General features: G+C 63.2%; 43 protein-coding genes and 1 pseudogene. 25 read left to right on the forward strand and 19 right to left on the reverse strand.

The window, feature by feature from the left end; translation table 11 throughout:
* Nucleotides 1-1,180: peptidylprolyl isomerase (locus tag RMN73_RS09085; protein ID WP_309603002.1), on the reverse strand; the 1,180-nt coding region annotated here is incomplete at its 3' end.
* Nucleotides 1,181-1,258: 78 nt separating this feature from the next.
* On the reverse strand, nt 1,259-3,493 hold the full coding sequence (locus RMN73_RS09090; RefSeq protein WP_309603003.1) for an LPS assembly protein LptD: 2,235 nt from the start codon (nt 3,491-3,493) through the stop codon (nt 1,259-1,261).
* A gap of 234 nt (nt 3,494-3,727) precedes the next feature.
* Between RMN73_RS09090 and RMN73_RS09095 the strand changes: the two genes are divergently transcribed.
* The 4 genes from RMN73_RS09095 (at nt 3,728) to ndk (ending at nt 6,624) form a co-directional block, all read left to right on the forward strand.
* Complete coding sequence (locus RMN73_RS09095) at nt 3,728-5,182, forward strand: leucyl aminopeptidase (protein WP_309603004.1); 1,455 nt, start codon at nt 3,728-3,730, stop codon at nt 5,180-5,182.
* Between the two features lie 9 nt (nt 5,183-5,191).
* Complete coding sequence (locus RMN73_RS09100; protein ID WP_309603005.1) at nt 5,192-5,629, forward strand: DNA polymerase III subunit chi; 438 nt, start codon at nt 5,192-5,194, stop codon at nt 5,627-5,629.
* 97 nt (nt 5,630-5,726) lie between these two features.
* Nucleotides 5,727-6,095, forward strand: coding sequence for a VOC family protein (locus tag RMN73_RS09105; RefSeq protein WP_309603006.1), 369 nt, complete (start codon nt 5,727-5,729; stop codon nt 6,093-6,095).
* Between the two features lie 106 nt (nt 6,096-6,201).
* Complete coding sequence (gene ndk / locus RMN73_RS09110; RefSeq protein ID WP_309603007.1) at nt 6,202-6,624, forward strand: nucleoside-diphosphate kinase; 423 nt, start codon at nt 6,202-6,204, stop codon at nt 6,622-6,624.
* A gap of 63 nt (nt 6,625-6,687) precedes the next feature.
* Here the strand turns inward: ndk and RMN73_RS09115 are convergent, their stop codons facing one another.
* The 3 genes and pseudogenes from RMN73_RS09115 to purM form a co-directional block, all read right to left on the reverse strand.
* Nucleotides 6,688-7,188: a hypothetical protein gene (locus tag RMN73_RS09115; RefSeq protein WP_309603008.1), complete on the reverse strand. Its 501-nt coding sequence runs from the start codon at nt 7,186-7,188 to the stop codon at nt 6,688-6,690.
* 3 nt (nt 7,189-7,191) lie between these two features.
* Nucleotides 7,192-8,154 (reverse strand): phosphoribosylglycinamide formyltransferase, encoded by a 963-nt coding sequence (purN, locus tag RMN73_RS09120; RefSeq protein ID WP_309603009.1) that lies wholly within the window; start codon nt 8,152-8,154, stop codon nt 7,192-7,194.
* Nucleotides 8,147-9,239, reverse strand: a pseudogene (purM, locus tag RMN73_RS09125) (phosphoribosylformylglycinamidine cyclo-ligase). Before purM ends, purN begins: the two are co-directional and overlap by 8 nt.
* A 68-nt stretch (nt 9,240-9,307) precedes the next feature.
* Between purM and RMN73_RS09130 the strand changes: the two are divergent.
* From RMN73_RS09130 to RMN73_RS09145, 4 genes are read left to right on the forward strand one after another with little or no spacing between them, the layout of a single operon-like run.
* Nucleotides 9,308-10,549: a heavy-metal-associated domain-containing protein gene (locus tag RMN73_RS09130; RefSeq protein ID WP_309603010.1), complete on the forward strand. Its 1,242-nt coding sequence runs from the start codon at nt 9,308-9,310 to the stop codon at nt 10,547-10,549.
* Nucleotides 10,546-11,169: an HdaA/DnaA family protein gene (locus RMN73_RS09135; RefSeq protein ID WP_309603011.1), complete on the forward strand. Its 624-nt coding sequence runs from the start codon at nt 10,546-10,548 to the stop codon at nt 11,167-11,169. The genes RMN73_RS09130 and RMN73_RS09135 overlap by 4 nt, the downstream gene beginning before the upstream one ends.
* Nucleotides 11,170-11,210: 41 nt before the next feature.
* Nucleotides 11,211-13,295 (forward strand): RNA degradosome polyphosphate kinase, encoded by a 2,085-nt coding sequence (locus RMN73_RS09140; RefSeq protein ID WP_405051557.1) that lies wholly within the window; start codon nt 11,211-11,213, stop codon nt 13,293-13,295.
* Entirely contained in the window at nt 13,295-14,758 is a 1,464-nt protein-coding gene (locus RMN73_RS09145; protein ID WP_309603013.1) for a Ppx/GppA family phosphatase, read from the forward strand. Before RMN73_RS09140 ends, RMN73_RS09145 begins: the two co-directional genes overlap by 1 nt.
* Here the strand turns inward: RMN73_RS09145 and RMN73_RS09150 are convergent.
* Both RMN73_RS09150 and rnd read right to left on the reverse strand, forming a co-directional pair.
* The gene (locus RMN73_RS09150) at nt 14,755-15,042 is read right to left on the reverse strand and encodes an I78 family peptidase inhibitor (RefSeq protein ID WP_309603014.1); all 288 of its coding nucleotides are present in this window, start codon (nt 15,040-15,042) and stop codon (nt 14,755-14,757) included. The two genes, RMN73_RS09145 and RMN73_RS09150, sit on opposite strands and share 4 nt — an antisense overlap.
* Entirely contained in the window at nt 15,035-16,234 is a 1,200-nt protein-coding gene (gene rnd / locus RMN73_RS09155; RefSeq protein ID WP_309603015.1) for a ribonuclease D, read from the reverse strand. Before rnd ends, RMN73_RS09150 begins: the two co-directional genes overlap by 8 nt.
* Nucleotides 16,235-16,321: 87 nt before the next feature.
* Here rnd and aspS point away from each other — a divergent pair, with 87 nt between their 5' ends.
* Both aspS and RMN73_RS09165 read left to right on the forward strand, forming a co-directional pair.
* The gene (aspS, locus tag RMN73_RS09160) at nt 16,322-18,112 is read left to right on the forward strand and encodes an aspartate--tRNA ligase (RefSeq protein WP_309603016.1); all 1,791 of its coding nucleotides are present in this window, start codon (nt 16,322-16,324) and stop codon (nt 18,110-18,112) included.
* A 119-nt stretch (nt 18,113-18,231) separates the two neighbouring features.
* Complete coding sequence (locus RMN73_RS09165; RefSeq protein WP_309603017.1) at nt 18,232-18,975, forward strand: polyphosphate kinase; 744 nt, start codon at nt 18,232-18,234, stop codon at nt 18,973-18,975.
* On the opposite strand, the gene greB is transcribed toward RMN73_RS09165, so the two are convergent.
* Nucleotides 18,960-19,457, reverse strand: a complete 498-nt coding sequence (gene greB, locus RMN73_RS09170) for a transcription elongation factor GreB (RefSeq protein WP_309603018.1) — start codon at nt 19,455-19,457, stop codon at nt 18,960-18,962. The genes RMN73_RS09165 and greB overlap by 16 nt on opposite strands.
* On the reverse strand, nt 19,457-21,418 hold the full coding sequence (locus RMN73_RS09175; protein ID WP_309603019.1) for a lytic transglycosylase domain-containing protein: 1,962 nt from the start codon (nt 21,416-21,418) through the stop codon (nt 19,457-19,459). The genes greB and RMN73_RS09175 overlap by 1 nt, the downstream gene beginning before the upstream one ends.
* Before the next feature lie 99 nt (nt 21,419-21,517).
* Between RMN73_RS09175 and dapA the strand changes: the two genes are divergently transcribed.
* The 6 genes from dapA (at nt 21,518) to recA (ending at nt 29,064) form a co-directional block, all read left to right on the forward strand.
* Nucleotides 21,518-22,387, forward strand: coding sequence for a 4-hydroxy-tetrahydrodipicolinate synthase (dapA, locus tag RMN73_RS09180; protein WP_309603020.1), 870 nt, complete (start codon nt 21,518-21,520; stop codon nt 22,385-22,387).
* Nucleotides 22,388-22,414: 27 nt separating this feature from the next.
* The gene (gene smpB, locus RMN73_RS09185; RefSeq protein WP_309603021.1) at nt 22,415-22,897 is read left to right on the forward strand and encodes an SsrA-binding protein SmpB; all 483 of its coding nucleotides are present in this window, start codon (nt 22,415-22,417) and stop codon (nt 22,895-22,897) included.
* Between the two features lie 117 nt (nt 22,898-23,014).
* A complete protein-coding gene (locus RMN73_RS09190) occupies nt 23,015-25,084 on the forward strand; it encodes a M13 family metallopeptidase (RefSeq protein ID WP_309603022.1) in 2,070 nt (689 codons plus the stop codon).
* Between the two features lie 3 nt (nt 25,085-25,087).
* Nucleotides 25,088-27,472 carry a response regulator gene (locus tag RMN73_RS09195; RefSeq protein WP_309603023.1) on the forward strand — a complete coding sequence of 795 codons (2,385 nt, stop codon included), beginning with the start codon at nt 25,088-25,090 and terminating at the stop codon, nt 27,470-27,472.
* 38 nt (nt 27,473-27,510) lie between these two features.
* A complete protein-coding gene (locus tag RMN73_RS09200; protein WP_309603024.1) occupies nt 27,511-27,876 on the forward strand; it encodes a response regulator in 366 nt (121 codons plus the stop codon).
* A 111-nt stretch (nt 27,877-27,987) separates the two neighbouring features.
* On the forward strand, nt 27,988-29,064 hold the full coding sequence (gene recA / locus RMN73_RS09205; RefSeq protein ID WP_309603025.1) for a recombinase RecA: 1,077 nt from the start codon (nt 27,988-27,990) through the stop codon (nt 29,062-29,064).
* Nucleotides 29,065-29,119: 55 nt separating this feature from the next.
* Here recA and RMN73_RS09210 read toward each other — a convergent pair whose 3' ends face one another.
* Complete coding sequence (locus tag RMN73_RS09210) at nt 29,120-30,355, reverse strand: multidrug effflux MFS transporter (protein ID WP_309603026.1); 1,236 nt, start codon at nt 30,353-30,355, stop codon at nt 29,120-29,122.
* Between RMN73_RS09210 and asnB the strand changes: the two genes are divergently transcribed.
* Nucleotides 30,342-32,399, forward strand: coding sequence for an asparagine synthase (glutamine-hydrolyzing) (asnB, locus tag RMN73_RS09215; protein ID WP_309603027.1), 2,058 nt, complete (start codon nt 30,342-30,344; stop codon nt 32,397-32,399). The genes RMN73_RS09210 and asnB overlap by 14 nt on opposite strands.
* Here the strand turns inward: asnB and surE are convergent.
* Nucleotides 32,396-33,160, reverse strand: a complete 765-nt coding sequence (surE, locus tag RMN73_RS09220; protein WP_309603028.1) for a 5'/3'-nucleotidase SurE — start codon at nt 33,158-33,160, stop codon at nt 32,396-32,398. The genes asnB and surE overlap by 4 nt on opposite strands.
* A 251-nt stretch (nt 33,161-33,411) precedes the next feature.
* Between surE and dksA the strand changes: the two genes are divergently transcribed.
* Nucleotides 33,412-33,876, forward strand: a complete 465-nt coding sequence (dksA, locus tag RMN73_RS09225; protein ID WP_405051556.1) for an RNA polymerase-binding protein DksA — start codon at nt 33,412-33,414, stop codon at nt 33,874-33,876.
* Nucleotides 33,877-33,957: 81 nt separating this feature from the next.
* On the opposite strand, the gene RMN73_RS09230 is transcribed toward dksA, so the two are convergent.
* Entirely contained in the window at nt 33,958-34,113 is a 156-nt protein-coding gene (locus RMN73_RS09230) for a YdcH family protein (RefSeq protein ID WP_309603029.1), read from the reverse strand.
* A 160-nt stretch (nt 34,114-34,273) separates the two neighbouring features.
* Between RMN73_RS09230 and RMN73_RS09235 the strand changes: the two genes are divergently transcribed.
* The 4 genes from RMN73_RS09235 (at nt 34,274) to RMN73_RS09250 (ending at nt 36,645) form a co-directional block, all read left to right on the forward strand.
* Nucleotides 34,274-34,471, forward strand: coding sequence for a DUF465 domain-containing protein (locus RMN73_RS09235; protein ID WP_309603030.1), 198 nt, complete (start codon nt 34,274-34,276; stop codon nt 34,469-34,471).
* Nucleotides 34,472-34,564: 93 nt separating this feature from the next.
* Nucleotides 34,565-35,056, forward strand: a complete 492-nt coding sequence (locus RMN73_RS09240) for a DUF1465 family protein (RefSeq protein ID WP_309603031.1) — start codon at nt 34,565-34,567, stop codon at nt 35,054-35,056.
* A gap of 18 nt (nt 35,057-35,074) precedes the next feature.
* On the forward strand, nt 35,075-36,217 hold the full coding sequence (locus RMN73_RS09245; RefSeq protein ID WP_309603032.1) for an iron-containing alcohol dehydrogenase: 1,143 nt from the start codon (nt 35,075-35,077) through the stop codon (nt 36,215-36,217).
* Complete coding sequence (locus RMN73_RS09250; protein ID WP_309603033.1) at nt 36,211-36,645, forward strand: thioesterase family protein; 435 nt, start codon at nt 36,211-36,213, stop codon at nt 36,643-36,645. The genes RMN73_RS09245 and RMN73_RS09250 overlap by 7 nt, the downstream gene beginning before the upstream one ends.
* Here RMN73_RS09250 and RMN73_RS09255 read toward each other — a convergent pair.
* The gene (locus RMN73_RS09255; RefSeq protein ID WP_309603034.1) at nt 36,642-38,273 is read right to left on the reverse strand and encodes a M28 family peptidase; all 1,632 of its coding nucleotides are present in this window, start codon (nt 38,271-38,273) and stop codon (nt 36,642-36,644) included. The genes RMN73_RS09250 and RMN73_RS09255 overlap by 4 nt on opposite strands.
* The gene (locus RMN73_RS09260) at nt 38,270-39,223 is read right to left on the reverse strand and encodes a nitronate monooxygenase family protein (RefSeq protein ID WP_309603035.1); all 954 of its coding nucleotides are present in this window, start codon (nt 39,221-39,223) and stop codon (nt 38,270-38,272) included. The genes RMN73_RS09255 and RMN73_RS09260 overlap by 4 nt, the downstream gene beginning before the upstream one ends.
* 129 nt (nt 39,224-39,352) lie before the next feature.
* Here RMN73_RS09260 and RMN73_RS09265 point away from each other — a divergent pair, with 129 nt between their 5' ends.
* The 3 genes from RMN73_RS09265 (at nt 39,353) to RMN73_RS09275 (ending at nt 41,951) form a co-directional block, all read left to right on the forward strand.
* Nucleotides 39,353-40,384 (forward strand): SDR family oxidoreductase, encoded by a 1,032-nt coding sequence (locus RMN73_RS09265; protein WP_309603036.1) that lies wholly within the window; start codon nt 39,353-39,355, stop codon nt 40,382-40,384.
* A gap of 233 nt (nt 40,385-40,617) precedes the next feature.
* A complete protein-coding gene (locus tag RMN73_RS09270) occupies nt 40,618-41,352 on the forward strand; it encodes an SDR family oxidoreductase (protein WP_309603037.1) in 735 nt (244 codons plus the stop codon).
* Nucleotides 41,349-41,951, forward strand: a complete 603-nt coding sequence (locus tag RMN73_RS09275; RefSeq protein WP_309603038.1) for a 2-hydroxychromene-2-carboxylate isomerase — start codon at nt 41,349-41,351, stop codon at nt 41,949-41,951. The genes RMN73_RS09270 and RMN73_RS09275 overlap by 4 nt, the downstream gene beginning before the upstream one ends.
* A gap of 267 nt (nt 41,952-42,218) precedes the next feature.
* Here the strand turns inward: RMN73_RS09275 and RMN73_RS09280 are convergent, their stop codons facing one another.
* The 5 genes from RMN73_RS09280 to RMN73_RS09300 all read right to left on the reverse strand — a co-directional run.
* On the reverse strand, nt 42,219-42,428 hold the full coding sequence (locus RMN73_RS09280) for a dodecin (RefSeq protein ID WP_309603039.1): 210 nt from the start codon (nt 42,426-42,428) through the stop codon (nt 42,219-42,221).
* A gap of 82 nt (nt 42,429-42,510) precedes the next feature.
* A complete protein-coding gene (locus RMN73_RS09285) occupies nt 42,511-42,840 on the reverse strand; it encodes a hypothetical protein (RefSeq protein WP_309603040.1) in 330 nt (109 codons plus the stop codon).
* 402 nt (nt 42,841-43,242) lie between these two features.
* Entirely contained in the window at nt 43,243-44,181 is a 939-nt protein-coding gene (locus RMN73_RS09290; RefSeq protein WP_309603041.1) for a hypothetical protein, read from the reverse strand.
* On the reverse strand, nt 44,178-44,756 hold the full coding sequence (locus tag RMN73_RS09295) for a DUF6932 family protein (RefSeq protein WP_309603042.1): 579 nt from the start codon (nt 44,754-44,756) through the stop codon (nt 44,178-44,180). Before RMN73_RS09295 ends, RMN73_RS09290 begins: the two co-directional genes overlap by 4 nt.
* A gap of 287 nt (nt 44,757-45,043) precedes the next feature.
* Nucleotides 45,044-45,596, reverse strand: a 553-nt coding sequence (locus tag RMN73_RS09300) for a sigma-70 family RNA polymerase sigma factor (protein ID WP_309603043.1), incomplete at its 5' end; no start/stop codon positions are given.

Genomic DNA, 45,596 nt, shown 5'->3' on the forward strand with positions numbered 1-45,596 from the left:
GGACACCTTCTTCGAAGGTGCCGAAGGGTCGGGTTGCCTGGCCGACCTGAATGGGCAGCATCATCGTCTGCAGCGCTTCGGGTAGCTCCTTGAGCTTGACCCCGTCCGACTGGACGACCTCGGCACGGAATTCGGACGCCATCTTTTCCGCGCCGCCGCAGCCACCGGCATTTTGCGCGGCCAGGGCAAAGCGTGCGACGATCGGCTCGGCGGCCGCCTTGGTGGTGCCGGCCGGGAACGTCAGCGAGACCTGCTTCAGATTGAGCTCGGCGTTGCGCGGATCGGCGGTCAGCACCTTGCGGGTGTCCTGCAGCGCGATGATCGATACGCCGCCCGGTACCGACACCGGCGATGACACCTGGCCGGGCTGGAGCGAGCGAACGACGGCAGCGATCGGGTCTGGCAATTGCTCGGGACGAACCCAGCCAAGGTCGCCGCCAACCGCACCAGTCGAAGCTTCGCTATATTGGCGGGCATAACCGACGAACGAGCCGCCCTTGCGCAGCGCGTCGATAATCTGGGTCGCATTGGCCATCGCCTGCGGCTGCGTGGTCGCATTGGCCGACAGGAAGATTTCGCTGACCTTATATTCTTCGGTGCCCTTGGACGCTTCCATCCGGTCGATTACCGATTTGACCTCGTCGTCGCCAACGTTGATCCCGCTTTCGATCTTCGCGCTCTGCAAGCGGCGCCACGACATTTCGCCGAGAATCTGGCGACGGATCGAGCGAATCGAGGAGCCACGCGACTTCAAATAGTCGCCCATCTGCTCGGGCGTCTGCTTGACGTTGCCCGCAACGCGAACAATCGTGCGATCGATATCGGCATCGCTAACCTTGATCTCGGCCGCTGTTGCAGCCTGGATCTGGAGCGTCTCGTCGATCAGGTTGCGAAGTACTTGCTGGCGCAGCCGGTCGATTTCGTTCGCGGGAATTTGCCCGCCATTGGCAATCGCCAACAGCGCAAGCCGCTGATCGACGTCGGTTTGGGTGATGACTTCGCCGTTGATGATTGCGGTCGCCTTGACCACCGACGGCAGGCTGTTGCCGAAGACTGTCGGGTTTTCCGGCAGGTTCAACGCGCTGGTGCTCGACACGGCATTATCCTGGGCCGAGGCCGATGCGGCCGCCGCAATCAGCGCGACGAGCGTCACAAGCGACGCTGCCTTGGTCCGGTTCATCTTCAATCCCACCCTCAAATTCCTTATCATTCAATCGTTTGTCGTCAGGCCTTTCATCCAAACTCGCTGAACGCAAGATTAGCGACCGAGCCCCTTCAGTGCGATTCTCAATGCAAATGTACTGCCTTTGCGGAAGGCGCCAATGCGCTCATAGTCGCGCTTCCACGACAGGCCAAGCTCAAGGCATTCGTCTTCATATGTCACCCCGAGGCGATGGCGGACAGGCTCATAGCCATCGGCCAAACTCAGCGGATCTTCCTTGGCGTCGGTCAGGTCGATGACCGTCGCGCCGAACACCGACCAGTACCGTGCAAACTTGATCCGGCCGGCCAGGCGCAGCTCTTCCTTGTCGCGCAAATCCTCGACCGAACTGCCGATATTCCGGTTGAGCCGGAGGTAGCCGATCTGGGCATAGGTCTGGTCGGTGCCGACGGTCAGGTCGAGCTCGTTGCGACGCGGCGCAAAGTTACTCTTGTCGATGCGGAAGCGGTGAGTGAGGTCGATCAACCGGCCGAATCGAACCCGGGTCCGGCCGACGATGTCCGAAAAGCGGTCGGTCAGGCCGGTGCCGTCGGGACAGATGCTTTCGGCGCGGGTCAGGCGATAGCTTTGGCCGATGATGGTGTCGATCGACACGTTGGGGCGGTCGAGCGCATATTCGATGCCATAAGTGATGCGCGAGCCGTCTTCCCAGCGATCGTAACCGGGGAAGCGGTTGAGCGCGAACAAATTGCTGTCCTCCAGGTCGATCGACCGTGCGTCCTCGTTCGGGATTGAAAGATTAGGCGTGGGCGGCGTGAGCACGATTTGCACTCGCGGGGTCAGTCGCTGGGTGCCGCCGAAAGCCGGGCCGATGAATGGCCAGCGCATGTCCGCTGCCAGCGCCCCAATCCCGCGGGCATGCCAGCCGTCGCGACCGGCATAAGCGGCGACGTTGGTGTCGGCACTGTCGGAGGAGTGATAAATGTCGCCGCGGGCATAAGCGGTGAAGGTCACTTCCTGTCCCATGCGGGTCAACTTGCGCAAATCCCAGCGCGCGCTGGCGAAGGCACGCTGCGTGTCCTGGCCATCGAGCCGCAGGATAGCGAGGCTGTTGGCCTGGACCTGAACCTTCCCGCCAACGAAGGTTCCCGGTAGGATGAACCGCGCATCGATCGCCGGCAGCGCGATCGGGATGCTGCGCTGACGATCGTCCACCCGAAGCCCTTGGAACGCCCAGCCGGCGATCGAGATATAGCTGGTCTGGTCGATCCGCTCGACATCGATGAAATTGCGAAGCACATCGTCGCGGCTGATGTCGTAGCGGCGGGTGACGGTCTTGTCCGACGCGGCGCGGAGCGATCCGGTAATGCTCCAATAAGGGTTGAGCTGGAACTTGCCATTGGCTTCGACATAACCACGGAAGTTGCGGCGTGTGGCAGGGTTAATGGCATCGGGATCGGGGTCGTCGATCCGCCCATAGGTCAGGAATGCGCCAACTTGGTAGGCGCCGAGCGCGTTCAGATTGCGCAACCGCCCTTCGATCGCGGGTAAGGTCTTGGAATAGATGTGCGGGGTGAGCGTGAAGTCGATATTGCTCCGCGGCCGCCAGTAATAAGGCAAGGCAAGCTCAAGCCCGTTCGAGCTCGAGAAAGCGATTTCCGGGACCAATGCTCCTGACGTGCCGCCCGAACCGCCACTGCCGCCGCTTCCGACCGAGAAGATCGGCAGCAAGGGCAGGGTGATCCCGAACAGGCTGAGCCGCCCGCCCCGGAAGGTGATTTTATTGGTCGTCGGATCCTGCACGACGCGCGCCGCGACAATTTTCCAGCTCGGATTCTTCGGGCAGCCGCGTGAATTGGTCACCGGGCACGGCGAGTAGACTGCATTCTCGAGCGTGGTGACGCCGTTGATGCGCACCCCGCGGGTGGCGGCGATCCGCCCGCCGCTTTCGAGCACCACGAGCAAATTGTCGATCGTCCCGTCGCGCAGGCTGTCGGTCAGCGTGACCTTGTCGCCGATCAATTTGTCGCCTTGCGGGTTGACCACCACCACATTGCCCGTGGCGACGACTTCGCCGGTCTTGCGGGTCCACACCAATTGATCGGCGGCGACATAATTGCCGTCGCGATCGAGCCGCACCCGCCCCTGTGCCGTGACGATGTCGGCTTCGCTGTCGTAAATCACCTGGTCGGCGCTGAAATTGACTTGCGGTTCGGTAGGGGCTGCCGGGGTCGCAATTGCTGGCGCTGAGGTCTTGGCCAGTGGCGCCGGCAAAGCTTCTCCATCGCTCGGCCGGGCTTCGGCCGGGGCAGTCTGCGCAGCCGCTGCCATTCCCGGCGATGCGAGGTAAATCGGCAGCGCCGTCCAACCCAACCTTGTTGTTGATACGCTCAAGTCGACCCCGCCGGCACTACGCTTCGTGACTAGCCTATTACACCTTGCCCGCCGAGCGGCAATCCGCCTTGCGGCCAATCGCCCGACATCCACGCTTTGCTTGCCCAGGCGTTCCGTCCTAAAGGCCAAGCGGAACGGGATATTCGACCAATTTCAAGGATTGCGCCGCGCATGAAGATCAGTTTCGCCGACACTCGCCCAGACGGCGAATTTGCATTGGTCGTCCCGGTTGCGGGCAAAAATGGCAGCGAGCTTCTGCACGCGCTCGGTGGCGAGGTCGAGGCGTCGTTCGCACGACAACGGTTCGAGGGCGATGCAGGCAATTCAGCCGAGCATTTTCACGGCGGTCGACGGATTGTCGCGGTTGGCACCGGAGACAGCATTTCGCCAGCCGATGCGGCGGAGAAGCTTGGTGGCGCAGCGGTCGCGCGGCTGCTGATCTCGGGCGAGACCCAGGCGGTGATCGACCTGACCGGGCTTGGCTATGACGCCGATGCCGCTGCCAAGGTCGCGCTTGCGACGGCGCTTCGGGCGTGGCGATTCGACGTCTATCGCACCAAACTCAAGGACAAGCAGAAGCCGACGCTTGGCGCGGTGACGATCGTCGGCGCCGGTGCGGGCGCGGCCGATCGCTATGCCGCGCGCTACGCCGCCGTCGTCGAAGGCGTGTCGCTGACCCGCGAACTGGTCACCGAGCCGGCCAACATCATTTACCCCGAAAGCTTCGTCGCGCGGGTCAAGGCCAGCGTTGCCGGGCTCGGGCTGGAAATCGAGGTGCTCGATGAAGCGGCGATGACCGCGCTCGGCATGGGCTCGTTGCTCGGTGTGTCGCAAGGCTCGGTACGCGAGGCGCAGATCCTGATCATGCGCTGGAACGGCGGCACCGCTGGCGACGCGCCGGTCGCACTGCTCGGCAAGGGCGTGACGTTCGACACCGGCGGCATCTCGATCAAGCCTGCCGCGGGCATGGAATCGATGAAATGGGACATGGGCGGCGCTGGCGCGGTCGCCGGCGCGATGAAGGCGATCGCCGGGCGCAAGGCGAAGGCTAATGTGGTCGGCATTTGCGGGCTGGTCGAGAATATGCCCGATGGCAATGCCCAGCGCCCGGGTGACGTCGTGACGTCAATGTCGGGCCAAACGATCGAAGTGATCAACACCGATGCCGAGGGGCGGCTGGTGCTGTGCGACGTGATGACCTGGTGCCAGGCCAATGTGAAACCCAAGGTGATGATCGACCTCGCCACGCTGACCGGGGCGATGGTGGTCAGCCTGGGCCATGAGATGGCCGGGATGTTCGCCAACGACGACGGCTTGGCCGATCAATTGCTCGCCGCCGCCAAAAGCTCGACCGACCAATTGTGGCGCATGCCGCTGGGCGAAGCTTATGATCGGCTGATCGACTCGCCGATCGCCGACGTGAAGAATGTCGGGCCCCGCGAAGGCGGATCGATCACTGCCGCGCAATTCCTCCAGCGGTTCGTCGACGACGGGGTCAAATGGGCGCATCTCGACATTGCCGGTATGGCTTGGTCGGACAAGCCCAAGCCAACCTACGATCGCGGTGCGACCGGCTATGGCGTGAGGCTGCTCGACAAGTTCATTGAGGAAACGGCCGAGAGGTAAGCTGCCGCAATGCGGGTCGATTTCTACCAGCTCGGCCCCAGTGGCCATGACGGGGTGATCGGGACGCTCGCCGGCAAGGTGCTGGGCGACGACGGGCGATTGCTGCTGGTCGCCGAGGATGAAGCGCTGCTGGCGCGGCTCGACCGGATGTTATGGGACGAGGGGCCGGCGAGCTTCCTCCCGCACGGGCTTGCCGGCGGGGCCGACGATCCGCGCCAGCCAATTCTGCTGTCGACCACCACCGATGCCCCCAACCTCGCGCGCAACATCCTCATCGCCGACGGCCAATGGCGCGACGCCGCGCTCCATTTCGACCGGGCATTTTATCTGTTCGATGCGGTAACGCTGGAAGGCGCGCGGCTCGCCTGGAAACTCCTTGCCGGCCGCGACGAGGTCGAGCGGCATTATTGGGCCAATGTCGACGGCAAATGGGTTGAGAAGGCATAGGGATCGTCTTATTTGTCGCGTGCCGTGCCGTGCCGTGCCGAGCCGAGCCGAGCCGAGCCTGTCCGCGTCCCTCGCCCGCAGTCAGGAGGAAGCGATCATGACGATTACGTCATTCGAAATCGTCTCAATTCCCGTTTTGGATGCCCAGAAAGCCAAGGCATTCTATCGCGACGTAATGGGATTTACCTTGGTCCGGGAGGAGCCGATGGGCCCCGACATGACATGGATTCAGCTCGCGCCGAAAGGATCACCGGTGACGATTGCGCTGGTCACCTGGTTCGACAATCTCAAGCCGGGCGGGCAACAAGGATTGATGGTCAACAGCGACAATATTGACGCCGATCGCGATGCGCTGATGGCCAAGGGGGTCGAAGTCGGCCCGATCGGGCAGCAGGCGTGGGGCCGCCACGCGATGTTCAGCGATCCCGATGGCAATGGTTGGATTCTTCGGCAAGCGTTGACCTGAGCAAGCGAAAAAGGGCGAGAAGGGTCGACCCAGCCTTGCTCTCCCAACCGCCTCAAGCTAGGGGCGCGCCAACCCCTTACCACCCAACCCACAGATGGAGCTTTCCATGGCGGTTACCCGCACCTTTTCGATCATCAAACCCGACGCTACCCACCGCAACCTGACCGGCGCGGTCACCAAGATGCTTGAGGATGGCGGGCTACGCGTCGTCGCCTCGAAGCGGATCCACATGACCAAGGACCAGGCCGAGGGCTTTTATGCGGTCCATTCGGAGCGGCCGTTCTTCAACGACCTCGTCTCGTTCATGATCTCGGGGCCGGTCGTGGTCCAGGTGCTCGAGGGTGAGAATGCCATGCAGCGCAACCGCGACATCATGGGCGCAACCAACCCTGAGAACGCCGAGGCCGGCACGATCCGCAAGGAAATCGCCGAATCGATCGAGGCCAATTCGGTCCACGGCTCGGACAGCGACGAGAACGCAGCGATCGAGATCGCTTACTTCTTCAAGCCAGAAGAAATCGTTGGATAAGCGCTGACCGCGCCTGAAAAATGAGAGGCCGTCGGCGCGATCCGGCGGCCTTTTTTAGCTGCCTTACCCGCGAGTCAGACCGGTCAGCCGAAGCGTTGGGCCGCCGATCAGCCCGCCGGCTCTCCAGCGATAGGGGATGCGATAGCGCGCGTTGCTGCGGCGCTCGGAACCGGCTTCGATGTAGCGCGCGTCGAGCGTCACCTGGAGTGCGCCAATGCCGTCTTTCTTGCCCTCGGGAAGCAAGCGCTCGACCGCGTCGCTGGTGAGCATGGGGTCGTTGCCGAGGTCGAGCAACGGTTTGCCCGCCGCAGCGACGGTCAAAGACTCCAGCGCATGGCCGGCCTCGACTGGGGCGATGGCGAGGCGCTTGCCGTCCCCTTCGACGCGGCCACGCAGTGCGAGCGGGATGGCGCGGGCCTGCTCGACCACGACCGCAGGACGATCCTCCTTCGACCAGCTGTTCCACAAGGCGAGACCGGAGATGATCAGGCCAACGACCGCCACGCCCTCGCCGAGATTAATCCAGCGGCGGCGGTTGCTTTCGATCGGTTTCGGTCCGGGCACGTGTCAGAACTCCTCGGTAATCGACATCAATTTGGTCAGGCGGGGCGGGGCGCAGGCGCGCCAGCTTCGTTCGAGCCATTCTGCGACATGGTCCCAATCGACGTCGCGGCGGTTCAGCTTGATCGCCAGCCAGCCGCCAGCGCCATAATATTTGGGCCAGTAATAAACGTCGGGATGGGCCTCGATCAGGCCGCCCATTTCGTCCGGCCCGCTCGCCTTGACTAGAAGCCCGATCGCTTCCTCACCATGATGGTGATCGGCGAGAATCGCGAACAATTTGGGAGTTTTGCCTGATCCGACCGACCAGCCCGGTGAGCCGTGGCTGGTCTTGCGGCCGACCTCGGGCAAGTGGCTGGCGAGTTCGTCGATTCGCTGCTCAATCCAGCTCGCAGTTAGCGGACGCGAAACAAATTCAGCGAGGAGTCGGGGGTATAGCTGATGTTCAGCGATTAGCACCCGTGTGGCGAGCGTATCGGGTGTGTCGCCGGGGAGAACCGCGACTTTGACCTGGCCGAGGATCGCGCCCGAATCGACCTCGTCACTCACGAGATGGACGGTCGCGCCGGTCGTTGTTTCGCCCGCCGCAAGCACCGCCTCGTGCGAGCGGAGGCCCGGGTGAAGGGGGAGGAGCGACGGGTGAATGTTGACCATCTTGCCAGCCCAGCGCGCGACGAATTCGGCCGGAATGATGCGCATGAAGCCGGCTAGGGCAATGGTATCGATGCGCGCAGCGTCGAGCGCATCTTGCAATGTATTCCAGTAGCTTGCGCCCAATAACTTGGCGTCGAGAGCGAGGATTGGGGCGCCTTCTGCATGGGCTAGTTGCAGTCCCGGCACATCGGCCTTGTCGCCGCTGACCAGCGCAATTTCATAGGGGCAGTCGTCGGCGCGGGCGGCGTAGATCAGCGCCGCCATATTCGAGCCGCGGCCCGAAATCAGGATCGCGACTCGCGCGCGTTCAGCCATGATGCGTGGCGAACCAGTCAGCGCGCGCGCTCCACGTCTCGGCGCTGCCACTGACCGTGCAACCTGCCTCACCAGTCTCGATCACGCCGATGCGATGGACGGTTTCGCCCGCCGCTTCGAGATCGGCGACGACGGTGTCGGCGGCATCGGGCCGGACGATCGCCACCATCCCGATCCCGCAATTGAAGGTCTGTGCCAATTCGCCCGGTTCAATAGCCCCTCCGGCCTGGAGGAAGGCGAACAGGCGGGGAAGCGGCCATGCGTCGGCATCGACGTTCGCATGGCAGCCTTCGGGCATAACTCGCGGAATATTCTCGAGTAATCCACCGCCAGTGATGTGGGCCAAAGCGCCAATCCGCCCTTCGCGGACCAGCGGAAGCAGGCTCTTCACATAAATTCGCGTCGGCTCGAGCAAGGCCGCGCCAAGCAAGCGCTCCTGGTCGAACAACGCCGGCCGGTCGAGTTTCCAGCCGTTGGTCTCGATCAATTTACGGACCAGCGAAAAGCCATTGGAGTGAACCCCCGAACTGGCCAGTCCGAGGATCACGTCACCAACGCGTACATCCTTGCCGGTCAGCGCCTTGGCCCGATCGACCGCGCCGACACAGAAGCCCGCGAGGTCATAATCGCCGTCCGAATACATGCCCGGCATTTCCGCCGTCTCGCCGCCGATCAAGGCACAGCCAGCAATGCGGCACCCATTGGCGATCGACGCGACCACCTCCGCAGCGACCGCCTGGTCGAGCTTCCCGGTGGCGTAATAATCGAGGAAGAATAACGGCTCGGCGCCCTGCACGATGAGGTCGTTGGCACACATTGCGACCAAGTCGATCCCGACCCCCGTCATGGCGGCCGGTGTCGATCGCCAGCTTTAACTTGGTCCCGACCCCGTCATTGGCGGCGACCAGCAGCGGATCGTCATAGCCTGCCGCCTTCAAATCGAAGAACCCGCCGAACCCGCCAATCTCGGCATTGGCACCGGGGCGTGCGGTGGCGCGGGCGAGCGGAGCGATCGCCTTGACCAGGGCATTGCCGGCGGCAATCGAGACCCCGGCATCGGCATAAGTGAGCGGCTTTTGCGACATGACGGCAGCCACTAGCCACAAGCCGCTTGGATTTCCACGCACATATCGCCAAAAGCCCGCTTATGGTCATGGCCCGGCGCACTGCCTTCCATATCGCAGCCGCAGCTGCCGCGCTCGTCGCTGGCGGGATCGTGGTCGCGCAGATGGAATCGGGTGATCGTGGGATTGCCCCGATCGACAGCTCGGGCACGCTCGAAATCACCGGCATCCACGTCGATGTCGGGGGCAAGGACGCCAATGCCGCTCGCTACGCGGGATGGCGGGTGGCGCAGCGCGAAGGCTTCAGGGCGCTGTGGGCCAAACAGCACGGCCGCCCGGTAAGCGAATCGCCCAACCTCAGCGATTCGGTGCTCGATACCTTGGTTAGCTCGATCATTGTCGAGCGCGAACAGATCGGGCCGACGCGCTACATTGCCGATCTCGGCATCCTGTTCGATCGCGCGCGAGCCGGCGAGATGCTCGGAGTCGCGGGCGTGGTTCGCCGCTCCGCACCAATGTTGCTGATCCCGGTGCTGGTGACCGGCGCGACAATGACCAGCGTCGAACAGCGCAACGTGTGGCAGCGGTCGTGGGCGCAGTTCCGCACCTCGCAAAGCCCGATCGATTATGTCCGGGTCAGCGGGGCCGGGGTCGATCCGTTGCTGATCAATGCTGCGCAAACGGAGCGTCCGGGGCGCGGTTGGTGGCGCAATATCATCGATTATTACGGTGCTGCGGATGTGCTGGTGGCTGAAGCTTCGTTGCACCGCGAATATCCGGGCGGGCCGGCGGTCGCGCGCTTCATCGGCCGGCACGGGCCTGACGGAGAAATTCTCGGCGGGTTCGAACTGCAGGCCAAGGACAGCGCCGACATACCGCGCATGATGGCCGAGGGCGTAGCGCGAATGGACCAATTGTTCACGCTGGCGCTGGCCAATGGCCGGCTTCGTCGCGACTCCAGCCTGATCATCGCGGAACCGCCGCCGCCGGTCGAGGAAGTGACCGAGCCGGTCAAGGTGGCGGTCGCCCCGCGGATTGTCCAATTGCAGATACTGACTCGCGACGAAGCAGGACTGTCGTCGGCGTTCGGCGCGATCCGCGGTATCGTCGGGGTCGATGCCGTGTCGCCGCGCAATACCGCGATCGGTGGCTGGTCAATCCTGCTCGTGACCTATCGCGGTGAGCCGTCGGCGCTGGCGAGCGCGATGTCGGCCCGCGGCTGGTCGGTCAGCGATGTTGGCGGGACGTTGCGAGTCAATCCCGGATTGCCCGCGCCCACTGCGCCAAAGCCGCCAGCCGACAACAGCCAAGCGCCCGCTGGCCAGGAATGAAGGCCGCCGACCAGATCGCGCTCCCGCTCGACTGGCCGCAAGTCGGGGAGGAGCAGCGCTTCATCCTGAGCGAGGCCAACCGCGCCGCGTTCGATCATTTCCGGGGCTGGAGCCTGTGGCCGGTCAAGGCGACGATCCTGACCGGTCCGCGCCGATCGGGCCGGTCGCTGCTGGCGCGCAATTTCATCGCCCGGGTCGGCGGGCGATTGTTCGACCATGCCGATGAGCATGACGAGGAGGAGCTGTTCCACGCCTGGAACCAAGCCCAGGAGACTGGCCGGGCAATGGTCATGATCACCAATGGCGAGGCACCGTGGCCGGTCAATCTGCCCGACCTCAGGACCCGGCTTGCGGTCACCCCGGTCACCCGCATCGCCGAACCCGATGACGCATTGTTTGCCGCGTTGATCGACTTGCTGTTTGCCGACCGCGGGCTGCACATCCCGGCCGAAGCGGTCAAATTCATCACCGAACGTGTGCATCGCGATTATATGACGGCCGAACGGGTGGTCGAGGCGATCGATCGTCACGCCTTTGCCGAACGCGCGCGCCTGACCTTGCCGACCATTCGCCGCGCCCTGGGGCTCGCCGGGCTAGTTGATCAACGAGGTGTGGCGTGAGTGAGGGCAAGCCGAAAGCCGGCCGTTACTTCAATCGCGAAATGTCGTGGCTGGCGTTCAACCGGCGCGTGCTGGAGGAAGCGACCAACGTGGCGCACCCGTTGCTCGAACGACTTAGGTTCCTGTCGATCTCGGGCTCGAACATCGACGAATTCTTCATGACCCGCGTGGCCGGGCTGAAGGGCCAGCAATTGCGCGGGATCGAGGATCTGTCGGCAGACGGATTGACCCCGACCCAGCAGCTCGACTCAATTGCGCTTGAAGCCGACGCGCTCATTGTGGCCCAGCAGACCGAGTGGATGCTGCTGCGCGAGGCGCTGTCCGAGAAGTGCTTGCAGGTCATCACTGCCGACCAATTGACCCCGCGCGAGGCTGAGTGGCTGTCGGATCATTTCCGCGAGCAGATATTGCCGGTGCTGACCCCGCAGGCGATCGACCCGTCGCATCCATTCCCGTTCATCCCCAATCGCGGGTTTACCCTGGTGTTCAGCCTGCAGCGCGGCAAACGCGCCGAGACGGTCACCGAATTGCTGATGATCCCGTCGACGTTGCAGCGCTTCATCCAGCTTCCCGGAACCGGCAAGACAATCCGTTTCATTGCTATCGAAGCGGTCATCACCGCCCATTTCGACCAGCTTTTCCCCGGCTTCACCAAAGTCGCCGACGGGGCCTTTCGCGTGCTGCGCGACAGCGACATCGAGGTCGATGACGAAGCCGAGGATCTGGTGCGTTACTTCCGTTCGGCGATCCAGCGGCGGCGGCGCGGACGCGTGATCCGGTTGGAATTCGACGACGATACGCCCGAGGATGTCGAGCTATTGGTGCGCCAGGGCATGCGCGCTGATTCGGCGCTGACGGCGGAAAGCGGCGGGCTGATCGGGATCGCCGATCTGGCGCAACTGGTCGAGACCGATTTGCCGACGCTCAAATTCCCGCCCTACACCCCGCGCTTTCCCGAGCGAATTCTCGAGCATGACGGCGACATCTTCGCGGCCATTCGCTCCAAGGATTTCATCATCCATCATCCGTATGAAAGCTTCGACGCGGTGGTCGCGTTCCTGCGCCAGGCGGCGGAGGACCCGGGGGTCGTGGCGATCAAGCAGACCTTGTATCGCGCGGGCAAGCAGTCGGCGATCGTCGATGCGCTGGTGGCGGCGGCGGAGGCGGGCAAATCGGTTACGGCGGTGGTCGAGCTCAAGGCGCGGTTCGACGAGGAGCAGAATCTTCTCTGGGCGAGCCGGCTGGAGCGCGCCGGGGTGCAGGTGATCTACGGTTTCGTCGAATGGAAGACCCACGCCAAGGTCTCGATGGTGTTGCGCCGCGAAGGCGGGACGATCCGCACCTACACCCATTTCGGGACCGGCAATTATCACCCGACCACCGCCAAGATTTATACCGATTTGAGCTTCTTCACCGCCTCCCGCCGGGCGGCGCGCGATGCCGCGAAATTGTTCAATCTGACCACCGGCTATGTCCAGCCCAAAGGGCTCGAGCTGCTGACCTTGAGTCCGCACAATTTGCGCGAGAAATTCCTGTCGCTGATCGAGTCCGAAATCACCTTTGCCAAGCAGGGCCGACCGGCGGCGATTTGGGCCAAGATGAACAGCCTGGTCGATCATGCGATTATCGACAAATTGTACGAAGCGAGCGAGGCTGGCGTGTCGATCGACCTGATCATCCGCGGGGTGTGCTGCCTCCGCCCCGGCGTGGCGGGATTATCGTCGAATATTCGGGTCAAATCGATCGTCGGGCGCTTCCTCGAACATAGCCGGATTTTCGTGTTCGCCAACGGGGCTCGCCTGCCGAACACCAAAGCGCGCGTATTCATGTCCTCGGCCGACTGGATGGCGCGCAACTTCGACCGACGGGTCGAATATCTGCTGCCGATCGAAAATCCGACGGTTCACGCGCAAGTGCTTGACCAGGTGATGATCGCCAATCTGATCGACAATGAACAGAGCTGGATGCTCCAGCCCGATGGCAGCTATCGCCGCGTCGTGCCGGGTAAGCGGCGCTTCAACCTGCATCACTATTTCATGAACAACCCGTCGCTGTCGGGACGCGGCCATTCGCTCGGCGGCAAGGAAGTGCCCAAGCTGCGCCTGACCCAGCGCGGCGGCGGCTGATGCCGGCGAGGAGCTTCGGTCCGGTCGGGATCATCGACATCGGCTCCAACTCGGTGCGGTTCGTGGCCTATGGCGGGACGGCGCGCGTGCCGTCGCATTTATTCAACGAGAAAGTCAGCGCCGCCTTGGGCCGGGGGATCGAGCGTGACGGGATGCTCGATGAACAAAGCAGTCGGCGGGCGCTGGCGGCCATCGCGCGCTACCACCAGCTGGGTAAGGACATGGGGCTCAGGACAGTGCACACGGTGGCGACAGCGGCGGTGCGCGAGGCGTCGAATGGCGCGGCATTTCTCAGGCAAGTGTCGGCGCTTGGGCTCAAGCCGCGAATCCTCCCGGGGGAGGAGGAAGCGCAGCTGGCGGGGATGGGGGTGCTGTCGGCGATGCCTGACGCGCGCGGCGTGGTCGCCGATCTTGGCGGCGGCAGCCTCGAACTGATTCAGGTCGAAGGCGGCAGTACCGGGGCGGGGGTATCGCTTCCGCTCGGGGTGCTCCGGACCGGAAGCGCGCCAACCCGCAAGAAGATTGCGACGCAAATTGCCGACGGGATCAAGGACAGCGCGCTCGACGCCTCGCTCAAGCGATCGAGCCTGCACCTCGTCGGAGGTTCGTTCCGTGCGCTGGCGCGGCTTGATCTGCATGAGGTCAAGCATCCGCTGCCGATCGTCCACGGTCACAAATTATCGGTCGAGCGGGTCGCGGCGCTGGAGCAAATCATCGCTTCCACCACGGCGGCCGAATTGAAGGAGCGCAGCGGGCTGAACGCCAATCGGCTCGGCGCGCTTCCGGCGGCGACCATGATCCTCGACGCGCTGATCGACGTGTTCGCGCCGGGCGAAGTGATCGTCTCCTCGTTTGGCCTGCGCGAGGGGCTGCTTTATCGCGAGCTCGACGCCGCGACCCGGGCGCAGGACCCGCTGATCGCCGCCGCGCTTGAAGTCGGCGACCGGCTCGGCCGGTTCGGCGATCATGGCGCGACGATCGACGCGTGGATTGATCCATTATTTCCCGATGACGATCCGCCTGCGCTCCGGCTCCGGCTCGCAGCCTGTCTGATGAGCGACTTCGCCTGGAACGCTCACCCCGACTTTCGCGCCGAGCGCGCAGTTGATCTGGCGCTGCACGGCAATTGGGTCGGGATCGACGCGCATGGCCGTGCGGTGCTCGGGCGGACATTGTGCGCGGCATTCGGCGGCGACAAGGGGTTCGATCCCAAGGTCGCGGCCTTGCTCGATTCGCGCGAGGAGGAGCGTTGCGCGGCGTGGGGCAAGGCGATCCGCCTCGCCCAGCGTCTGTCGGGCGGCACCGAAGCCAGCCTGAACCGCACCTCGATCATGCTGCAGGATGGCAAGGTGATTCTCAACGTGCAGCAACGCTATTCGACGTTGGTCGGGGAGGCGGTCGAGCAGCGAATGAAGCAATTGGCCAAGGCGCTCGGTCGCAATGCGGAAATAATGATCGGCTAGCCGCAGATGGCGCGTTCGACCTTGTTCGCGGCGTCGAGATAGACGGTCAGCCGGTCCTCGCGATAATCCATCGTCACCATCATCCCTGGCTGGACCCAGCGCAGCGCGGTCTTGCCCGTCGAAACCAGCATCCGCGAACCAAGCTCGCTGGTGGCGGTCTGGCCGGCGAAACGGTCGAGATTGGCGGGCAGGCAGGCGTCGATCGCCGGCGGGGCCGGATCGGCGGTCTCGATGCTGGTGCAGGCAGCCAGCGGAATCAGGCTGAGCGCGACGAGGTTACGCATCGACCTTGTCGGCATTGTCCAGCACCTTCGCGGTGGTCGTCATGGTCAGCTTGCCGTCGGTCACGCCGAACGCCACCCGCCCTTCGACCAGGTCGAGCGCGTCGCTGCCGAATTGCTCGAACCGCCACCCCGACAGGATGTGGAGGCCGTCGCGAACGCCCGCAGCAAGCGCCTCAAGTTCGTCCGACCGCCCGATCAACTTGGGCGCGACCCCGGTTTCGCGCGAACGAATCTTGAGCAACAGCTTCAACAAATCGCTGACCAGCACCGCATCCTTGCTCAGGCCGGGGCGCTTGAAGTCGCGCTGGGGCAATTCGTCGGCCGAAACCGGCTCGGCATTGGCGAGCGCCTGCATCAATCGCCCCCCGATATCGTTGTTGCGCCACCCCGCCGACAGCCCGCGTACCTTGCCCAGATCGTCCTGCGACTTTGGCGGATGCGCGGCGAGCTCGGCCAAAGTATCGTCCTTGATGATCCGCCCGCGCGGGATATTCTTGCCGCGCGCCTCGGTCTCGCGCCACCCGGCGATCGCGCGCAGGCGGCCAAGAAGTTGCGGATTGCGACCCGGCAGCTTGAGCCTTTTCCATGCGTCTTCAGGCGCGAAAGCAAAGCTCGACGGATCGGCCAGCCGCTCCATTTCCTCGTCGAGCCAGCCGCCACGGCCATTCTTGCGCAATTTCTCGACCATCATCGGGAAGATCGTCGCGAGATGGGTGACGTCGGCGATCGCATAATCGATCTGGCGCTTGTCGAGCGGGCGGCGCGACCAGTCGGTAAAGCGCGCGCCCTTGTCGAGCGCATGGCCGAGCATCGATTCAACCAGGCTCGAATAACCGACCTGTTCGCCATAACCGAGCGCCATCGCCGCGACTTGGGTGTCGAACAATGGCACCGGGGTCTTGTCGGTGAGGTTGTGGACGATTTCGAGATCCTGCCCGCCGGCGTGAAAAATCTTCAGCACGTCGGTGTTAGCAACCAGCAGGTCGAGCAGCGGCTTCAAATCGATCCCGTCGGCCTTGGGGTCGATCGCTGCGGCTTCCTCGCTGCTCGCGATCTGGATCAGGCACAATTCCGGCCAATAGGTATTTTCGCGCATGAACTCGGTATCGACCGCAACGAACGGAGCCTGGGCGAGTCGTTCGACCAGCGCGGCTAGCGTCGCACTGTCGTTGATCAGCTTGTGAATCTTCATATTGTCACGGGCCATAGCGATGCCTGCGGGTTGACAAAAGGGGAGGGGACGGGAAATCGGCCCGCAACCCCTTTACGGATGGATTTCATGCACATTTATCGCACCCATAGCTGCGAAGCCCTTCGCGCCGCCGATGTTGGCTCAACGGTTCGCCTGTCGGGCTGGATCCACCGCAAGCGCGACCATGGCGGTGTGTTGTTCGTCGATCTTCGCGACCATTATGGACTGACCCAATTGGTCTGCCGCGCCGGATCTGACGCGCTTGCGACGCTCGATTCGCTGCGCGTCGAATCGGTCGTGACCATTTCGGGCAAGGTCGTCGATCGCGAAGGCGGGGCGGTCAACAAGAAGCTCGCGACCGGCGATATCGAAGTCGTGGTCGACACGGTCGAGGTCCAATCCTCCGCCGCCGAACTGCCGATGCCGGTTGCCGGTGAGCAGGAATATCCCGAGGAAATCCGCCTCAAGTACCGCTACCTCGATCTTCGGCGTGAGCGGCTCCATGCCAACATCATGCTTCGCTCGAAGGTCATCGCCTCAGTCCGCCAGCGGATGATCGGGCAGGGGTTCACCGAATTCCAGACCCCGATCCTGACCGCCAGTTCGCCCGAAGGCGCGCGCGACTATTTGGTGCCAAGCCGCGTCCATCCGGGCAAATTCTACGCGCTCCCGCAGGCACCGCAAATGTTCAAGCAATTGCTAATGGTCGCCGGCTTCGACCGCTATTTTCAGATCGCTCCCTGTTTCCGCGACGAAGATGCCCGCGCCGACCGCTCGCCCGGCGAATTCTACCAGCTCGATTTCGAGATGAGCTTCGTTACCCAGGACGACGTGTTCAACGCGATCGAACCCGTGCTCGCCGGCCTGTTCGAGGAATTCGCCAACGGCCGCAGCGTCACGCCCGCTGGCGAGTTCGTCCGCATTCCGTACAAGGACGCGATGCTGAAGTACGGCAGCGACAAGCCCGACCTGCGCAACCCGTTGTTGATCCATGATGTCGGCGCGCATTTTGTCGGCTCGGGCTTCGGCTTGTTCGCCGGATTGGTCGACAAGGGAATGGTCGTCCGCGCGGTCGCTGCGCCGGGCACCGCCGAGAAAAGCCGCAAATTCTTCGACGAGATGAACGACTGGGCGCGCGGCGAGGGCTTCGCTGGCCTCGGCTACGCCACCCGCAAGGCCGGCGAATGGGGCGGCCCGATTGCCAAGAATCACGGTACCGAGGGGATGGACAAGATCGCCGACCAGCTCGGCATTGGCCCCGACGACGGCATCTTCTTCGCCGCCGGCAAGGACGCCGAGGCCGCCAAGCTCGCCGGCCTCGCCCGGACCCGCGTCGCCGAGACCCTCGACCTGATCGAAAAAAATGCCTTCCGCTTCTGCTGGATCGTCGACTTCCCAATGTTCGAATATGACGAGGAAAACAAAAAGGTCGACTTCAGTCACAACCCTTTCTCCATGCCGCAAGGCGGCATGGAGGCGCTCGAGACGAAGGACCCGCTCGATATCCTTGCCTGGCAATATGACATTGTCTGCAACGGCGTCGAACTCAGCAGCGGCGCGATCCGTAACCATCGCCCCGACATCATGTACAAGGCGTTCGAGATTGCCGGCTATTCGGCTGCGGAAGTCGACACCAACTTCCCCGGGATGATCGGCGCGTTCAAATATGGCGCCCCGCCGCACGGTGGCTCGGCGCCGGGAATCGACCGCATCGTCATGCTGCTCGCCGACGAACCCAACATCCGCGAAGTGATCGTCTTCCCGATGAACCAAAAGGCCGAGGATCTCCTCATGAACGCCCCGGCCGAGGTCACGCCTAAGCAGCTCAAGGAATTGTCGATCCGGATCGTTGCCGACGGCGCACCCAAGCCCGCTTGATCGCAGCTATGCCCCAAGTGGGGACGGCGCGGGTTTGATCGATTGCGGAGCAATTCGCTTTTCGTTACCTCCGCGGCGTGCCGATTGATTTAACAGATTTTGAACGGGGTCAGCCCTATGTGGGCGATGTTGCCGGGGCGCTGGCGGCCCTGCAGCATCGTCTCGCCCGCGCCCAGCTATCGCAGATCGTCCACCAGAAGCGCCTGATCATCGTGATCGAGGGGCCCGAAGGCGGGGGCAAGCGCGCGTTCGTCAAACTGCTCGGTGCAGCGCTCGACCCGACCCACGTCGCGGTGACCACCGTCTCGCCCGACCGCCGCCGCGCGCGCGATGGCCATTGGCTGGCGCGTTTCTGGGCACAGCTGCCCGAGGCTGGCAACACCGCCATTTTCTATCACAGCTGGTACCGCCGCGTGCTCGAGGATAAGTTGCTCGGGCTGGTCACCGACAAGGAGTGGAAACGCGCCTTCGACGAGATCAACGAATTCGAATCGCAGCAACGCGATTATGGGACGATGATCGTCAAACTCTTCTTCCACGTCACCGACGAGACGCAGGCGCGCCGCATCTCGGCGCGGCAGGATGACCAGTGGCTGCGGCACCTGGTCGGGCCAGAGGAGTTCCGCACCGCGGTCGCGCGCACGGCCTATCGCGCCGCGCTGACTCAGGTGCTCGCCCAGTCCGACACGCGCTGGGCGCCCTGGTCGATGATCGATGCCAATGATGGCGAGTCGGCGCAGGTGGCCGCCCTGTCCGCAATTGCCGACGCGCTCGATAAAGCGCTTCCCCAGGCGCCGCCCGAGGAAGCCACTTCAGTGGTCCCGTTCCTGCTCCCGGCGGAGCGGACTCAGCCCGCCGGATAAGTGATTGCGAGGATTTCGTAGGATCGTTCGCCCGCTGGAAGCGTGACCATTCGCTCATCCCCGACCCTGGCCCCGCGAAGCGCGCGGGCGACCGGCGTATTCCACCCGATCCGCCCTGCCGAAGCATCGCTTTCGTCTTCGCCAACGATCGTCACTGTGCGCCTTTCATCCTGCTCATCGGCAAGCTCGACCGTCGCGCCGAACCGCACCACCCCGCGATCCTCCTGCGCCGACGGATCGACCACTCTGGCGGCCTTCATCACCCGCGCCAGCCAGCTCAATCGCCGATCGATCTCGCGCAGGCGCTTCTTGCCGTAGATGTAATCGCCATTTTCGGAGCGGTCGCCATTGCCCGCCGCCCAGCTGATTGTCTCGACCAATTTAGGCCGCTCGCTGCCGAACAATTGCTCATATTCCGCGCGAACATTGGCGAACCCCGCCCGGGTGATGAACCGTGGCTCCGCGTCATCGGTCGCTGGCATCAGCCGGGCCGCGACTTGCCCAGGTAAGTCGACAGGCTGATCGCCGAATTGCTCGGCGCGATGGTCGGGTTGATCCGGTCGTAAACCACCGTATTTTCCAGCACTCGTTGAACATAGCCCTTGGTCTCGGCGAACGGGATTTGCTCGATCCAGCGCAACGTGTCGACGCTCTGGCTGCGCGGATCGCCATAGCGTGCGACCCATTTGCGGACATTGCCCGCCCCGGCGTTGTACGACGCGACCGCAAGGACGTAATTGCCGTCCCACTGGCTTACCAGCCGCTGGAAATAGCTGCTTCCGACCATGACGTTATGCGACGGGTCACTGGTCAACCGGCCGAGGTCGTAGCCAATCCCCATCTTGCCGGTTTCCTCGCGCGCGGTGGCGGGCATCAATTGCATCATCCCGCGCGCCCCGACCGGGCTCATTGCCCCGCGATCGAATGAGCTTTCCTGACGCGTGATACCGTGGACCAGCGCCCACATCTTGCCCGGCGGCGCATTGGCGGGATGGGTCGGGAAGGCCGAACGATAGTAAAAGGCGCTGCCATTGTTGCGCGCCGCACGCGCGGTCCACACGGCGAGATCCTGGCGGCCGATCGACTGGCCGAATTCGCTCGCCAGCACCCGATCGCCATTGTCGGTCAGACTCTCGGCCAGTGCCCGGACGAATAGGCTCTGCTCGTCGCGTCGTCCTTGCTGGCCGAGCAGGCGGGTGGCCTGCGCCAGGCGGTTGCGCTGGAAGGCGGCGCGCTGCGGCGGGGTGACGAGCAGGCTCGGCGTTGCCGTAGGGGCGGGGACGGCACGACCGAGCCGTTCGAGCGCAAGCTGGCCGTAGAACAGCTCGGGATAAGCCGCAGCAGCGGCGAAATATTGGTTCGCCTCGGCCCCGCGCCCGGCATAAAGCGCCGCGCGGCCCGCCCAATAAAGCCCCTTCGAGGTCACTTGGAGTGACTTGCCGCCCTTCGAATAATTGACAAACTGTTGCACAGCCTCGCCCGGGCGGTTGATGCCTGACAGTGCCGATTGTCCCGCCAGCCAGACCAATGAGGTGTAATCGTCGCGCAAGCCATAGCTTTGCGCGCTGATATCGGTGCCGGGGGCAAAGCCGTCATTGACCTGGCGGCCGATGTCATAGGCCTGCTGATATTGTCGGGCGGCATAGGCCCCATTGGCAAGGCTCAGCAGAGTCTCGACAAACCGTTCGGGATCGGCGGGCTTGTGGACAAAATTGTGCGGCCGCGCGGCGAGATAGCGCGCACCGGCCTCGTTATTGTAAAGCCGCAAAAAGCGCACCCGGTCGATCATCAGCCCGGCATCGCTCGCCACCTGCCCATCAACCACCCGATAGAGCGCGTCGGCATCGACCGACCGGCGCTGCATCGCGATCCGCGCGGCAAAGGCAGCGCGGCGCGCGGGGCTGGCATAGGCCGCAGCGCGCGCCGCATCGTCGGTTTTCCGGGCGAACAGCAACGCGTCAGTGCGCCCGTCATGATCGGCCGCGGTCAGCGACGACCAATAACGTGCGGCAATGGTGCCTTCGTCGGCGGCGGGAAGATCGCCTGACGTCCACGCCGCGCGCGCTTGGGTGGCGGCTTCGGCGGTTCGTCCAGCAGCGGCCAGCGCCTCGGCCAGCCGGGCGCGGCCATTGCCGGTGCGCGGTTTGTCGGTGCGGAAGAAGGCGATCACCGTCGGCCCATATTCGCCGGCGCGCATCTGCTTTTCGGCGGCTCGGCGAAGCCGGTTATCGTCGGGCCAGTCGGGATTGGAGTTGAGGAAGCGCGCGTAATCGGCAAACGCATAGCCATCGCTGGCGCGCAGCCGCCGCCAGTCGGCAATCGCATAATTGATATCGACCTGCGACACCGCCGGGGCGGGATAGGCGGGGGCATAAGGGCTTTGGGCGATCACCGACCCCGATGGCGCAGCCAGCAGCACGAACAGGAAAGCGACTCGTCTCATGCTAGACATATTGACGATTCGGTCCTTATCAATCGCTGAACGCACCCTCTTTCCCCCAACTCTTCGCCCGGCGATCGGTGCCGAACATAAGGAAAAAGCATGTTTTTCGGTTCGATACCCGCGCTGGTGACTCCATTTGCGGCAGGACGAGTCGATCTCGCGCTATTCCGTGAATTCGTCGAGTGGCAGATCGACGAGGGGTCGAACGCGCTGGTGCCATGCGGGACGACCGGGGAAGCGGCGACGCTGACCACCGACGAGCATCGCGCGCTAATCGAGGCCACGGTCGAAGTCGCGCGCGGGCGGGTTCCGGTGATCGCCGGCTGCGGGTCTAACAACACCGCCCACGCCATCGAGCTGACCAAGGCAGCCAAGGCGGCGGGCGCCGACGCCGCGCTCCACGTCCCGCCTTATTACAACCGCCCCAATCAGGACGGCATCACCCTCCACCTTGCGGCGGTTGCCGATCTTGGGATCGACATCATGCTCTACAATGTCCCGGGGCGGACGATCACCGACATTTCGGTCGAGACGATGGCAAAGCTGTCGCACCTCCCCGCCGTCATCGGGGTCAAGGACGCGACCGGCAACCTCGGCCGTGTAACCGCCCAGCGCCTCGCCTGCGGGGAGGAGTTCATCCAATTGTCGGGCAATGACGAAACCGCGCTCGGTTTCAGCGCGATGGGAGGGGTCGGCTGCATCTCGGTCACAGCCAACGTCGCGCCCAAGCTGTGCGCCGAGTTCCAGCAAGCGATGCGGGAGGGCCGATGGGACGACGCGAGGACGCTGCAGGACCGCCTCTACGCGCTACACATGGCAATGTTCACCGACGCCTCGCCCGGCCCGGTCAAATATGCGCTGTCCAAAGTCCGTGGCTTCCCGACCGAACTCCGCGCACCGATGACCGACCCGTCGGACGCGTCGAAGGCAGCAGTTGATGCGGCGCTGGCTCATGCAGGCCTCGCCTAAGCCAAGTCGTTCGTCTAACGCCCCGCCATGGCGAAACCCCTCCCATCCCCGTTCGACAAGGCCAAGGTCGTCGCCGAGAACCGGCGCGCGCGGTATGATTATTTCGTCGAGGAACGGTTCGAGGCCGGGATCGAATTGATGGGCACCGAAGTGAAAGCGCTGCGGACGGGCGAGGGGTCGATCGCCGAAAGCTATGCCACGGTCGAGGATGAGCAGGTGTACCTCATCAATTCGTCGATCCCGCAATATGGCAATCGCGGCTATGCCGATCATGAGCCGCGCCGTCGTCGTCGCTTGCTGCTCAAGACCCGCGAAATCAACAAGTTGAACGGTGCGATCCACCGCCAGGGGCTGACCCTCGTGCCGCTGTCGATCTATTTCAACTCGCGCGGGCGGGCCAAGATTGAGCTTGCCCTAGCGCGCGGCAAAAAGGTTCACGACAAGCGCGAGACGATCAAGGAACGCGACTGGAAGCGCGAGCAGGGCCGGATCATGCGGAACCGGGGCTAAGACTTCCCGCCGTTCGTCGCCCCGGCCCCGCAGATTGTCGTTTGCCGCTGGCCGCAAAGCCGGTCTAGTCTCCACCAACGCGCGCGACGTTTCGACCTGATTACCCTGGAGAGATCGATGAACAAGCTCTGCCTGATCCTGGCCACCACTACCATCCTTGCCGGCTGCGCGACCAATAATGCGACGGCGCCGGTCGCGGTCGCCGATACGCTGCCGGCCGCAGAGGTCGTACCGGTTCCCGCTGCGCCCAAGCCACAACTCGGCGATTATGGCTTCGACAAGACCGGCATGGATACGACCATCCTTCCGGGCAATGATTTCTACGGGTTCGCCAATGGCACCTGGGCCAAGAACACCGCCATTCCGGCGGACAAGTCCAATTATGGCATGTTCACGTTGCTCGACGACCTGTCCAAGCAGCGCACCCGCACGATCATCGACGAAGCCGCCAAGGATCCGAACAACAAGATCGGACTGGCCTATGCGTCGTTCCTCGATACCGCCGCGATCGAGGCCAAAGGACTGGCCCCGATCAAGCCCTGGCTGGACGAGATTGACGCGCTGCAAAGCAACGCCGCTTATGCCGCGCTGGTGGCCAAGGCGGGCAAGCGCGGGATTGGCGGGCCGGTCTATTTCTATGTTGGCCAGGACGACAAAGATCCCGATCGCTATGTCGCGCAAGCTGGGCAGAGCGGCCTCGGCATGCCGGACCGCGACTATTATCTATCGGCCGATCCCAAGATCGCCGCGACCCGCGCGCAATATCTCACCCATTTGACCAATGTCCTGACGCTGGCCGGCCGGTCCAATTCGGCGGCGCGGGCAAAGGCGATCCTCGACCATGAGACGGCAATTGCCAAAGTGTCGTGGACCCGCACCGACAGCCGCGACGCGACCAAAACCTACAATTTGATGACCGTGTCCAAGCTGCGCTCGATCGCCCCTGGGTTCGATTTCGCGCGCTACCTTGCCGATAGCGGGGTCAATGTCAGCGAAGTGATCGTCGCCCAGCCAAGCGCGGTCACCGGTATTGCCCGCCTCGTGTCGCGGGCGCCGATTCAGGCGTTGAAGGACCAGATGCTGGTCCGCTCGCTCGACACCTATGCTGCTGTGCTCCCAACCGCTTTCGACAAGGAAGCCTTTTCTTTCTACGGCACCGCGCTGTCTGGCACGCCCGAGCAGGAAGCGCGGTGGAAACGCGGGGTCGATTTCGTCACCGGGGCGGTGGCGGATGACGTCAGCAAGATCTATGTCGACCGTTACTATCCGCCCGAGACCAAGGCCAAGGCTGATGAGCTCGTACGCAATGTCGTCGCGGCGATGGGGCGGCGGATCGACGGGCTGACCTGGATGGCGCCGGCAACCAAGCTGCGCGCGCGGGCCAAGCTCGCCAATTTCACAACCAAGATTGGTTTTCCCGATCGATGGCAGGATTATTCGGCGCTTGAAATCCGCGGCGGCGACGCGCTCGGCAATGCGCTTCGGGCGACCGAATGGGCCTATAACGACAATATTTCCAAGCTCGGCCAACCGATCCGCCGGTGGGAATGGGGGATGACCCCGATGACGATCAACGCCTACGCCAATTTCGGCATGCAGGAGATCGTCTTTCCGGCCGCGATCCTGCAGCCGCCATTCTTCGATCCCAACGCCGATCCGGCGGTCAATTATGGCGGCATCGGCGCGGTCATCGGCCATGAAATCAGTCACCACTTCGATGACCAGGGTGCGAAATATGACGAAAGGGGGCGGCTCAATGAATGGTGGACTGCGGACGATCGCAAGGCGTTCGAAGCGCTAACCAAGCAGTTGGTCGCCCAATATGACACTTATCAGGTCTTCCCCGGCGCCAATGTTAAAGGCGCTTTCACGCTCGGCGAAAATCTGGGCGACCTCGCCGGCGTGACGATTGCGTATGACGCTTACAGGCACAGCCTTGGCGGGACCGATGCGCCGGTAATCGATGGCACGACCGGCGATCAGCGCTTCTACCTTGGCTGGGCCCAGGTGTGGCGTCGCAACTATCGCGAAGCCAACCTTCGCCAGCGGCTGATCACCGATCCGCATTCGCCGTCGGAGCAGCGGGTCGCCGTGGTTCGTAACATGGACCCTTGGTACAGCGCCTTCGGGGCGAAATCGGGCGAAACCTTGTACCTCGCGCCCGACAAGCGCGTTCGCGTCTGGTAGCGGATGCTCGATCGGCAGATCGCCTTACTCGAGACCGAGCCGCCAAGCGGCCTGAGCTGGCTGGTGCCAGCTCTCGTCGCGGCGGCAGCGGCGAGCGGCGCTCTGCTGTTCGCGGCAGTCGGCGAGCCGATGTTCGCCGGATTGTTCCTCGCCGGGGTAGTCGCGATGCTGGTTGCGGCGTTCGTGCTCGAGCGGCGATCGGTGCGCGCGGGGGTCGCGGTGCCGCCGCTTCCGGTGCCCGATTTCGGGCTTGCCGCGGCAATGCTCAACCTGTCGCGCGACGCGGCCGCCTTAAGCGATGCGAGCGGGCGCTTGCTGTCGGCCAATGCGTCTTATCGCACGCGCTTCGGCGATGCCCTGCCGGAGAATGTCGGCGAGGGGAACGACGCTTTGGTTCAGCTCAAGTCGCTCCGCTCGGCGGCGTGGCGCGATGGGCAGGCGAATGCCGAGCGGGTCGTGCTGCGCGGCCAGCCGGCACCGGTCAAGGTCGAGCGGGTCGGGGCGCGCGGCGATCTCCTGCTGTGGCGCTTTGATCGCGGCGAACCCGATTTGCTCGCCACTCTGGTCAAACGCATCTCGGGCCTCGAGGGCGAATTGTTCGCGCGCAGCGGGGTGCTTGCGGCCGCCGTCGATGGTAAGGGCCGGATTGTCGCTGCCAACCGGATGTTCGTCGAGCGTGCGATCGGCGCCGCATCAGCCGACCAGCCGCACAATTTCGCCGACCTCGTCACCGCAAGCGACGAATCGCTTCACCTGATCAGCGAGGGCGATCGTGCCCCGCCGATGCGACTGGTCCATGTCCCGGTCGATGCCGATAAGGGCCATGGCGCGGGGCTGATGCTGCTGATCGACCGGGTTGAGCCGTCGCAGCCCGATTCGTCCAACGTTCAGGCATTACTCGAACTGCTCCCGCTCGGGCTCGCGCTGGTCGATCGTGACGGTCGCTTCCTGACCATGAACAAGGCGTTCAAGATCGCCGGGGGGATCAAGGACGATCATTCGACCGTCTATCCCGGCGATCTGGTGGCCAAGGAAGACAAGGCCGCGGTTGCCGACGCCGTTCGCCGTAACGCGCGCGGCCCAGCGATGTCGCGCGATCTGCCGATCCGCCTCAACGCCCAGCCGGGCGAGCCGGTCGCGCTGACCGTCGCCGGGCTGCGCGGGCTTGGCGATGCCGCCGTCTTGATCCTGCTCAAGGACAATAGCGAGGAAGCCAAGCTCAAGCGCCAGGTCGCCCAGGCAACCAAGATGCAGGCGGTCGGCCAACTCGCCGGCGGTGTTGCGCATGATTTCAACAATATTTTGACCGCGATCATCGGCCATTGCGACCTGATGCTGATGCGCCACACGCCGGGCGACAGCGACTATGACGATATCCAGCAGATCAAGTCCAACTCCAACCGCGCCGCCGGCCTGACCCGCCAGTTGCTGGCCTTTTCGCGCCAGCAGACGTTGCGCCCGCAAGTGCTGCAACTGCCCGACGTGGTCAGCGAAGTGTCGCATTTGCTCAAGCGCCTGCTCGGCGAGACGGTGCAGCTGGCGTTGAAGCATGGCCGCGACCTGTTCCCGGTTCGCGCTGATCCGGGCCAGCTCGAGCAGGTTATCGTCAACCTCGCGGTCAACGCACGCGATGCGATGGCGGGGAAGGGCGGCGGAACGGTCACCATCCAGACGTACTCGGTCAAGGCTAACCAGGTCGCCGAGCTTGGCTCGGACATCCTGCCTGTCGCCGATTATGCTGCACTGTCGATCACCGACAGCGGCACTGGGATCGCGCCGGGCGTGCTGGGCAAGGTGTTCGAACCTTTCTTCACCACCAAGGAAGTCGGCAAGGGTACCGGGCTCGGCCTCTCGACCGTCTATGGCATCGTCAAGCAATCGGGCGGGTTCATCTTCGCCGATTCCAAAGTCGGGGAGGGGACGTGCTTCACCATCTACCTTCCCGCGCATGAAGCCGAGGCGAAAGCACCCAAGGCCCGGCTCCCGGCCAAGCCCAAGGAAAATGAATTGTGGGGATCGGGCACGATCCTTTTGGTCGAGGACGAGCATATGGTGCGCACCGTGACCGAGCGCGGCCTAACGCGTCACGGTTACAAGGTGATGAGTGCCAGCAATGGCGAGGATGCGCTCGAATTGCTGGCGAGCGGCGAACATGTCGATTTGCTGATCAGTGACGTCGTCATGCCGGTGATGGACGGCCCGACCATGGTCCGCGCGGCGCGCAAGGATTGGCCCGAACTGCCGATCCTGTTCATGTCAGGCTACGCCGAGGAGCAATTGCGCAAATCGATCGACATCGACAATGTCGCCTTCCTGCCCAAACCCTTCTCGATGATCGAATTGGCCGAGGCGGTGCGAAGCGTGCTCGGTGCGGCGGCGACAAAATAGGGCTGGTCACAGCCGAAACGACTGCTATCCCCAATCGCGTGGGTAATCAGCGTACCATCTTGATCGTCGAAGACGAGCCATTGATCTCGATGATGCTGGAGGATTTCCTCCTGTCTCTCGGGCATCAGGTCAGTGCAATCTGCGAAAGCGTCGGCGATGCTCTCCAAGCGTGCGACACTTCGGATTTCGACATTGCCATCCTCGACGTCAATCTGAAGGGCGAGAGCGTCTGGCCGGTCGCGACCCGGCTTCGCGAACGCGGCATTCCATTCGTGCTCGCCAGCGGCGGTCATGTCGATCCGCCACCGCCTGAGTTTGCTGCTGTGCCGATGATCGACAAGCCCTATACCATTGACCGCGTAACGCCGGCGCTCGACGCCGCGATGGAACGCAACGTCTTATAAACTGCCGCGTTTCCCTCAAATGTTCTACTCTTGTTCTTCTGGAACAAACCATATACACCGCGCTTAATCAGGTCCGCATCAAGCGGATCGATTGACGAGGAGACAGAGGTCATGGCAGCGCAGCTGAAAGTCGTCGGAACGACCGGAGAATCGGGAAACATGGATCGCGCGAAAGCATTGGAAGCAGCGCTGGCGCAAATCGATCGCGCGTTCGGCAAGGGCTCGGCAATGAAGCTGGGCAGCCGTGAGAAGATCGAGATTGAAACCATCTCGACCGGCAGCCTCGGGCTCGACATCGCGCTTGGCGTCGGTGGCCTGCCGCGCGGCCGCGTGATCGAAGTGTACGGGCCGGAAAGCTCGGGCAAGACCACGCTTGCGCTGCATGTGATTGCTGAAGCGCAGAAGACTGGCGGAACCGCCGCCTTCGTCGATGCCGAACATGCGCTCGATCCGGGCTACGCCAAGAAGCTTGGGGTCAATATCGATGAGTTGATCGTCTCGCAGCCCGATACGGGCGAGCAGGCGCTCGAGATTGTCGATACCCTGGTCCGCTCGAACGCGGTTGACGTGCTGGTGATCGACTCGGTCGCCGCGCTGGTGCCGCGCGCCGAGATCGAAGGCGAGATGGGCGACAGCCACGTCGGCCTCCAGGCACGCTTGATGAGCCAGTCGCTGCGCAAGCTGACGGGGTCGATCAGCCGCTCCAAGTGCACCGTCATCTTCATCAACCAATTGCGCATGAAAATCGGCGTGATGTACGGCAATCCCGAGACTACCACCGGCGGCAACGCACTCAAATTTTACGCCTCGGTCCGGCTCGACATCCGTCGCATCGGGCAGATTAAGGATCGCGACGATATCGTCGGCAATACGACCCGCGTTAAAGTCGTCAAGAACAAGGTTGCGCCGCCGTTCAAGCAGGTCGAATTCGACATCATGTATGGTGAGGGCGTCAGCAAGGTCGGCGAAATCCTCGACCTCGGCGTCAAGGCCGGCATCGTCGACAAGTCGGGTGCCTGGTTCAGCTACGATTCGATCCGCATGGGGCAGGGGCGCGAGAATTCGAAGACTTGGCTCAAGGAAAATCCCGACATGGCCAAGAAGATCGAAGACGCCATCCGCGGCAAGACCGACGAGGTCGGTGAGGTGCTGATGGCCGGGCCAGATCCGGAAAATGATTCGGAATAAGCCGGGACGGTTGGAATTGAATGGGGAGGGTCGGCGCTTAGGCGTCGGCCCTTGTTTATTTTGGCAATCGCTCGAGCAATCGCTTCGGCTCGGTCACACCGACCGCCAGCAAGGCGAGGCTGGCGCAGGCCGCCATCCCGATCAGGAAGGGCAAAGCGGTGCCGTCGAACGCGCGCCCGATCCCGAGCCCGATCGCGGCGCCGCCGATCGTCCCGATTACCCCTTGCACCGACGATGCAGTGCCCGCGATCGGCCCCATATGCTCCATCGCCAATGTGCTGAGGTTGGACGAGGTGAAGGCGAAGGCCGCCATCGCCAGCCCCTGAAGGATGACGAACAGGATCAGGCTTTCCAGCCCGGCAAGCGCCACGGCAAGGTGTAATAAGGTGATGGCGGCGAAGGCGATCGACCCGGCATGCCCGACCCGACGCATCCCGTACGTCCCGACGACCCGCGAATTGAGCCATGAGGTCAACGCCATCGGGGCGGCGACGGCGGCGAACACCATCCCGATCGCGCCCGGTGCCTTGAACACATCGAAAATGATCTGCTGGATCGAGGCGATATAAGCGGTCAACGCGCCGAATATGACCGTCAGCGCAATCGTGTAACCGAGCGATTGCCGGTCGCGCAGCGTCGCCCCCATCGCTCGTGAGATTTCGCCCAATTTCAGCGACCGGCGAAATTCGGGGTGAAGTGTTTCGGGCAGCCGTCGCCATGACCAAAGCGCCATCAGCACGCCGTAGGCGCCAAGCACGCCGAAGATCGCGCGCCACGGCCCGACCAGCAAGATACCCTGGCCGACGCTCGGGGCGAGCACCGGCACCAACATGAACACCATGAACACCAGGCTCATCGTCCGCGCCATCGCCTCACCGTCGAACAGGTCGCGGACCATCGTCACCACCAGCACGCGGGTTACCGCCGCGCTCGCGCCCATTGCGATCCGCCCCGCGATCAGCAACGGAAAGCTCCACGCAAATGCGCACAGGAACGCAAAACCGACGTAGAGTGATATGCCGATCCCAAGCACGGGCTTGCGCCCGAAGCGGTCGGCCAGCGGCCCCCACAGCAATTGCGTCGATCCGAAGCCGAACATGTAGGCGACCACCACCAATTGGCGGTCATTGTCCGACGCGACGTTGAGGCTTGTCCCGATCGCCGGAAGCGCCGGGATCATTGCGTCGATCGCAAAAGCGTTGAGCGCCATTAGTCCCGCGAGCATCGCGACAATCTCTCGCGATCCGGGGCGCGGCCCCGTCCCGGGCATCACATTGTTGGTAAAGGGCATCGCCGGGCTGCTGGCCGATTTCCTGCCCGGCTGCAACTTCGGCTTGCGTGCGACCAGCGCGGCCACCAAGGATTGGGCGGACATCGCTTGCTTCGAAGGAACTGGGAAATTGTGCGGAATTGCCGGCCTGTGGAGCAAGCGACCGCCTGACCCGGCATTGCTCACCCGCATGGCGACCGCAATCGCGCATCGCGGCCCCGATGATCATGGCCTCTGGATCGATCCCGAGGCGGGGATTGGACTGGCGCACCGCCGCCTGTCGATCGTCGATCTATCGCCCCACGGTCACCAGCCGATGCTGTCGAGCGACGACCGTTTCGCTCTCAGTTACAATGGCGAAATCTACAATCATCGCGATTTGCGGGCCGCGCTTGATGCTGACGGGCGCACGCCGGACGGCGGATGGCGCGGTCATTCGGATACCGAGACCCTGATCGAAGCCATATCCGCCTGGGGCCTCGATAGCGCGCTCGACCGCGCGGTCGGCATGTTCGCGTTCGCGCTGTGGGATCGCCGAGACCGAACGCTGCAACTGGTCCGCGACCGGTTCGGCGAGAAACCCCTTTATTATGGCTGGGCGGGCCGCGATTTCATCTTCGCATCCGAGTTGAAGGCATTCCGCGCCCACCCCAAGTTCGACCCCCAAATCGACCGCCGTGCGCTACACGCCTTCGCCGCGCGCACCAACGTCCCGGCGCCGCTCAGCATCTACCGCCGGATGTTCAAACTCGAACCTGGCTGCGTCCTGACCCTCGCCAACCTCGATCCGTTTGACTCCCCGCCTGCTCAGCAAATCCGCCGCTATTATGACTACGCCAATGTAGTCCGCGCCGGGCTCGCCGATCCAATTGCCAGCGAAGCCGACGCACTCGCCGCGCTCGAAGTCGCGCTCAACATTGCGATCGACGGGCAGGCGGTGGCTGATGTCCCGGTCGGTGCCTTCCTGTCGGGCGGGATCGACAGTTCGGCGGTGACGGCTTTCTATCAACAACGCAGCAGCACCCCGGTGAACACTTACACCATCGGGTTTGAGGAAGCGGCCTACAATGAGGCCGATGATGCGCGCGCAGTCGCCGAACATCTCGGCACTATCCACCACGAAGCGATCGTCACTGCCGCAGAAGCGCGCGACATAATTCCCTTGTTACCAGGTATTTACGACGAACCGTTCGCAGATAGTTCGCAGATCCCGACGTTCATTGTCAGCCGCGTCGCCCGCAATCAGGTAACCGTTGCTCTGACCGGCGATGGCGGCGACGAATTGTTCGCCGGCTATAACCGCCACGTTTCGGTCCCGGCCTTGTGGCGTCAGCTTCGCCGCATTCCGCGCCCATTGCGCGCGGCCGCCAGCGCGACCCTCGGCCAGCTGCCGTCGAGTTTCTGGACCGCCGTCATCACGGCTATCCCTGGCCGCACCGCGCCCAACCTCGGCGCCAAGCTCCACAAGGCGCTTCGTACCGCGGGCCACGCCCGCGACTTCGGCGATATTTACGATGATTTCCTCGATCAATGGGCTGGTGAGGCCAATCCGGTGATTGGCGGCGAGGGGGCCATTGCGCGGTCCATGTCGGGCATCGCGGATGACAACATTGCGACGATGCTCCGCGACGCAACCGGTTATTTGCCCGACGACATTCTGACCAAGGTCGACCGCGCGTCGATGGCGGTCAGCCTGGAAACCCGCGTCCCGTTCCTCGACCATCGCCTCGCGGCGGTCGCGGCGCGGATCCCCTTGTCGATGAAAGTCCACGGCGGCGCCGGCAAGCAAATCCTCCGCAAAGCCCTGTTCGCGCGTGCCCCCGCTTCATTGTTCGATCGGCCAAAGGCTGGGTTTGCCGTCCCGGTCGGCGAATGGATCAAGGGCCCGTTACGCGATTGGGCGGAAAGTCTGCTCGATCCCCGGCGGCTCACTGCCGAAGGCTGGTTCGATCCTGCCATTGTGACTGCCCGCTGGTCCGACCATCTTTGCGGTCGCCGCGATTCGACCGCCGCCATCTGGTCGATCCTGATGTTCCAGGCCTGGCTCGACGAGCAAGCATCCTAGGCGAAACGCGCGCTCAATCCTTCGAGCGACGCCTCGTGGGTCAAGTCGAGGTGCAGCGGGGTCACCGTTACATAGCCGTCGGCAATGCTTTCCAGGTCGGTGATGTGCCCCGGGGTCTCGACCGCCGATGCCAGCCCGAACCAGAAATAGGGAAAGCCGCGCGGGTCCTGCCGTTCGATGATCCGCAATCGCCCATAATCACGAAACCCTTGGCGGCAGACTCGCACGCCCTTCACGGCGGCCGGCTCGATCGCCGGGAAATTGACGTTGATCAACGTGCCGCGCGCCATCTTCACCGCGACCAGTTCGGCTAGCACGCGCCCCGCCCACGCTTCGGCCGATGCGAATGGCACGCTCGCTCCCAGACCCTGCTTGGAATAGGCTTGGCTGAGCGCAATCGACGGCACCCCCGCCAGCGCCCCTTCCATCGCTGCCGACACCGTTCCCGAATAGGTCACATCCTCGGCCAGGTTGGCGCCGCGATTGATCCCCGACAGGATCAGGTCGGGCGGGCAGTCCTTCATCAGGAGGGCAAGCGCCATCATCACCGCGTCGGTCGGGGTGCCGCTGACGGAATAGCGCTGTTCACCATGCTTTCTGAGGCGCACGGGCTGGGTTAGCGTCAGCGAGTGGCCGGTGCCCGATTGCTCCTCGCTCGGCGCCACCACCCAGATGTCGTCCGACAGGCTGGCCGCGACCTGCTCCAGCAGCGCAATGCCGCGCGAGTCGATGCCATCGTCATTGGTGATCAGGATCCGCATGTCCGCGCCTATGGGCGAAAGCCGCGCACGTGCCAATGCCGCACAATTGTTGCGCCCATTCGGCAACATGCACAAATAAACTGGCCAGTTGTTCGGTCAGTCCTTGTTAAGCTGAATCCTTTTAACTAGAGGGCGCTTGGGGATTGCCGACTTACCCGGTCAAGTAACGGGAAAGTCTAGTTTTCTTGCCTCCGACCGAAGCCGGTTGCGCGGTCTCGGATACGGCGGCGACGCGTATCGGGGAGGTATGTATGGCGACCGCATTGAAGGACCTTTACGGGTCGGAACAATCGACATTTGATCAGCTTGTCCTGGCGGACGATTATCGTCCGTCGGACGGCGAAGAGTTTATGGGTATCGAACAACGGGCCTATTTTCTCGCCAAGTTGAAGGCGTGGAAGGAAGCGATTGTCGATGAATCGCGTGCCACCATGGCCCAACTTCAAGTCGACTCATTGCGCGAACCGGACATGGCCGATCGCGCGTCGAGTGAAACTGATTGGTCGATCGAACTTCGCACCCGTGACCGCCAGCGCAAGCTCATCGCCAAAATTGACGCTGCGGTACGTCGCTTGTTCGACGGTGAATATGGCTATTGCGACGTCACCGGCGACCCGATTTCGCTGGCCCGGCTCGAAGCCCGGCCAATCGCCACGATGACCCTTGAAGCCCAGGAAAAGCATGAGCGGATCGAGCGCGTCTCGCGCGACGACTAAGCGTCGGCTTGGGCTAAAGTTTCGGCTTCAGGTAGCGGGCATCGCAGCCCGCCACCACGCGCGCACAAAAAAACCGGCGCTCTAGTGGCCGGTGATCACGTCCTTGACGCGTAATTTTTCTTTTTTGAGCTGATGGAGCTTGATGTCGTCGGGATGGGGGCGATGCTCCTCATCGTCGATCATCGCTTCCAGTGAGGCGTGCTTGTTCTCGAGCGAGTCGAGGTGACCCTGATCCATCTTTGTTGTTCCTTTCGGTTGCAGTGAAAGTGACACGCAACATTAAAACACGAATCATCCGGCTTGTCTTGTCCAACCGACTCCATCCGTCGCGGCCCGCGCGCGAACTGCCGATGCAGTCGGGCGTGACGTCGCGTCCGGGGTCGCGTAAGCCGCGCCGATGAACGACGACGATCCGCGACAAATCCTTGAACTGCTCAAGACCGAGCATCGGCTGCTCGATGCGGAGATTGAGGCATTGCTTGCCAGCGGTTCGGTCGATCAGCTGGAGATTGCGCGGCTCAAGAAGCGCAAGCTGATGCTCAAGGATGAGATTGCCCAGCTCAACGACAAGTTGGTGCCCGATATCCTTGCCTGACCCGTGCCAGATCGGGACGCGCGTCGTGCTTGATGGGCGGCTAACCTTTCCAGGCGTTTGATCCTGAACCGTAACGTGTCAGAACATGCCGCTATGAACGACTCATTCGACCCTTCTGGCCCTGAAGCGCGGATTACCCCGCGCCTGGTCGATGCCTTGTACACCGAAGCGATGGTGCTGGCGGATGAAGCCCGCGCTTATTTCGACGACATTGGTAAGGATGAGCGGCTGACACTCGAGCCGTTCGCGCGGGTTGGCTTTGCATGCGAATCGCTCAAGGTGACGACGCGGATCATGCATATCGTCGCGTGGCTGCTGACCCAGCGGGCGATTGAAACCGGCGAATTGCATCAGATCGACGGGCGCCGGCCCGAGCGGCGACTTGGCCATGCAACCACCAGCGATCCCAAGGTCGTGGTGCAAATGCCCGACGCGGCGCAGCGGCTGATCAGCGCGAGCTCGGATCTTTACGCGCGCTTGCAGCGGCTCGACGAGGGACAACTCGACGATCAGCCGATCCAAAGTCCGGCGCGCGCGCTGATGGGGCGCCTAGAACGCGACCTGATCTGGAATCGCGGCGCGTGACGCTCTAGGCTGCACCGTATGCAGCCTTTCACTTTCACTTACGGCCCGCGGGTCATCGCGACGTCGACCGGCGCTGCGGAACTTCCCCAACTACTGCCCGAAGGCCCCGTCCTGCTGGTCACAGACGACCAGCTGATCGCACTCGGCCTCGCCGAGCCGTGGATTGCCGCGTTGGAGCAGTCGCGCATCGTGACGATTTTCAGCGCGGTCGAGGCCGATCCATCGAAATCGACCCTGCTCGCCGCGGTCGAGGCAGGACGCGCCGCGGGCGTCGCCTCGGTCGTCGGTTTCGGCGGCGGCAGCCCGATGGATGTCGCCAAGCTCGCCTCCTATTTGCTCGGCTCAGGCGACGATCTCGACTCGATCTGGGGGGTCGAAGTTGCCACCGGAACCAAGCTCCCTTTGGTGCTCGTCCCGACCACCGCCGGCACCGGCTCTGAAGCCACGCCCATATCGGTCATTACCATCGAGGGCGGAACCAAACTCGCGGTCAATGCGCGCGCGATCACCGCCGACATTGCGATCCTCGACCCAACATTGACCACCGGCCTCCCGCGCCATGTCACGGCTGCTACCGGGATCGACGCGATGGTCCATGCGGTCGAGGCGTACACCTCGGCGCGGCTAAAAAACCCTCTCTCCGACGCCCTTGCGCGAGAGGCATTGCGCTTGCTGATGGCCAACCTGATCCGCGCTTGCGACCATCCCGACGATCTCGCCGCGCGCTCAGCGATGCTGCTCGGGGCGCATCTCGCAGGCGTCGCTTTTGCCAACGCGCCGGTCGCCGGGGTCCATGCTTTGGCTTATCCGCTCGGCGGTCTTCATCACTTGCCGCATGGCCTGTCGAATGCGCTGATGCTGCGCCATGTGCTGCAGCATAATGCGGAAGCGGCGCGTGACCTTTATGCCGAACTTGCCGAAATATTGGTGCCGGATTGCGCGGGGCAGGGTAGCCAATCGAAATGCGCCACGTTGATCGATGCGCTCGACAGGATGGTCACTAAAAGCGGCCTCAAACCCCGCCTCCGCGATCACGGCATCGAACGCAGCGACATCCCGGCTCTGGCGCGCGAGGCGATGAAGCAGACCCGGTTGCTGGTGAACAATCCCTGTCCGATTGATGAGGCCGATGCGGCGCGCTTGTATGAGGCCGCGTGGTGAGCCGCCCTGAGCCGCGCGGCCGCGACAACTATCGCCACTTCACCACCATCACCACCCGCTGGTCGGACAATGATGCCTATGGGCACGTCAACAACACCATCTATTATCAATGGTTCGACAGCGCGGTGAACGCCGTGCTGGTCGGCGCGGGGTTGCTCGACATCACTCACGGTGATCCGATCGGGCTGGTGGTCGAAACCGGCTGCACCTATTTCGTGCCGTTGAGCTTCCCCGGCGACGTCGAGGTAGGTCTCGCGGTCGATCGGCTCGGTGGTTCGAGCGTCACCTATCGCATCGGCATCTTCGCTGCGGGGGCCGAGGCACCCGCCGCGCAGGGCCATTTCACCCACGTCTACGTCGGCCGGTCATCGCGCCGTCCGGTGCCATTGCCCGCCGAATGGCGCACGACGCTTGCCGCGTTGACCTAACGCCGCTCGGCCGCGCTGGCGGCCCGGATCGCGCCAAAGTCGCTCCCCGCAAGCCACTTCGGCCAGCCATTGCTGTTGGCGATCGACTGGCCGACGCGGAACGCAGCGGTCGCTTCCTGCGCCGTTCCGGCAAAACTCCAGCGCGGGTCGAACTGGTCGCATGGCTGATGGTAGCAATTGCGATTATACGCAGCGACAATGCGCTCCCCGGGCGCCCGTCCGCCTTTAACCAGTTCGCGCCCGGCGCGGAACGCAAGCGCCGGCACCCCGCGTTGTGCGAAGGGGTAATGGTCCGATCGGAAATACCATCCAGCCTCGGGGTTTGGCTCGGGCACTACCCGTTGGCCACCGCGTGCCGCCGCGCGGCCCAGCTCGGCCTCGAGGTCGGTCTGCCCCGGCCCGATAAGTTCCAGCGTGCGCGATGCCGGCAACACGACATGGGGATCGAGGTTGATCACCGCGGCGGTCCGCGCCAGCGGATAGAGCGGGTGCGCAGCATAATATTCGGCGCCGAGCAGACCTTTTTCCTCCGATGTCCATGCCGCAAACAGCACGCTCCGCCGCGGTCGCTTGGCCGCCGCAAAGGCGCGCGCAACCTCGATCAATTCGGCGGTTCCGGTGGCATTGTCGACCGCGCCGTTGCGGATCGAATCGCCGCTTCGGTCGGGGCCATTATGGCCATTGGCATCCCAATGCGCGCCGTACAGCAGTTGCTCGTCGGGGCGCTCGGTGCCACGCAACTTGCCGATGACGTTATGGCTGACGAACGCTGTCGCGCGGTTGGCACCGCTGACCGACATGCTTGCCCCGCGAAGTGCGAACGCGCGAAACGCCTTGTTGCGCGCCCGCGCCTTGAGGCTGGCAAGATCGAGTCCGACCTGGCGGAGCAGGGCCACCGCTACCTCGCGCCGGACGATCGCACTGAACCCGAGCTCCGACTGCTGCAGCGGCGCCAAACCAATGCTCGGCAGCATGTCGCCATTTGCCGCCTGGGCAAAGGGCCAGCTGAATGCCGCTTCTTCGTGGATGAACATCACTCCGGCTGCCCCGGCCTTGGCGGCGGCGGCAACCTTCGTTCCGCTCCGCCCCTTATATGCCAGCGCGCGTCCGCCGAATCCAAGGTCGCGACCCGCCTCCATGTCTGGATCATTGGCAAGCAGCACCGCTACCTTGCCGCGCATGTCGATCCCGCGATAGGCGTCCCACCCTCGGGCCGCATCGACAACCCCCCAGCCAGCGAACACCAAGGGCGCGTCGGCAAGGTCGAACCGGCCGGCATTGCGCAACGACAGGGTCGAATCCGCCCCCAGTCGAAGCGGATTGCGCCGCCCCGCGATGCGCACCGACAATTGTGCTCCGGGCAGCCGGTCGAGCCGCACCACCGGCACTTCCTGGGTCCATTTGCCGTCGAGCCCGCCGGGTTCGAGCCCCGCCTCGGCAAAGGAGCGGGCAATGAAGGCGATCGTCGTGGCTTCGCCTTGTTCGCCCGGGCCGCGACCGTCGAATGCGTCCGATGACAGCATTCGGACATCAGCCTTGATCCGCTCGGCGCTGATCGGCGGCATGGGCGGTGCAGCACCAAGCAGTGCAAGCGCCGCGAGCGGGAAGCCAAAGCGTAGCTTGCTCATGCCGCAATCCGCGCCTTCGCCGCTTCATATTCGCTGGTAAGGCGCGCGACCATCTCGGCGGTCGGCACCACCTGCTTGATCGCGCCAATCCCCTGGCCCGACCCCCAGATGTCGCGCCACGCCTTGGCCCCGGTTGCTGATTGGAAGTTCATCGCTTCGGGTCCGGCCTGCGGCAAATTGTCCGGATCGAGCCCGGCCGCGGCGATCGAGCCGCGCAGATAATTGCCGTTAATCCCGGTGAACAGGTTGGAATTGACGATGTCACCCGCCGCGCCCTCGACGATCCCCTGCTTGTAATCATCCTCCGCGCGGGCTTCTGCGGTGGCGATGAACGGCGAGCCGATATAGGCCAGATCGGCCCCCATCGCCTGTGCCGCCAGGACCGCACCGCCGGTCGCGATCGCACCCGACAAAGCCAGCGGCCCGTCGAACCATTCGCGAATTTCCTGGACCAGTGCGAACGGCGACCATTTGCCGGCGTGTCCGCCAGCCCCGGCGGCAACCGCGATCAGCCCATCGGCACCTTTTTCGACCGCTTTGCGCGCAAAGCGATCGTCGATAATGTCGTGCAACGTGATCCCGCCCCAGGCGTGAACCGCTTGGTTGAGATCCTCGCGCGCGCCCAGTGAGGTGATCGTGATTGGCACTTTCCACTTGGCGCAGGTGGCGATGTCATCTTCCAGCCGGTCGTTCGACCGATGGACGATCTGGTTGACCGCGAACGGCGCGGCGGGCGTGGCGGGGTTGGCGCGGTCCCACGCGGCCAATTCCTCGGTAATCTGGTGGATCCATTCGTCGAGCTGGCTTTGCGGGCGGGCATTCAACGCCGGGAAACTGCCGACCACACCGGCCTTGCATTGGGCAATGACCAAAGCCGGGTGGGAAATGATGAACAATGGTGCGCCGATCACCGGAAGCCGAAGCGTGTCGAAAATGGCGGGCAGGGACATGGTGGCTCCTCGTTGCTTGGCCCTTGCTTAACCGCCCCGATGGCCGAGCGCGAGTGGCATATTGCAACGCATTGCACGCTTCTGGCGTCGCTCTATGAAGGGGCGCTGGATGATCGAGACGGGGACTGCATGAGCAACGTGGGCGAAGACAAGGTTGCAGCGATGCTTGGGGCCAAAGCATCGACCTGGCTGGTGACCGGCGCGGCGGGGTTTATCGGCTCGAACCTGGTTGAAACCCTGCTTCGCCAAGGGCAGCAGGTGGTTGGGCTCGACAATTTTTCGACCGGCTTCCAGCGCAATCTCGACGAGGCGCTGGCCGCGGTCCCTGGCGCATCCGATCGGTTCAAATTCGTCACCGGCGACATTCGGAACCGCGACCTGTGTCAGTCGATCGTCGAGGGCGTCGACGTCATCCTTCACCAGGCCGCGCTGGGCTCGGTGCCGCGGTCGATGGCCGATCCGCTGGCCAGCCATGACAGCAATGTCACCGGCTTCATCAACTTGCTCGACGCCGCGCGACGAGCCGGGGTCGGGCGGTTCGTCTATGCCGCGTCAAGCTCGACCTATGGCGACGATCCCGAACTGCCCAAGCGCGAGGAGCGCATCGGTCGCGCATTGTCACCCTATGCAGCGACCAAATTGATCGACGAGATTTATGCCGGGGTTTACGCGCAGGCGTTCGGCTATCAGGCGACCGGCCTGCGCTATTTCAACGTGTTTGGCCCGCGGCAGAACCCGGGCGGGGCCTATGCTGCAGTGATCCCCAAATGGGCCGACGCGATGCTCGCCGACGACGTGGTGACGATCAATGGCGATGGTGAAACCAGCCGCGACTTTTGCTATATCGCCAACGCGGTCCAGGCCAATATCCTCGCCGCGCTCGCGCCCGATGAGGCGCAAGGCGAGATTTACAATGTCGCGGTCGGCGCGCGGACCAGCCTCAACCAATTGTTCGAGCTGATCCGCGACGGGCTTGCCGAGCATCAGGTGCATTATGCTCGTGACCCCGACTATGGCGAATTTCGCCCCGGTGACATGCGTCATTCGGAAGCCGATATCTCCAAGGCCGAGCGGATGCTCGATTATCGCCCGGCGTTCGATATCGAAGCCGGGATGAAGCAGTCGCTGCCTTATTATCTCCAGCGATCGCGTGACGGCTGACGCCCTCCCGGTCGATTCACGCTTTTGACGGTTATGCCTTCGCGCTGGGTGTCGCGGGCCCAAGGCTATTCCCGCGACTTGGCCCAATTCGGGCTCGTCTGCCGCTAAGCGCCCGGCCGGCAATGTCGATGGCGTGATATTAGTCCCGCGCTAGGCGGCGGCTACTGCTGGATAGAGTCAGCTGAACCGCGCACCAATTGACTCTGGTCCTGTTTTCCGAACCTTATCCGCCGATGGACAAGCTGGGCAGCGTGGCGATCGTCGGGGCGGGCGATTTCATCGGATCGGCGATCGCGCGGACCTTCGCTGCGGCGGGCTATGCGGTTCATGGCGGGCGACGCAATGGCGACCAACTCCAGCCACTTGAGGCTGAGATTGCAGCGGCTGGCGGGCGGTTCAGCGGCCACACGCTCGACGCCCGCTCGGAAGAAGCGATCGCCGCTTTCCTCGACGCAGCCAACCCGGCTGATGCGCCATTGGAAGCGGTGATCTTCAACATCGGCGCCAACGTCCAATTCCCGTTGCTCGACACCAGCGAACGGGTGTTCCGCAAGGTGTGGGAAATGGCCTGCTACGCCGGCTTCCTCACCGGCCGCGAAGCCGCGCGCCGCTTGCTCGTCCACGGCAAGGGCTCGATCTTCTTCACCGGCGCGACGGCCTCGGTCCGCGGCGGGTCGGGCTATGCCGCCTTCGCCGCCGCCAAGGCCGGACTGCGGGCGACCGCCCAATCGATGGCGCGCGAACTTGGGCCGCACAACATCCACGTCGCCCATCTGATCATCGACGCCGGGGTCGACACCGCCTGGGTTCGCGAGCGGATTGCCGCCGCCCGGCCCGAGGCCGAGATCCCCGACGGCGCGCTGATGGACCCGCAGTCGATCGCCGAGACCTACCTCATGCTGCACCGCCAGAAGCGCGACGCGTGGACCCACGAACTCGACCTGCGGCCGTTTGGAGAAAGCTGGTGAGCAACCCGATCTTGTACTTCGATTTCGCCAGCCCCAACGCCTATTTCGTCCACCGCGTCCTGCCCGGGATCGAATCGCGCACCGGGGCCAGATTCGGCTATGTGCCGGTGCTGCTCGGCGGATTATTCAAGCTGACCGGGAATCAGGCGCCGATGTTCGCCTTCGCCCATATTCCCGCCAAGCTGGCCTATGAGCATCGCGAGATCGTTCGCTTCATCGAACGGCATGGGCTGACCAAATTCGTGATGAACCCGCATTTCCCGGTCAACACCTTGCTCCCCATGCGCGGGGCGGTGGCTGCAGCGGGGCAGGGGGTGCTGCCGGCCTATGTCGAGGCAGTGTTCGCCGCGATGTGGGAGCAGGGGGTGGATTGTTCGGACCCCGCCGCGCTGGCCAAGGTGCTGGCAGCCGCCGGGCTCGATGCCGAGGCGTTGCTCGAGGCGACGCGGGACGAGGCGGTCAAGGCGAAGCTGATGGCCAATACCCAGGCCGCCGCGGATCATGGCGCGTTCGGTATCCCGACATTCGTGGTGGGGGCGGAATTATACTTCGGGAAGGACAAACTGGGCGAGGTCGAGCGCGCGATCGCCGAGCATTGAGGCGCGCGTAAAGCCCCAAAGGTCGCAAAAGTCGCATGGTCAGCGACCATTTTTCCTATTTTTCGCGGAAATCCGCCGATGGTGCGTCGAACAGACACGGAAATCGCCCGCATTGCGCACCGAACGAACCGCAAATCGCGCGAAAATCGCGAGTGGTTGGGCTGGCATCTGAGCGCATATCCTGATCCTGTGGCCGGCACGATCGAGTCGTGCAGCCCGAGGCTGGCAGACGAAATCCTACATTGGAAGGGGCTACCTAGACCGCGCTTATCCCTTGACGGTGAAGCCGATCTTGATCGTCACCTGGTAATGCGACACCTTGCCGCCCTCGACATGGCCGCGGGTGTCGGTGACTTCGAACCAGCGGATATTTTCGATGGTCGACGAGGCGCGGGCGATCGCGGTCTGGATCGCATCCTCGATGCTGGTGGGCGAGGAGCCGACGAGCTCGACGATCTTGTAGACATGGTCAGACATGATGGCGATTTCCCGGGCCTGAGGAGCGGAGGCACCATCATAAGCGCGTTTGGGCGCAGCGTGAAGTTCGCCGACACGCGGCTCAGTCCGGTGCCGTATCCTTGGGCCCGGCGCGATGGCCGAGGACGTAGCCGGCAATGCCGCTGAGCAGTGCGATGACCGCTTCCCCTGCGATTACGCCGAGGAGCCCGAGCAGCGAGGCGGCCAGCACGATAAGGATGATGGTCGCCAGCTTGGGCACGTCGGTCTGCTGAAGGATGCGGGCGATGCTGGCGCCGGACATGTCGCCCTTCCAAAACATGACCCCATAAACGATCGTCGCTCCGCCGATGATGATGCCGAGACCGATCAGGGAGAGTTGCGCCAGGGTGATGATGAAGGGAAACAGCGCCGGGTTCACGCCGGTAGTCATCGTCAGTCTCCCCCCACTTTGCCCGGCGTGGAAGATGCCTTGGTTTGGGGGAGAAGGGAAGCGGGGGGCTTAGGGGAGTGGCACGGTGACCCGGTCGCCAACGTGTCGCTGGTCGTGGCGCTGGACAAGGATCAGCTGATCGAGCGGGCGTAGCCGACTTAAAGGCTCCGGGCGCGCGAAGCGCGGCTGGAATGTCTGGCGGAAGGGGAAAGGTGACGGAGCGCAAGCTGGCGCTGGTGCTGGCGAAGCCGACTTAGAGGCTCCATCGACGCGCTTGCGTCGATGGAATGTCGGCGGAGGTGGGGATTGATTTGGTTTTGGGGCGGAAAGGTAATTAGTGCACTGTCACCGTAATCCCACCGTAATCCCGTGGTTCTGGCGCCGAATCCGACGTGGACTTTGCTAGGGGCGTATCAAGTCAAGAAGTGTGCGTGACACTGATGTGTGTCGTCCATCAGGGTGCAGTACGGTTTTTGTACGGATTGTGGCGCGCCACCCACCAGCTGCTACAAGTCCTTCTCTTTCAATGCGTTCTAGGTAATCAGCGCTGAGATTCGCTGCCACGCGCCCTTGGAGTACATCGCCATCGTCAGCCTTCTTGAATTCAAAGCGCCGCTGTATGGGGACTAGGCCTAATAATTCACCTTCAAAGGTCTCATCTATTTCTTCAACGTCGACTTGCGATACGCGCTCGAAGGCCCTTTCAACGCTGGGAACATCGAGTTTTAGATCCCGCTGTTCTTCTGAGACACGAAGTGTCGAACGGGCCTTATGCAACGTTCCGATAAATCGCTTCAGAGTGTGAAAGATTCGAATATCCAACTCGTCAAGTTTTGCATCGAAGAGCCGACCGTCAGCGGCTGCGACTTCTTCGAGTAAATTTGTCACAGATTGCACAGCTCGTTGCGCGGGGGTCTCAAACATTCCAGGCTGGTCACCGCCGTCTTCTTCCAAGACAAAACCAAATGACCCGTGCACCAGAGCCGTTACATTCATTCGAGCTTGCCTGTGGATTTGATCTGGCAAACGACCACGTTCAGCCAGCGGACCGCTTTCGGCTGCGACATGCTTCGATACTAACTCCTGATAATCTTGGAGCGCTTTCCCAGCGAAGTCCGCCTCAATCCCCGACGAGCCGCGAACGGGCTCCCCGTCAAACACGAGCGCTACGCTTGCAACATTATGTTCTACGTCCTCAATTTGCCCGATTTCAGCCTCCAAGGAAGCAAGTCGTTTTTGGAGCGAGCGAGATCCCAAAGGATCATGCCCCGCCGAGCGCTCAAGCAATGCGCGGATTGAAGCTACTTCGCTGCGAAGTGCGTCTCGGTGAATCTTGGTCACCATGCTGCTTCTATCTCTGCCAATTGTAGCATTGCGGCTTCATCGTCGCTTTGCAGATCGATTTGAACCAATCCCTTCCAACGGAATGTATCACGCTGATGGCTGAACAATCCAAACCAATAAGCAGATTGTTCTGATACCGCACTCGGCTCGATTCCTAGGTCGATGAAATACGAATCGCACGAGTAGGTAGCCTTGCAAAAGTCGGAGTCGAACAAGCCATTAGCATGAGCGCCAACGAAGGCCGCCCAAGCGTTTTCGTCAGCGTGTTCCTCGGGTCGTTGAACAACCGATATGACATCCACGTCTCCCGGCGGCCGGCCCTTGATCAACTCGCAAGCTTCAACGAAGCTTCCATCAATCCATTGGAAAGCGCGCAAAAATCCAATGTCCCTCAGCGCATCTCGATAATCCATTAAGCCGCGAAGAATTGTTGCTCGCTCAGGAGAGGTCGCAAATCTGGCAACCAGTTCAGACATTGATGCCACGTAAGGGGAACGAGGATGAAATTGGCCGAGCACGTCTCCGCCCATGAATGGCGGAAGTACGTTTCCCAGCTCAAATTCGGGTATCATTACTCAGCTTCCGACATGAGGATGTCGCTATCCTATCCAGTTTCTGCCGAGCGGTGCACTTACACCAACATCATTTCGAAAAAGCAAAGGCTATTTCAAACTCAACCCATCTGGCATGAGGCCAAAGCCGTCACGGGCAGTCGTGACGTCAGTCGGCTCGCCTGATGGCGACCCGCTGGCCCCACGACAAGCTCAGGACCTGCTTTCGTGTTTAGAGAAGATCCCTCGACTTGGCTCGGGACAAACGGGAAGGGGAGGCGGACTCCGACTTGAGGCCGGGGTGACGCTTATTGGTCGAGAAAGCTTCGCATTTTTCGCGAGCGCGACGGATGCTTCAGCTTCCGCAAAGCCTTCGCTTCAATCTGCCGAATCCGCTCGCGGGTCACCGAGAATTGCTGGCCGACTTCTTCCAGCGTGTGATCGGTGTTCATACCGATGCCGAAGCGCATGCGGAGGACTCGTTCTTCGCGCGGGGTCAGGCTTGCTAGCACGCGGGTAACGGTTTCCTTCAGATTCGCCTGGATCGCGGCGTCGACCGGGATGACGGCGTTCTTGTCCTCGATGAAGTCGCCCAAATGGCTGTCTTCCTCGTCGCCGATCGGGGTTTCCAGGCTGATCGGTTCCTTGGCGATCTTCATCACCTTGCGGACTTTTTCGAGCGGCATGGAGAGGCGCTCGGCGAGTTCTTCGGGGGTCGGTTCGCGGCCGGTCTCGTGGAGGAACTGGCGGCTGGTGCGGACCAGTTTGTTGATCGTTTCGATCATGTGCACCGGGATGCGGATGGTGCGGGCCTGGTCGGCGATGCTGCGGGTGATCGCCTGGCGGATCCACCACGTGGCG

The organism is Sphingomonas sp., from assembly GCF_031372575.1.
Taxonomy (GTDB): Bacteria; Pseudomonadota; Alphaproteobacteria; order Sphingomonadales; family Sphingomonadaceae; genus Sphingomicrobium.

Excerpts from the sequence above, each read along its gene's own strand:
- RMN73_RS09295 (WP_309603042.1), bottom strand. The coding sequence starts at position 44,756 with ATGATACCCGAATTTGAGCTGGGAAACGTACTTCCGCCATTCATGGGC.
- rnd (WP_309603015.1), bottom strand. The coding sequence starts at position 16,234 with ATGAAGATTCACAAGCTGATCAACGACAGTGCGACGCTAGCCGCGCTG.
- dksA (WP_405051556.1), top strand. The coding sequence starts at position 33,412 with ATGGCGACCGCATTGAAGGACCTTTACGGGTCGGAACAATCGACATTT.
- RMN73_RS09190 (WP_309603022.1), top strand. The coding sequence starts at position 23,015 with ATGAACAAGCTCTGCCTGATCCTGGCCACCACTACCATCCTTGCCGGC.
- RMN73_RS09195 (WP_309603023.1), top strand. The coding sequence starts at position 25,088 with ATGCTCGATCGGCAGATCGCCTTACTCGAGACCGAGCCGCCAAGCGGC.
- RMN73_RS09245 (WP_309603032.1), top strand. The coding sequence starts at position 35,075 with ATGCAGCCTTTCACTTTCACTTACGGCCCGCGGGTCATCGCGACGTCG.
- surE (WP_309603028.1), bottom strand. The coding sequence starts at position 33,160 with ATGCGGATCCTGATCACCAATGACGATGGCATCGACTCGCGCGGCATT.
- RMN73_RS09265 (WP_309603036.1), top strand. The coding sequence starts at position 39,353 with ATGAGCAACGTGGGCGAAGACAAGGTTGCAGCGATGCTTGGGGCCAAA.
- RMN73_RS09270 (WP_309603037.1), top strand. The coding sequence starts at position 40,618 with ATGGACAAGCTGGGCAGCGTGGCGATCGTCGGGGCGGGCGATTTCATC.
- RMN73_RS09175 (WP_309603019.1), bottom strand. The coding sequence starts at position 21,418 with ATGAGACGAGTCGCTTTCCTGTTCGTGCTGCTGGCTGCGCCATCGGGG.
- RMN73_RS09280 (WP_309603039.1), bottom strand. The coding sequence starts at position 42,428 with ATGTCTGACCATGTCTACAAGATCGTCGAGCTCGTCGGCTCCTCGCCC.
- RMN73_RS09210 (WP_309603026.1), bottom strand. The coding sequence starts at position 30,355 with ATGCCCTTTACCAACAATGTGATGCCCGGGACGGGGCCGCGCCCCGGA.
- RMN73_RS09150 (WP_309603014.1), bottom strand. The coding sequence starts at position 15,042 with ATGCGTAACCTCGTCGCGCTCAGCCTGATTCCGCTGGCTGCCTGCACC.
- RMN73_RS09240 (WP_309603031.1), top strand. The coding sequence starts at position 34,565 with ATGAACGACTCATTCGACCCTTCTGGCCCTGAAGCGCGGATTACCCCG.
- recA (WP_309603025.1), top strand. The coding sequence starts at position 27,988 with ATGGCAGCGCAGCTGAAAGTCGTCGGAACGACCGGAGAATCGGGAAAC.
- RMN73_RS09130 (WP_309603010.1), top strand. The coding sequence starts at position 9,308 with ATGGCCCGGCGCACTGCCTTCCATATCGCAGCCGCAGCTGCCGCGCTC.
- RMN73_RS09100 (WP_309603005.1), top strand. The coding sequence starts at position 5,192 with ATGCGGGTCGATTTCTACCAGCTCGGCCCCAGTGGCCATGACGGGGTG.
- RMN73_RS09235 (WP_309603030.1), top strand. The coding sequence starts at position 34,274 with ATGAACGACGACGATCCGCGACAAATCCTTGAACTGCTCAAGACCGAG.
- RMN73_RS09090 (WP_309603003.1), bottom strand. The coding sequence starts at position 3,493 with ATGGCAGCGGCTGCGCAGACTGCCCCGGCCGAAGCCCGGCCGAGCGAT.
- RMN73_RS09105 (WP_309603006.1), top strand. The coding sequence starts at position 5,727 with ATGACGATTACGTCATTCGAAATCGTCTCAATTCCCGTTTTGGATGCC.
- aspS (WP_309603016.1), top strand. The coding sequence starts at position 16,322 with ATGCACATTTATCGCACCCATAGCTGCGAAGCCCTTCGCGCCGCCGAT.
- dapA (WP_309603020.1), top strand. The coding sequence starts at position 21,518 with ATGTTTTTCGGTTCGATACCCGCGCTGGTGACTCCATTTGCGGCAGGA.
- RMN73_RS09230 (WP_309603029.1), bottom strand. The coding sequence starts at position 34,113 with ATGGATCAGGGTCACCTCGACTCGCTCGAGAACAAGCACGCCTCACTG.
- RMN73_RS09255 (WP_309603034.1), bottom strand. The coding sequence starts at position 38,273 with ATGAGCAAGCTACGCTTTGGCTTCCCGCTCGCGGCGCTTGCACTGCTT.
- RMN73_RS09135 (WP_309603011.1), top strand. The coding sequence starts at position 10,546 with ATGAAGGCCGCCGACCAGATCGCGCTCCCGCTCGACTGGCCGCAAGTC.
- RMN73_RS09260 (WP_309603035.1), bottom strand. The coding sequence starts at position 39,223 with ATGTCCCTGCCCGCCATTTTCGACACGCTTCGGCTTCCGGTGATCGGC.
- smpB (WP_309603021.1), top strand. The coding sequence starts at position 22,415 with ATGGCGAAACCCCTCCCATCCCCGTTCGACAAGGCCAAGGTCGTCGCC.
- ndk (WP_309603007.1), top strand. The coding sequence starts at position 6,202 with ATGGCGGTTACCCGCACCTTTTCGATCATCAAACCCGACGCTACCCAC.
- RMN73_RS09285 (WP_309603040.1), bottom strand. The coding sequence starts at position 42,840 with ATGACTACCGGCGTGAACCCGGCGCTGTTTCCCTTCATCATCACCCTG.
- RMN73_RS09095 (WP_309603004.1), top strand. The coding sequence starts at position 3,728 with ATGAAGATCAGTTTCGCCGACACTCGCCCAGACGGCGAATTTGCATTG.
- greB (WP_309603018.1), bottom strand. The coding sequence starts at position 19,457 with ATGCCAGCGACCGATGACGCGGAGCCACGGTTCATCACCCGGGCGGGG.
- purN (WP_309603009.1), bottom strand. The coding sequence starts at position 8,154 with ATGGCTGAACGCGCGCGAGTCGCGATCCTGATTTCGGGCCGCGGCTCG.
- RMN73_RS09145 (WP_309603013.1), top strand. The coding sequence starts at position 13,295 with ATGCCGGCGAGGAGCTTCGGTCCGGTCGGGATCATCGACATCGGCTCC.
- RMN73_RS09140 (WP_405051557.1), top strand. The coding sequence starts at position 11,211 with ATGTCGTGGCTGGCGTTCAACCGGCGCGTGCTGGAGGAAGCGACCAAC.